This is a genomic window from Pseudomonas sp. JAI120, from assembly GCF_014207255.1.
Classification (GTDB): domain Bacteria; phylum Pseudomonadota; class Gammaproteobacteria; order Pseudomonadales; family Pseudomonadaceae; genus Aquipseudomonas.
The window spans coordinates 909047-966717 of record NZ_JACHCZ010000002.1 but is presented as its reverse complement, the minus strand read 5'-3'; the positions used below and the strand labels follow the sequence as shown (position 1 = coordinate 966717).

Annotated in this window: 49 protein-coding genes (2 of these 49 running past the window's edge); 26 read left to right on the top strand and 23 right to left on the bottom strand. The window is 60.3% G+C overall.

Annotated elements, in window-relative coordinates:
* The 4 genes in view from ptsP to HDC32_RS16250 are tightly spaced (at most 44 nt apart) and all read left to right on the top strand, a layout consistent with a single transcriptional unit that may run on beyond the window.
* On the top strand, positions 1-2055 hold the 3' portion of the coding sequence (ptsP, locus tag HDC32_RS16265) for a phosphoenolpyruvate--protein phosphotransferase (RefSeq protein ID WP_184744675.1). The gene continues 804 nt to the left of window position 1, outside the view; only the last 2055 of its 2859 coding nucleotides appear in the window; its start codon lies beyond the left edge, outside the window; the stop codon is at positions 2053-2055.
* Positions 2056-2976, top strand: a complete 921-nt coding sequence (pfkB, locus tag HDC32_RS16260; RefSeq protein ID WP_184744673.1) for a 1-phosphofructokinase — start codon at positions 2056-2058, stop codon at positions 2974-2976.
* An 11-nt stretch (positions 2977-2987) separates the two neighbouring features.
* Positions 2988-4703: a PTS fructose-like transporter subunit IIB gene (locus HDC32_RS16255; protein ID WP_131698471.1), complete on the top strand. Its 1716-nt coding sequence runs from the start codon at positions 2988-2990 to the stop codon at positions 4701-4703.
* 44 nt (positions 4704-4747) lie between these two features.
* A complete protein-coding gene (locus HDC32_RS16250; RefSeq protein WP_131698470.1) occupies positions 4748-6289 on the top strand; it encodes an alkaline phosphatase D family protein in 1542 nt (513 codons plus the stop codon).
* 56 nt (positions 6290-6345) lie between these two features.
* On the opposite strand, the gene HDC32_RS16245 is transcribed toward HDC32_RS16250, so the two are convergent.
* Both HDC32_RS16245 and HDC32_RS16240 read right to left on the bottom strand, forming a co-directional pair.
* On the bottom strand, positions 6346-8871 hold the full coding sequence (locus HDC32_RS16245) for a sulfite reductase flavoprotein subunit alpha (RefSeq protein WP_184744671.1): 2526 nt from the start codon (positions 8869-8871) through the stop codon (positions 6346-6348).
* A gap of 132 nt (positions 8872-9003) precedes the next feature.
* Positions 9004-11307 carry a TonB-dependent siderophore receptor gene (locus HDC32_RS16240; protein ID WP_131698468.1) on the bottom strand — a complete coding sequence of 768 codons (2304 nt, stop codon included), beginning with the start codon at positions 11305-11307 and terminating at the stop codon, positions 9004-9006.
* Positions 11308-11513: 206 nt separating this feature from the next.
* Between HDC32_RS16240 and HDC32_RS16235 the strand changes: the two genes are divergently transcribed.
* On the top strand, positions 11514-12194 hold the full coding sequence (locus HDC32_RS16235; protein ID WP_184744669.1) for a Fe2+-dependent dioxygenase: 681 nt from the start codon (positions 11514-11516) through the stop codon (positions 12192-12194).
* Between the two features lies 1 nt (position 12195).
* The gene (locus tag HDC32_RS16230; protein ID WP_131698466.1) at positions 12196-12945 is read left to right on the top strand and encodes a tetratricopeptide repeat protein; all 750 of its coding nucleotides are present in this window, start codon (positions 12196-12198) and stop codon (positions 12943-12945) included.
* Between the two features lie 49 nt (positions 12946-12994).
* On the opposite strand, the gene HDC32_RS16225 is transcribed toward HDC32_RS16230, so the two are convergent.
* The 5 genes from HDC32_RS16225 to HDC32_RS16205 form a co-directional block, all read right to left on the bottom strand.
* Positions 12995-14158, bottom strand: coding sequence for a type III PLP-dependent enzyme (locus HDC32_RS16225; RefSeq protein WP_014716890.1), 1164 nt, complete (start codon positions 14156-14158; stop codon positions 12995-12997).
* Positions 14159-14617: 459 nt separating this feature from the next.
* Positions 14618-15775, bottom strand: coding sequence for a betaine/proline/choline family ABC transporter ATP-binding protein (locus HDC32_RS16220; RefSeq protein ID WP_053131666.1), 1158 nt, complete (start codon positions 15773-15775; stop codon positions 14618-14620).
* Positions 15772-16425: an ABC transporter permease gene (locus HDC32_RS16215; RefSeq protein ID WP_131698465.1), complete on the bottom strand. Its 654-nt coding sequence runs from the start codon at positions 16423-16425 to the stop codon at positions 15772-15774. Before HDC32_RS16215 ends, HDC32_RS16220 begins: the two co-directional genes overlap by 4 nt.
* Positions 16426-16437: 12 nt before the next feature.
* Entirely contained in the window at positions 16438-17331 is an 894-nt protein-coding gene (locus HDC32_RS16210; RefSeq protein ID WP_131698464.1) for a glycine betaine ABC transporter substrate-binding protein, read from the bottom strand.
* 20 nt (positions 17332-17351) lie between these two features.
* Positions 17352-18104 (bottom strand): ABC transporter permease, encoded by a 753-nt coding sequence (locus HDC32_RS16205; RefSeq protein ID WP_242460935.1) that lies wholly within the window; start codon positions 18102-18104, stop codon positions 17352-17354.
* Between the two features lie 295 nt (positions 18105-18399).
* Between HDC32_RS16205 and HDC32_RS16200 the strand changes: the two genes are divergently transcribed.
* Positions 18400-19983 (top strand): peptide chain release factor 3, encoded by a 1584-nt coding sequence (locus HDC32_RS16200; protein ID WP_131698463.1) that lies wholly within the window; start codon positions 18400-18402, stop codon positions 19981-19983.
* Between the two features lie 195 nt (positions 19984-20178).
* Positions 20179-20424 carry a hypothetical protein gene (locus tag HDC32_RS16195; RefSeq protein WP_131698462.1) on the top strand — a complete coding sequence of 82 codons (246 nt, stop codon included), beginning with the start codon at positions 20179-20181 and terminating at the stop codon, positions 20422-20424.
* 129 nt (positions 20425-20553) lie between these two features.
* Here HDC32_RS16195 and HDC32_RS16190 read toward each other — a convergent pair whose 3' ends face one another.
* The 10 genes from HDC32_RS16190 to HDC32_RS16145 form a co-directional block, all read right to left on the bottom strand.
* A complete protein-coding gene (locus tag HDC32_RS16190; protein WP_017138288.1) occupies positions 20554-21525 on the bottom strand; it encodes a peptide ABC transporter ATP-binding protein in 972 nt (323 codons plus the stop codon).
* Complete coding sequence (locus HDC32_RS16185; RefSeq protein WP_131698461.1) at positions 21525-22493, bottom strand: ABC transporter ATP-binding protein; 969 nt, start codon at positions 22491-22493, stop codon at positions 21525-21527. Before HDC32_RS16185 ends, HDC32_RS16190 begins: the two co-directional genes overlap by 1 nt.
* Positions 22494-22503: 10 nt before the next feature.
* Positions 22504-23415 (bottom strand): ABC transporter permease subunit, encoded by a 912-nt coding sequence (locus HDC32_RS16180; protein WP_131698460.1) that lies wholly within the window; start codon positions 23413-23415, stop codon positions 22504-22506.
* A gap of 10 nt (positions 23416-23425) precedes the next feature.
* Positions 23426-24436 carry an ABC transporter permease subunit gene (locus HDC32_RS16175; RefSeq protein ID WP_003171721.1) on the bottom strand — a complete coding sequence of 337 codons (1011 nt, stop codon included), beginning with the start codon at positions 24434-24436 and terminating at the stop codon, positions 23426-23428.
* Positions 24437-24512: 76 nt separating this feature from the next.
* A complete protein-coding gene (locus tag HDC32_RS16170) occupies positions 24513-26108 on the bottom strand; it encodes an ABC transporter substrate-binding protein (protein ID WP_184744667.1) in 1596 nt (531 codons plus the stop codon).
* Positions 26109-26188: 80 nt separating this feature from the next.
* The gene (locus HDC32_RS16165) at positions 26189-27586 is read right to left on the bottom strand and encodes an OprD family outer membrane porin (protein ID WP_184744665.1); all 1398 of its coding nucleotides are present in this window, start codon (positions 27584-27586) and stop codon (positions 26189-26191) included.
* 171 nt (positions 27587-27757) lie between these two features.
* The gene (locus tag HDC32_RS16160) at positions 27758-29362 is read right to left on the bottom strand and encodes an ABC transporter substrate-binding protein (RefSeq protein WP_131698457.1); all 1605 of its coding nucleotides are present in this window, start codon (positions 29360-29362) and stop codon (positions 27758-27760) included.
* A gap of 304 nt (positions 29363-29666) precedes the next feature.
* Positions 29667-31295: an ABC transporter substrate-binding protein gene (locus HDC32_RS16155; protein ID WP_131698456.1), complete on the bottom strand. Its 1629-nt coding sequence runs from the start codon at positions 31293-31295 to the stop codon at positions 29667-29669.
* A 258-nt stretch (positions 31296-31553) separates the two neighbouring features.
* Positions 31554-33155, bottom strand: coding sequence for an ABC transporter substrate-binding protein (locus HDC32_RS16150; protein ID WP_131698455.1), 1602 nt, complete (start codon positions 33153-33155; stop codon positions 31554-31556).
* 92 nt (positions 33156-33247) lie between these two features.
* Positions 33248-33961, bottom strand: a complete 714-nt coding sequence (locus HDC32_RS16145; RefSeq protein WP_145335359.1) for an SIMPL domain-containing protein — start codon at positions 33959-33961, stop codon at positions 33248-33250.
* A gap of 204 nt (positions 33962-34165) precedes the next feature.
* Between HDC32_RS16145 and HDC32_RS16140 the strand changes: the two genes are divergently transcribed.
* The 3 genes from HDC32_RS16140 to HDC32_RS16130 all read left to right on the top strand — a co-directional run bounded on the left by HDC32_RS16140 (position 34166) and on the right by HDC32_RS16130 (position 37806).
* A complete protein-coding gene (locus tag HDC32_RS16140; protein WP_184744663.1) occupies positions 34166-35428 on the top strand; it encodes an ATP-binding protein in 1263 nt (420 codons plus the stop codon).
* Positions 35421-35981: a response regulator transcription factor gene (locus HDC32_RS16135; RefSeq protein ID WP_003171731.1), complete on the top strand. Its 561-nt coding sequence runs from the start codon at positions 35421-35423 to the stop codon at positions 35979-35981. The genes HDC32_RS16140 and HDC32_RS16135 overlap by 8 nt, the downstream gene beginning before the upstream one ends.
* 100 nt (positions 35982-36081) lie before the next feature.
* Complete coding sequence (locus HDC32_RS16130; RefSeq protein ID WP_184744661.1) at positions 36082-37806, top strand: ABC transporter ATP-binding protein/permease; 1725 nt, start codon at positions 36082-36084, stop codon at positions 37804-37806.
* Between the two features lie 68 nt (positions 37807-37874).
* Here the strand turns inward: HDC32_RS16130 and HDC32_RS16125 are convergent, their stop codons facing one another.
* Positions 37875-38312, bottom strand: coding sequence for a YhcB family protein (locus tag HDC32_RS16125; RefSeq protein ID WP_017138275.1), 438 nt, complete (start codon positions 38310-38312; stop codon positions 37875-37877).
* 147 nt (positions 38313-38459) lie between these two features.
* Here HDC32_RS16125 and HDC32_RS16120 point away from each other — a divergent pair, with 147 nt between their 5' ends.
* The 3 genes from HDC32_RS16120 (at position 38460) to zapE (ending at position 41643) form a co-directional block, all read left to right on the top strand.
* Complete coding sequence (locus HDC32_RS16120; RefSeq protein ID WP_184744659.1) at positions 38460-39089, top strand: alpha/beta hydrolase; 630 nt, start codon at positions 38460-38462, stop codon at positions 39087-39089.
* A gap of 24 nt (positions 39090-39113) precedes the next feature.
* Positions 39114-40469 carry a tryptophan--tRNA ligase gene (locus HDC32_RS16115; RefSeq protein WP_184744657.1) on the top strand — a complete coding sequence of 452 codons (1356 nt, stop codon included), beginning with the start codon at positions 39114-39116 and terminating at the stop codon, positions 40467-40469.
* 79 nt (positions 40470-40548) lie between these two features.
* The gene (gene zapE / locus HDC32_RS16110; RefSeq protein ID WP_184744655.1) at positions 40549-41643 is read left to right on the top strand and encodes a cell division protein ZapE; all 1095 of its coding nucleotides are present in this window, start codon (positions 40549-40551) and stop codon (positions 41641-41643) included.
* A 111-nt stretch (positions 41644-41754) separates the two neighbouring features.
* Here the strand turns inward: zapE and HDC32_RS16105 are convergent, their stop codons facing one another.
* Positions 41755-42675, bottom strand: coding sequence for a GlxA family transcriptional regulator (locus HDC32_RS16105; RefSeq protein ID WP_178116718.1), 921 nt, complete (start codon positions 42673-42675; stop codon positions 41755-41757).
* Positions 42676-42895: 220 nt separating this feature from the next.
* On the opposite strand from HDC32_RS16105, the gene HDC32_RS16100 reads away from it, so the two are divergent.
* A complete protein-coding gene (locus HDC32_RS16100; RefSeq protein WP_131698450.1) occupies positions 42896-44032 on the top strand; it encodes an acyl-CoA dehydrogenase family protein in 1137 nt (378 codons plus the stop codon).
* 77 nt (positions 44033-44109) lie between these two features.
* Here the strand turns inward: HDC32_RS16100 and HDC32_RS16095 are convergent, their stop codons facing one another.
* Positions 44110-45150 (bottom strand): NADP(H)-dependent aldo-keto reductase, encoded by a 1041-nt coding sequence (locus HDC32_RS16095; RefSeq protein WP_184744653.1) that lies wholly within the window; start codon positions 45148-45150, stop codon positions 44110-44112.
* Between the two features lie 248 nt (positions 45151-45398).
* Here HDC32_RS16095 and rplM point away from each other — a divergent pair, with 248 nt between their 5' ends.
* The 7 genes from rplM to HDC32_RS16060 all read left to right on the top strand — a co-directional run bounded on the left by rplM (position 45399) and on the right by HDC32_RS16060 (position 50287).
* Positions 45399-45827 (top strand): 50S ribosomal protein L13, encoded by a 429-nt coding sequence (rplM, locus tag HDC32_RS16090; protein ID WP_003171742.1) that lies wholly within the window; start codon positions 45399-45401, stop codon positions 45825-45827.
* A gap of 14 nt (positions 45828-45841) precedes the next feature.
* The gene (gene rpsI, locus HDC32_RS16085) at positions 45842-46234 is read left to right on the top strand and encodes a 30S ribosomal protein S9 (protein ID WP_003171743.1); all 393 of its coding nucleotides are present in this window, start codon (positions 45842-45844) and stop codon (positions 46232-46234) included.
* Between the two features lie 266 nt (positions 46235-46500).
* Complete coding sequence (petA, locus tag HDC32_RS16080) at positions 46501-47094, top strand: ubiquinol-cytochrome c reductase iron-sulfur subunit (RefSeq protein WP_027604843.1); 594 nt, start codon at positions 46501-46503, stop codon at positions 47092-47094.
* Positions 47094-48305, top strand: coding sequence for a cytochrome b (locus HDC32_RS16075; protein WP_003171746.1), 1212 nt, complete (start codon positions 47094-47096; stop codon positions 48303-48305). Before petA ends, HDC32_RS16075 begins: the two co-directional genes overlap by 1 nt.
* Positions 48305-49084 carry a cytochrome c1 gene (locus HDC32_RS16070; RefSeq protein WP_027604842.1) on the top strand — a complete coding sequence of 260 codons (780 nt, stop codon included), beginning with the start codon at positions 48305-48307 and terminating at the stop codon, positions 49082-49084. The genes HDC32_RS16075 and HDC32_RS16070 overlap by 1 nt, the downstream gene beginning before the upstream one ends.
* 148 nt (positions 49085-49232) lie before the next feature.
* The gene (locus HDC32_RS16065) at positions 49233-49850 is read left to right on the top strand and encodes a glutathione S-transferase N-terminal domain-containing protein (RefSeq protein WP_027604841.1); all 618 of its coding nucleotides are present in this window, start codon (positions 49233-49235) and stop codon (positions 49848-49850) included.
* Between the two features lie 17 nt (positions 49851-49867).
* A complete protein-coding gene (locus HDC32_RS16060) occupies positions 49868-50287 on the top strand; it encodes a ClpXP protease specificity-enhancing factor (RefSeq protein ID WP_131698448.1) in 420 nt (139 codons plus the stop codon).
* Positions 50288-50347: 60 nt separating this feature from the next.
* Here HDC32_RS16060 and HDC32_RS16055 read toward each other — a convergent pair whose 3' ends face one another.
* A complete protein-coding gene (locus HDC32_RS16055) occupies positions 50348-51937 on the bottom strand; it encodes a glucan 1,4-alpha-maltotetraohydrolase domain-containing protein (protein ID WP_184744650.1) in 1590 nt (529 codons plus the stop codon).
* Positions 51938-52215: 278 nt separating this feature from the next.
* Between HDC32_RS16055 and HDC32_RS16050 the strand changes: the two genes are divergently transcribed.
* The gene (locus tag HDC32_RS16050; protein WP_131698446.1) at positions 52216-52965 is read left to right on the top strand and encodes a FadR/GntR family transcriptional regulator; all 750 of its coding nucleotides are present in this window, start codon (positions 52216-52218) and stop codon (positions 52963-52965) included.
* A 16-nt stretch (positions 52966-52981) separates the two neighbouring features.
* On the opposite strand, the gene HDC32_RS16045 is transcribed toward HDC32_RS16050, so the two are convergent.
* The gene (locus tag HDC32_RS16045; protein WP_131698445.1) at positions 52982-53395 is read right to left on the bottom strand and encodes a hypothetical protein; all 414 of its coding nucleotides are present in this window, start codon (positions 53393-53395) and stop codon (positions 52982-52984) included.
* Positions 53396-53505: 110 nt separating this feature from the next.
* Positions 53506-54678: a phospholipase gene (locus HDC32_RS16040; protein ID WP_131698444.1), complete on the bottom strand. Its 1173-nt coding sequence runs from the start codon at positions 54676-54678 to the stop codon at positions 53506-53508.
* 242 nt (positions 54679-54920) lie between these two features.
* Here HDC32_RS16040 and kdgD point away from each other — a divergent pair, with 242 nt between their 5' ends.
* From kdgD to HDC32_RS16025, 3 genes are all read left to right on the top strand, one after another.
* Positions 54921-55832, top strand: a complete 912-nt coding sequence (gene kdgD / locus HDC32_RS16035; protein ID WP_027604837.1) for a 5-dehydro-4-deoxyglucarate dehydratase — start codon at positions 54921-54923, stop codon at positions 55830-55832.
* A gap of 54 nt (positions 55833-55886) precedes the next feature.
* Positions 55887-57332, top strand: coding sequence for an aldehyde dehydrogenase family protein (locus HDC32_RS16030; protein ID WP_027604836.1), 1446 nt, complete (start codon positions 55887-55889; stop codon positions 57330-57332).
* Positions 57333-57430: 98 nt separating this feature from the next.
* Positions 57431-57671, top strand: the start of a protein-coding gene (locus HDC32_RS16025) for an MFS transporter (RefSeq protein ID WP_131698442.1). Its footprint extends 1124 nt past the window's final position; the window shows 241 of its 1365 coding nt (coding positions 1-241); its start codon is at positions 57431-57433; its stop codon lies off the right edge, out of view.

The following is a 57671-nucleotide window of genomic DNA, read 5'->3' as shown; positions in this document are numbered from 1 at the left end:
GCGGTGCTCGAAGTGCTCGGCGGTGAGCTGCCGCCTGACTGGCCGAGCGCCCGCATCACCCTGGCCAACGCCCACGGCCTGCATGCCCGGCCGGCAAAGATCCTAGCGCAGTTGGCGAAAAGTTTTGAAGGCGACATCCGTGTGCGCATCGTCGATGGCCCGGTGGGCTCCGTGTCGGTGAAGAGCCTGAGCAAGTTGCTGAGCCTTGGCGCCCGGCGTGGCCAGGTGCTGGAGTTTGTTGCTGAACCCACGATTGCCGGCGATGCATTGCCCGCGCTGCTGGCCGCCGTCGAAGAGGGCCTGGGCGAAGAGGTCGAGCCACTGCCGACCGTGAGCGCACAGCCCGAAGCCCTTGATATCGCGCCAGTGATCAGCGCGCCACAGGCTGGCAGCCAGGTTCAGGCCATCGCCGCGGCGCCGGGCATCGCCATTGGCCCTGCACATATCCAGATTCAACAGGTGTTCGATTACCCCTTGCGCGGCGAGTCCTCGGCCATCGAGCGTCAGCGCCTGCAAGACGCCCTGGCTGATGTGCGCCGGGACATCCAGGGCCTCATCGAGCGCAGCCAAGCCAAAGCCATCCGTGAGATTTTCATCACCCACCAGGAAATGCTCGACGACCCGGAACTCACCGATGAAGTCGACACCCGTCTCAAGCAAGGTGAAAGCGCACAAGCGGCGTGGATGAGCGTGATCGAAGCCGCCGCCAAACAGCAGGAATCGTTGCAGGATGCCTTGCTCGCCGAGCGCGCTGCCGACCTGCGTGACATCGGTCGCCGGGTGCTGGCGCAACTGTGCGGCGTCGAAACCGCCCAGGAGCCGAGCGAACCCTACATCCTGGTAATGGACGAAGTCGGCCCCTCCGACGTCGCGCGCCTGGACCCGGCCCGCGTCGCCGGCATCCTCACCGCCCGTGGCGGCGCAACAGCCCACAGCGCCATTGTCGCGCGTGCCCTCGGTATTCCGGCGTTGGTCGGCGCAGGCCCGGCGGTGTTGCTGCTGGCCGCCGGCACGCCGTTGTTGCTGGATGGCCAACGTGGCCGCCTGCATGTAGATCCTGACGCGGCCACCCTGCAACGCGCCACCGTCGAGCGCGATACCCGTGAGCAACGCTTGCAGGCCGCCTCGGCCCAGCGCCACGAACCGGCGCTGACCCGTGATGGTCACGCCGTGGAAGTGTTCGCCAATATCGGCGAAAGCGCAGGTGTGGCCAGCGCCGTGGAGCAGGGCGCCGAAGGCATTGGTTTGCTGCGCACCGAACTGATTTTCATGGCCCACCCGCAAGCCCCGGACGAAGCCACCCAGGAAGCCGAGTACCGCCGTGTGCTCGACGGCCTCGGGGGCCGCCCGCTGGTGGTGCGCACCCTCGATGTGGGCGGCGACAAACCGCTGCCTTATTGGCCGATTGCCGAGGAAGAAAACCCCTTCCTCGGCGTACGCGGTATTCGCCTGACCCTGCAACGCCCGCAGATCATGGAGGCGCAATTACGCGCGCTGCTGCGCTCGGCGGATAACCGCCCGTTGCGCATCATGTTCCCGATGGTCGGCAGCGTGGATGAGTGGCGTGCGGCACGGGATATGACCGAGCGCCTGCGCCTGGAAATTCCGGTGGCCGACCTGCAACTGGGCATCATGATCGAAATCCCGTCGGCAGCCTTGCTCGCGCCGGTGCTGGCCAAGGAAGTGGACTTCTTCAGTGTCGGCACCAACGACCTGACCCAGTACACCCTGGCTATCGACCGTGGCCACCCGACCTTGTCGGCCCAGGCCGACGGCCTGCACCCGGCGGTACTGCAACTGATCGACATCACCGTGCGCGCGGCCCATGCCCATGGCAAATGGGTCGGTGTGTGTGGCGAACTGGCGGCGGACCCGCTGGCGGTGCCGGTGCTGATCGGCCTGGGTGTGGATGAGTTGAGCGTGTCGGCCCGCAGCATTCCCGAAGTGAAGGCGCGGGTGCGTGAATTCAGTCTGAGCGAGGCCCAGGGCCTGGCGCAAAAAGCACTGGTGGTGGGCACGCCCGCCGAAGTGCGTGCCCTTGTGGAGGCCGTGTAGATGGCAAGGATTCTGACCCTGACGCTGAACCCGGCGTTGGACCTGACGGTACGCCTGGCGCACCTGGAACCGGGTGAAGTCAACCGCAGCGAAACCCTGCTCAGCCATGCCGCCGGCAAAGGCGTGAATGTGGCGCAAGTCTTGGTCGACTTGGGCCATCAAGTGACCGTGGGCGGTTTTCTCGGTGAGGACAATCCCCACGCCTTCGAGGCGCTGATTGCACAGCGTGGTTTTGCCGACGCGTTTATCCGCGTGCCCGGCGAAACCCGCAGCAATATCAAGATTGCCGAGCAGGACGGCCGGGTCACCGACATCAATGCGCCGGGGCCGTTGGTCAGTGAGCAGGCGCAGCAAGCGTTGCTCGACCAATTGACGCGCATTGCGCCGGGCCATGATGCGGTGGTCGTCGCCGGCAGCTTGCCGTGTGGCGTCAGCCCGCAGTGGTTGCAGGGGCTGTTGGAACACTTGAAGCGTCTCGGCTTGAAAGTCGCCCTGGACACCAGCGGCGAGGCGCTGCGTGCCGGTCTTAAGGCGGCCCCGTGGTTGATCAAACCCAATACCGAAGAGTTGGCCGATGCCCTGGGCAATTCCACTGAGGTGATCAGCCAACTGCATCAGCAGGGTGTTGAACATGTGGTCGTCTCCGACGGTGCCGCGGGCGTGAGCTGGTACAGCCGGGCTCCCACCCTGCATGCCACGCCGCCCAAGGTCACGGTGGCCAGTACTGTAGGCGCCGGCGACTCGCTGCTGGCCGGGATGCTCCATGGTTTGCTTGAATCTGAAGCGCCCGAACGAACCCTGCGCCGCGCCACGGCAATTGCCGCCATGGCGGTGAGTCAGATCGGTTTTGGCATCAGCGACGCCGAGCAGTTGGCGCGTCTTGAAAGCGGCGTCGCTGTACGCCCGCTGACAGAACAATAAGAGGGTTTGTCATGAAGTTAGCCATTGTTACTGCCTGCCCGAACGGCATGGTCACCAGTGTGCTGTGCGCCCGCTTGCTGGACGCCGCCGCGCAACGCCAGGGCTGGAGCACCAGCGTCGAGGTGGTGGATGTGCAGCGCCCGGAGCGCCAGTTGTCCCAGGCCACGATCGACGACGCCGAATGGGTGTTGCTGGTCAGCAGCACCGCGGTGGATATGCAGCGGTTTGTCGGCAAGCGGGTGTTCCAGAGCACACCGGCCCAGGCGCTGGCGGATGTCGAAGCGGTGTTGCGCCGAGGCGCTGAAGAAGCCCAGGAGTATGTCGTCAGCCAAGCAGCGGCTGCGTCGAAGCATGCCCCGCGTATCGTCGCGATTACCGCCTGCCCGACCGGCGTGGCCCATACCTTCATGGCCGCCGAGGCCCTGCAACAGACCGCCAAACGTCTGGGCTATGACTTGCAGGTCGAGACCCAGGGCTCGGTCGGTGCGCGTACGCCGTTGAGCCCCGAGGCCATCGCCAATGCCGATGTGGTACTGCTGGCGGCCGACATCGAAGTCGCCACCGAGCGTTTCGCCGGCAAGAAGATCTACCGTTGCGGCACCGGTATTGCGCTCAAGCAATCCGAGGCGACCCTCAACAAGGCCCTGGCCGAAGGCGCGGTGGAAAGTGCCGCCAGCGGTACCGTGGCCAAGCAAGAAAAAACCGGCGTCTACAAACACCTGCTGACCGGTGTGTCGTTCATGTTGCCGATGGTGGTGGCGGGCGGTTTGCTGATCGCCTTGTCGTTCGTGTTCGGCATTCATGCGTTTGAACAGGAAGGCACCCTCGCGGCTGCGCTGAAAACCGTCGGCGACCGTGCCTTTATGCTGATGGTGCCGTTGCTGGCGGGTTATATCGCTTACTCGATTGCCGACCGCCCGGGCATTGCCCCCGGCATGATCGGTGGCCTGTTGGCGGGTACGTTGGGGGCCGGTTTTATCGGCGGGATCTTCGCCGGTTTTCTCGCCGGTTATTGCGTCAAGCTGATCACCCGTGCGGTGAAGTTGCCGCAGAGCCTGGAAGCACTCAAGCCGATCCTGATCATCCCGTTGCTGGCGAGCCTGTTTACGGGCTTGGCGATGATCTACCTGGTGGGCCCGCCGGTGGCGCGCATGCTCACAGGCCTGACCGATTTTCTCGCGACCATGGGCACCACCAATGCGGTGCTGCTGGGCATCTTGTTGGGCGGCATGATGTGTGTCGATCTGGGCGGGCCGATCAACAAGGCGGCGTATGCGTTTTCCGTCGGCTTGCTGGCGGCACAGAGCGGCGCACCGATGGCCGCGACCATGGCGGCCGGCATGGTGCCGCCAATCGGCATGGGCATCGCCACGTTCCTGGCGCGACGCAAGTTTGCCCAGACTGAACGCGAGGCCGGCAAGGCCGCGATGATTCTGGGCATGTGCTTTATCTCCGAAGGCGCGATCCCGTTTGCCGCCAAGGACCCGTTGCGCGTGATCCCGGCCAGCATCGCCGGTGGCGCGTTGACCGGTGCTCTGTCGATGTACTTCGGCTGCAAACTGGCCGCCCCCCATGGCGGCCTGTTTGTGTTGATCATCCCGAATGCGATGAACCATGCGCTGCTGTACTTGCTGGCGATTGTTGCCGGTAGCCTGCTGACCGGCCTGGTGTATGCGCTGATCAAGCGTCCGGAAGCGGCCGAGCTGGCTGTCGCACCGGTGTCATAACCGCATGCTTTAGTGGCCCTTTTGATACTCAAGAGGGCACCTGCATGAGCCACTTCGATCTCGGCCGTCGCCGTGTGATGCAAGCCGTCGGCGCCGGCCTGTTGCTGCCGGGCCTGGCCCCGGCGGTGATCGCTTCGGTCAAGGACCGGCCGCAACTCACCGACGGTGTGCAGTCCGGCGATGTGCTGGGTGACCGCGCGATGATCTGGAGCCGCAGCGACCGCCCGGCGAAGATGGTGGTGGAGTGGGACACCCGCAGCGTGTTCAGCAACCCGCGCAAATTTGTCTCGCCCCTGGCCGACAGCCGCACCGATTTTACCGCTCGCGTCGAACTCACCGGGCTGCCCGCCGACCAGGCGATTTTCTACCGCGTGCATTTTGAAGACGCCCAGACTGGCGTCGCCAGCGAGCCGTGGTTCGGCCACCTGCGCAGCGTGCCGCAACAGCGTCGCGACATCCGGTTTGTGTGGAGTGGCGACACCGTCGGCCAGGGCTTCGGCATCAACCCAGACATCGGCGGCATGCGTATCTACGAAGCCATGCGCCTGCGCCTGCCGGACTTCTTTATCCACAGCGGCGACACCATCTACGCCGACGGCCCGGTACCCGCGCAATTGCCCACCGAGGGCGGGCGTATCTGGCGCAATATCACCACCGAAGCCAAGAGCAAAGTCGCCGAAACCCTCGACGAATATCGCGGCAACTACCGCTACAACCTGCTGGATGAAAACGTGCGTCGCTTCAATGCCGAAGTGCCGCAGATCTGGCAGTGGGACGACCACGAAGTGGTGAATAACTGGTCCCCTGGCAAGCAGCTCGATGAGCGCTACCAGACCAAGGACATCCATGCCTTGGTCGGCCGTGCACGCCAGGCCTGGCTGGAATATTCACCCATGCGCCGGCAGAGCGCAGACGGCGGCGGGCGGATTTACCGCAAGCTCAGCTATGGCCCGCTGCTGGATGTATTCGTGCTCGACATGCGCAGCTATCGCGGCCCCAACGATGACAACCTGGGCGGCGAAAAACCCTTCCTCGGCCGCGAGCAGTTGGACTGGCTCAAGCGCGAACTCAAGGCGTCCCAGGCGCAGTGGAAGGTGATCGCCGCCGACATGCCCATCGGCCTCGGCGTGCCCGACGGCGAAGTCAGCCCCGGCGTGCCGCGCTGGGAAGCCATTGCCAACAATGACCCAGGCCCGGCGCAAGGCCGCGAGCTGGAAATCGCCGAATTACTGGGCTTTCTACGCGCGCAGAAGGTGCGCAACCATGTGTGGCTGACGGCCGATGTGCATTACTGCGCGGCCCATCACTACCACCCGGATCGTGCGGCGTTCCAGGATTTCGAACCGTTCTGGGAGTTTGTCGCCGGGCCTCTGAATGCGGGCAGCTTCGGCCCCAATCCACTGGATAAAACCTTTGGCCCTGAGGTGGTGTTCGAGAAGGCGCCGCCCGCGCAGAACACCTCGCCGTTTGCCGGGTTTCAGTTTTTTGGCGAAGTGCAGATTGATGGGCAGACAGCGGAGTTGACCGTGATTTTGCGCGACCTGGATGGGGTCTCGGTATTCCAGCAAAAACTGCAACCGGTCTGACTTGAAATGCGATCCAAATGTGGGAGGGGGCTTGCCCCCTCCCACATTGGATCACATCAATAGACGTCGCGGCGGTAGCGACCTTGTTCGATCAAGCGCTCCACCGCTTCACTCCCCAGTATGTCGACCAGCGCCTGGTCCACGCCCGTCGCCATCCCCTGCAAGCTCCCGCACACATAAATCGCCGCGCCGTCCGCGAGCCATTTCCGCAGGACATCGGCGGATTCGCGCAGGCGATCCTGCACGTAGATTTTCTCCTCCTGATCCCGGGAAAATGCCAGGTCCAGCAGCGCCAGATCACCACTGGTCAGCCAGCCTTGCAGCTCGTCCTGGCAGAGGAAGTCGTGGGCGATGGTGCGTTCGCCGAACAGCAGCCAGTTGCGCTGCTGGCCTTCGGCAATGCGTGCCTTGAGCAAGCTGCGCAGGCCGGCCAGGCCAGTGCCGTTGCCGAGCAGAATCAGCGGTATGGGCGCGTCCGGCAGGTGGAAGCCACTGTTGCGGCGCAGGCGCAGGCTGATCGTCGAGCCAATGGCGGCATGTTCGGTGAGCCAACCGGAGCCCACACCCAGGCTGCCGTCGGGGTGGCGTTCCTGACGCACGATCAATTCCAGCACGCCATCGCTGGCAATCGAGGCGATGGAGTATTCGCGCATGCCCAGGGGCGCGAGCGCATTCACCAGCGCTTGGGCATGCAAGCCCACCAGATGTGCGCGGTTGTCCGGCAGTTGGCGGGTCGCCAGGGCTTGGTTGAGGGTATGTGCGAGGCCGTCGACCAGCACGCCGTCGGTGCCGGTCAGGCCCAGGCCTTGGAGGAAGTGCTCGATGGCCCCCGGGCAATTGCGCGGCAGAATTTCCACCAGGTCGCCGGCCAGCCAGTTTTGTTTCGATGGCGATGTGAGGCCCAGCAGGTAGACGCCCGAGCTGGCGCTCCCAGGGTTCAGCAGGGTGCGCTGGCTCAGTGTCCAGTTTTCATACTGGGCGGTCGGCCAGGCCGCCGCCGGTGCGTGGCCGGTCAGTTGGCCAAGCTGTTGTTGCCAGTGCAGCAGGGCGGCCGTGTCGCCGCTGTCGACTTCCACTGGGGCGAACAACGGGTTGCCGCCTTGGTTGGTCAGCCAGAAGTGCAGGCGACGGGCGAAGCCGCAGAAGTGTTCGTATTGGCGATCACCCAGGGCCAGTACCGAGTAGTTCAGGCCCTTGAGCGACAGATCCTGGCCGAGCACGCTGCGCTCGAAACCGCGGGCGCTGTCGGGGGCTTCGCCGTCGCCGAAGGTGCTGACTACGAACAACGCATTTTCCGACTGACGCAAGTCGTCCTGGCTGACACTGCCCAATGGCTGCACCTTCACCGGCAAGCCGGCCGCCTGCAATTGTCCGGCGGTCTGCCAGGCCAGTTGCTCGGCAAACCCGCTCTGGCTGGCAAAGCCGATCAGCCAGGCCGGGGCATCACTGCGGTTGGCACTGAGGCCTTTGCGCGCGTCGCGCACCTGGCGTTTTTTACGCCGACGGTCCAGGTACAGCAGCCAGCCGGTGATGAAGAACAACGGCATGAGTAGCGAGCTGACGGTGAGGATAATGCGCCCCGCCAGGCCGAAATAACTGCCGGTGTGCAGCGCGTAGAGGCTGGTCAGTAACTGCGACTTAAAGGTTTTGTCGGCGTACGCGTCATGGGATTTGACCTCGCCGGTAGCCGGGTCCAGGTTGATCTGGTTCAGTGCGCGGTTGTGGGGTGAGTCTTTGAGCAGGTAATAGACGATGGCGGGTTGCCCGGCGACGGCTGGCATGCGGATGTTATAGGTACTCAAGCCTGGGCCGGCAGTGCTGTAGATGCTGCTCCAGATTGCGTCGTAGTTGGCTACGGGGGACGGGCCTTCGGGCGGCGGACCGCGCTTGCGCATCCGTTCATTTTGCGGCGCGTCGGACAGCAGTTTGGTCAGGCCCTGGCTGTACCAATCGTAGGACCAGGACAGACCGGTCAGTGCCGCCAGCAGGTAGGCCAGCAGGCACCAGGTGCCGAACACCGAATGCAAATCCCAGTTGAAGCTGCGGCCCTTTTTGCGCCAGTCCAGCGTCAGCCAGGCACGCCAGTTGGCGACCTGGCGCGGCCAGCGCAGGTACAGGCCGGACAGGCAGAAGAACACCAGGATCAGCGTGCAGGCGCCGGTGATCTGCCGGCCGGTTTCGCCCATGGCCAAAAAGCGGTGCAGTTGCAGGATAAAGCCGAGCACATCCTGGCCGACCGCGTCGCCCATGTAGTCGCCGGTGTAGGGGTCGAAATAGCGCATCTGGCCACGGCGTTCGCCCGGCGGCGGGGTGAAGAACACGCGGGCGGCGTTGCCGCTTTCGCTTTCCACCCACAGCATGGACACGGTCTTGCCTTCGGTGGCTTCCAGCTTGCGCACCAGCTCGGCGGGCGGCAGCACGCCGGCTTCGCGCTTCTCCACGCTCAACACGCTCGGGTTGAGCGCGCGCAGAATCTCATCCTGAAACGAGACCGCAGCCCCGGTGATCCCCATCAAGGCCAGCACCAGCCCGGCAGTGATGCCGAAGAACCAGTGCAACTGGAACAGGGTTTTCTTCAACACGTCGGACCGCCTCGTCTATCTGAATATGTAGGGCACGGCGCGCATTATGCCGTGGGTTGTCGAGAAACATTCTGTTTGACACGCAAAAGCCCCACGCATCCGATGCGTGGGGCTTTGTGGGCTGCTGACCGTTTAGAAGTGGAAGCTTGTGGACAGCAGCGCCGTGCGGCCCGCCGCCTGGTTGGCGAAGTGCGAGGCGTAGGCCTTGTCGTAGTAGGTCTTGTCTGTCAGGTTCTGCACGTTCAGTTGCAGGTCGACGTTCTTGGTCAGCTTATAGCTGGCCATGGCGTCGTAGCGTGTGTAGGACGGCACATACACGGTGTTGGCCGCATCGCCGTAAACCTGATCGACGTAGAACGCGCCACCGCCGATGGTCAGCTTCGGGGTCACGTTATAGGTGGTCCACAGGCTGAACGAGTTCTCCGGCGTGTTGGGCATTTGGTTGCCTTTGTTGGAACCTGCCTGGACGACGCCCTGGCGGTTGCCGTTTTTGCCTGGGTCAACCAGTTCGGCTTTCAGGTAGCTGTAGCCGGCGAATACTTGCCAAAGCTCTGTGATCTTGCCGCTGGCGGACAGTTCCAGGCCATCGACCCGCGATTCGCCCGCCGTTTCGTAGGTGTTGGAGTCCACCAGGATGCGGGTGTTTTTCTTCTCGGTACGGAACACTGCGGCAGACAGGGACAGGCGGTTGTGGAACAGGTCCCACTTGGTGCCCAGTTCGTAGTTGACGGTTTCTTCGGGCTTGAGGTCGCTGGTGTTGATGCCGGTAGGAATCGCATTGCTGTCGACCCCTTCGCCCACCAGTCCACCTGCCGGTGAGGCCGAGGTCGCGTAGGAGGTGTAGATGCTGCCGTTCTCCAAAGGCTTCCAGACCAGGCCGGCCTGCCAGTTGAAGAACTGGCTGTCGTCCTTGACCTTGCTGCGTGCCTTCACGGTCGCGCTGGGCACTGCGTTGATGTTTGCTTCGGTGTCGAAGGTGTCGTAGCGCAGGCCGACGTTCAGCAGCCATTTCGGGTCCAGCTCAATGGTGTCGAACACATAGGCGGCACGGCTGGTGGCCTTAGTGTTGGTGCCGTTGTAGTTGCGCGCGATGCTGCCGGTCCAGGCGTCGTCCGGATTCGGGTTGCTCAGCGAGGTGCATTGGCCACCCCGGCCGCCGCCGGCCACGGTGCACGTCGGGTTGGTGTTCGGTGTGACGGTGTAACCACTGACGCGGGTTTCTTCGCCGGTGAACTCCAGGCCGGTGGAATAGCTGTGCTTGAAGCCAAGCGCCTGGAAGTTGCCGAACAGATCTGTCTGGTTGGTGGTGGTCGTGGTGGTGGAGACGCGAGCGTTCGCGCGACGCCACACCGTGCCGAAACGGTTGACGTTGCGTTGGCTATCGTCCGGCTGGGTAAGTACGTAGTCCTGGCCGGTGCTGCCATGGCGCAGGGTGTTTTTCAGCGTCATGTCATCGTTCAGGTCGTGCTCGATGGAGAACGTGCTGATGTCCGCGCGGGTCTTGCGGAAGTCGCGGTCCTTGAGACCGTAGAAGTTATTGCTGTCGCCGCCGTCGGTGGGTTTGTCGTGCGCGTGGGTGGTGGCGGTCGCAGAGCTGTAGCCATACGGAATGCCCGAATCCGGCAGGTCATTGCTTTCCATATGGTAGTAGCTGAGGTTGACGCGGGTCGGGGTGCCCAACCCAAAGGTCAGCGATGGGGCCACGCCCCAGCGGTCGTAATTTACAGCGTCACGGCCAGCCACGTTCTGCTCGTGGCTCATCAGGTTCAGGCGGAACGCGGCGCTGTCGTCGAGGAATTGACGGTTCACATCGAGTACATAACGGCGGGTCTGGTCGGAGCCGTAAGTGAAGCCGCCGTTGGTGAAGTCCCGGGCTTGCGGGGTCTTGCTCACCAGGTTGAGGCTGCCACCGGCCGAGCCACGACCGCCGAAGGAGGAGTTCGGGCCTTTGCTGACTTCGATGGACTCGATGTCGAAAATCTCACGGCTCTGGCCGCCGGTGTCGCGCACGCCGTCCAGGTAGGTGTCGCCCTGGGCGTCGAAACCACGGATGAATGGACGGTCGCCCTGCGGGTTGCCGCCTTCGCCGGCGCCGAAGGTAATCCCCGGTACGGTGCGCAGGGCATCCTGCAACGAGGTGGCGGCGGTGTCCTTGAGGACTTGTTGTGGCACCACGGTCACCGAGCGCGGCGTATCCACCAGCGGCGCGGTGTATTTTTGCGACGAGGCTTTTTCGACCTGGTAAGCGGTGTTGTCCTGTTCTTCGCCGGTGATGCTGGTGGCGCCGAGGGAGATGCTGTTGCGCTGGCCTTTTTGTTCAGTGTCTTCGGCCGCCTGCGCCAGATGGGCGACAGAGCTGGCGCTGAGCGCAACGCCGATGGCCGAAGCCAGCATACGGGGTGAAGCAACAGGTGTTTTTGTGGTGGTGCGCGACATGACGTGTCCTTTCCCCAAGGATGTGAGGCGGCGGAATATAGGGTGAACAAGACTTTCTATCAATTGAGATACATTACTATTCGCGCTGAATTTACATTCTTTACACTTTTGGCTTACGGTTTTTACGATCTCGTTCGTCTTTGGCGTTTTACAGGGCGGATAAGAATCAATACCATTAGCGCCTCTTTGCCTACAGGTATTGCCCCATGTTGCTGCACATTTCCGGCCTGTTCTCTCGCGAGGAAGTGCAGCGCATCCGCCACGCCCTGGAAACCGCCGATTGGGCCGATGGCAAAATCACCGCCGGGCACCAGTCCGCCAAAGCCAAGCACAACCTGCAATTGCCCGAAGGCCACCCACTGGCCAAGGAAATCGGCGCGGCGATGCTCGAAAGGTTGTGGAAAAACCCTCTCTTTATGTCGGCAGCGTTACCGCACAAGGTCTTCCCGCCGCTGCTCAATTGCTACACGGCCGGTGGCAGCTTTGACTTCCATATCGACAATGCCGTGCGCCAGGCCAGGGGCAGCCATGAGCGGGTGCGTACGGACCTGTCGTCCACGCTGTTCTTCAGCGACCCGGACGACTACGACGGCGGCGAACTGGAGATCCAGGACACCTTCGGCCTGCAGCGCGTGAAGTTGCCGGCCGGCGACATGGTGCTATACCCCGGCTCCAGCCTGCACAAAGTCAACGCCGTGACCCGTGGTGCGCGCTATGCCTCGTTTTTCTGGACCCAAAGCCTGGTGCGTGAAGACAGCCAGCGTACGCTGCTGTTCGAGATGGACGGCGCCATCCAGCAACTGACCCGCGATGTACCTGATCACCCGGCCCTGATCCAACTCACCGGCACCTATCACAACCTGTTGCGTCGTTGGGTCGAGGTCTGACATGGGCTTTTTATTGCGCCGCGAAGAAGTGCTCAACGTTGAGCAATTGCAGGGCATGCTCGACGACTCGCCGGTGCGCGCGGCCCAGGCGATTTTGATCGCGGCCAAGGAGGGCGTGGTGGATGCCCAGGCCTTGCTCGGGCAAATCCTGCTGGAAGGCCGCGGTATAGCGCGCGATGAAGCGCTGGCGCTGCGTTGGTTCCAGATTGCGGCGCAGGGTGGGCATTTAATGGCGCGCAATATGGCCGGGCGTTGCCGGGAGCATGGCTGGGGGTGTGCCATCGACGAAACGGCGGCTGCACGGGAATATCGGTTGGCGGCAGACGCGGGATTGGATTGGGGCCAGTACAACTATGCCAATCTGCTGGCGACGGGGCGGGGTGTTGCCGAGAACCCACAGCAAGCGCTGGCCCTGTATCGGCAAGCCGCAGAACAGGGCCATGCCAAGTCGATGAACCTGCTGGGGCGCTATCTGGAAGACGCTCAGGTTTGCCCGAGGGACCTGGAGGCGGCTGTCGAGTGGTATCGACGTTCAGCCGAGGCCGGGGATTTTCGCGGGCAGTTCAGCTATGCGGCGGTGTTGGCCGACAGGGGCCAGGTCGAGGCGGCGTTGGCGTGGTTGCGCAAGGCACTGGCGGGCGGAAATCTCAAGTTCCTGCGAACAGCCCACAAGGCCTTGGCTGCGGCGAGTGATCCGCAGGTTAGAGCGCTGGCCGAGGCCTACCGCCAACGGGCCGTGAGCCTTTCCTGAGGCATAAAAAAACCCATGACATGTCATGGGTTTTTTGTGCGCAGCCGTCTTACACGTAGAACGACTTCAGCGGCGGAAAGCCATTGAACTCAACCGCGCTGTAGCTGGTGGTGTAGGCACCGGTCGAGAGCCAGTACAAACGATCACCGATCGCCAGGTTCAGCGGCAGGCCGTACTTGTAGTTTTCGTACATGATGTCGGCGCTGTCGCAGGTCGGGCCGGCGATGACCACTTCTTCCATCTCGCCTTTCTTCTCGGTCCAGATCGGGAACTTGATGGCTTCGTCCATGGTTTCGATCAGGCCGGAGAACTTGCCCACATCCGTGTACACCCAACGCTCGACGGCAGTACGGGATTTACGTGCAACCAATACCACTTCACTGACCAGGATACCGGCGTTGGCGATCAAGGAGCGGCCTGGCTCGAGGATGATTTCCGGCAGGTCATCGCCGAAGTCTTCCTTGAGGAAACGGATGATCTCTTCGGCGTAGGTTTCCAGGCTGTTGGTGCGGGTGATGTAGTTGGCCGGGAAGCCACCGCCCATGTTGATCAGCTTGAGGTGGATGCCGTCTTCTTCCTTCAGGCGTTCGAAGATCACTTTGACCTTGGCGATTGCCGCGTCCCACACGCTGATGTCGCGTTGCTGCGAGCCAACGTGGAACGAAATGCCGTACGGCACCAGGCCCAGGTCACGAGCGAGGATCAGCAGGTCCATGGCCATGTCGGTCTGGCAGCCGAATTTGCGCGACAGAGGCCAGTCAGCGGTGGTCGAGCCTTCGGTGAGGATACGTACGTACACTTTCGAGCCCGGTGCGGCCTTGGCGATGTTGCGCAGGTCGGCTTCGGAGTCGGTGGAGAACAGGCGCACGCCTTTCTCGTAGAAGTAGCGGATGTCCTTGGATTTCTTGATGGTGTTGCCGTAGCTGATACGGTCGGCGCTGACGCCACGGTCCATGACCTTGTCCAGCTCGTAGATCGAGGCGATGTCGAAGCTCGAACCCTTGTCTTTCAACAGGTCGATGATCTCAACGGCAGGGTTGGCCTTGACCGCGTAATACACCTTGGCGAATTCGAAACCGGCGCGCAGGTCATCGTAGGCCTGGCTGATCATCGCGGTGTCGATCACCACGAACGGGGTTTCTTGCTTGTCGGCGAACGCCTTCATTTTGTCAAAAGTGGCGCGCGCGAAATAATCTTCGACGTTGATCGACATGCTGGGAACTCCTAAGGGCAAACTAAATTGATCAATGGGTGCAAATGAACGTCCTCCGTATCCCCACTTTGGTTCGCCTACTTCCCAAGGCATGTCGCCGAAAGCAAAAAGGCCATGGGAACAACCGCTTCCCTTGGCCTTGCTGTCTCGTCGTCAGTACTTGAGCCGGATGGATCGTTTCCAGCATGGACGTTCGGCGCGAACTTTAGGACGTGAGGGGCCATAGATCAACTAAAAATGTCGCGTTTTTGCACGCGTTCGTCGCGGGACCGCGTGCAGCTACTTATGTAACCGACACGTGTGACGGAATGATGTTCCCCGGATGGGGATAATTGAAGGTATTTCCCTGACAGATCGCGGACCAAATGTGGGAGAGGCTTGCTCCCGATAGCGGTGGATCAGTGACAGATGAAGTGACTGACACACCGCCATCGGGAGCAAGCCCCCTCCCACATAAGATCAGGCCAGGGCGGTCTCGGCAGGGGAGACAATACTGGTCTTGCCCCCACGGGACTTACCGGAGCTCAGGTACTCGGCGATCGATTCCTGGGTCACCTCACCCAGGAACACCCGCTCCGCATCCATTACCGGCAGCCACGAGCGGTTGAACTCGTACATACGCGACAACAGGATGCGCAAATGCTCGTCGTACGCCGCCGTGGCGTTGAACTCACGCAGGTACTGGCCGCAGGTGCCGGTCTGACGGTGCAGGTCGCGACGGCGGACATAGCCGAGTGCCTTGTTCTCGGCGCACGTGACTACCACATAGCGGCGGTCGGTTTCGTCCATCAGCTCCAGGGCCTCGGCCACCGGGGTTTCCGGGCTCACCGACGGGGCGTTGTCGGCCGCATCTTCAGCTTTCACCAGCAGCAGGCGCTTGAGGGTGCTGTCCTGGCCCACAAAGTTGCTGACGAACTCATCCGCCGGATGTGCCAGCAGCGTATCCGGGTGGTCGATCTGCAGCAGCTTGCCGGCGCGGAAGATGGCGATCTTGTCACCCAGCTTGATGGCTTCGTCGATGTCGTGGCTGACCATGATCACGGTCTTGTTCAGCGCGCGTTGCATCTCGAAGAACTCGTTCTGGATCATTTCGCGGTTGATCGGGTCGACCGCGCCGAACGGCTCATCCATCAGCAGCAACGGCGCATCGGCCGCCAGTGCGCGAATCACGCCGATGCGCTGTTGCTGGCCGCCCGACAGTTCACGCGGGTAGCGATGCAGGTACTGCTTGGGTTCCAGCTTGATCATGCTCATCAACTCGCGGGCGCGGTCGTGGCATTTCTGTTTGTCCCAACCCAGCAGCTTGGGCACGACCACGATGTTTTCCTCGATGGTCATGTTCGGGAACAGGCCGATCTGCTGGATCACATAGCCGATGTTGCGACGCAGGGTCACTTCGTCGAGGTCGGTGGTGTCTTCGCCGTTGATCAGGATCTTGCCCGAGGTCGGCTTGATCAGGCGGTTGATCATTTTCAGCGTGGTGCTCTTGCCGCAGCCCGAAGGGCCGAGGAATACGCAAATCTCGCCTTCGTTGACGGTCAGGCTTACGTCGTTCACGGCCGAAACAGTCTTGCCGTTGCTTTGAAAAGTCTTGGTCAGGTTTTGAAGTTCGATCATTTGAGCAGTCCTTTTGGAGTCAGCGAGCGTTGCAGCCATTGCAGAAGCAGGTCGGCGAAGATGGCCAGGAGACTGACCAGCACGGCGCCAACGATCAGCATCGACATGTCGCTGCGGCTGATGGAAGCCAGAATAAGTACACCCAGGCCACCGGCGCCGATGGTGGCGGCGATGGTCATGACGCCAATGTTCATCACCACGGCGGTACGCACACCGGCGAGGATCACCGGCACGGCGATGGGCAGCTCAACCATGCGCAGGCGCTGGCCGAAGGTCATGCCGATGCCTTTGGCGGCCTCGCGAATGCCCGGTTCAACGCCGGTGAGGGCCAGGTAGGTGTTACGCATGATCGGCAGCAGGGAGTAGAGGAACACGGCGGTGATCGCCGGCATCGGCCCCAGGCCCTGGCCAAACTTGGAGTAGAACGGCAGCAGCAGGCCGAACAGCGCGATGGACGGTACGGTCAGCAGCACCGTGGCGCTGGCTTGCAGGGGGGCGGCGAGGGTTGGGAAGCGGGTCATCAGCACGCCGAGGGGCACGCCGACGACAATCGCCAGGATCACCGCGATACCGACCAGGGTGATGTGCTGCCAGGTCAGGTGCAGGACCTGGGCCCAATCAAGATGGGAAAAGGCGTTCAGGAATTCCATGTCTTCTCCTTCTTAGTTGATCGGATGTTGGCGCAGGAAATCGGCGGCAACAGCGGATGGGCTTTCATGCTCGACGTCGACCCGTGCATTCAACTCGCGCATGGTTGCGTCGTTGAACAGTTCGGCCAATGGCTTGAGCTCGGCGGCCAGTTGAGGGTGCTGGTCGAGGTATTGCTGGCGAATCACCGGGGCGGCGGTGTAGTCCGGGAAGTAGTGCTTGTCGTCTTCCAGCAGCTTCAACTTGAACGCGTTCAGGCGACCGTCGGTGGTGTAGACCAGACCGGCAAACACCTGGCCGTTACGCAACGCGGTGTAGACCAGGCCGGCGTCCATCTGCCGGGTGTTTTTACGCGTCAGGTTCATGTCGTACAGCTTGACCATGCCGCCCATGCCGTCGGAACGGTTGGCGAACTCGGTGTCCAGGGCCACCAGGCGCGTGCCTTTGGTTTTCTCGGCAAGGGCTTGGGTCAGGTCGCTGATGGTGTTGATCTGCGGGAATTCCTTGGCCACGTTTTCCGGCAATGCCAGGGCGTAGGTGTTGCTGAATTTCGACGGCGACAGCCAGGCCAGGCCTTTTTTCGCGTCGAGTTCTTTGACCCGGGCGTAGGACTGTTCGCTGTCGAGCTTCTCGTCCACATGGTTGTAGGCCACCAGCGACACGCCGGTGTATTCCCAGATCAGGTCCAGTTGCCCGCTTTCCTGGGCACTGCGCGCCAGGTTGCTGCCCAGGCCGCCGGTCACGCGGGCGTCGTAGCCCTTGGTGCGCAGGTACTGGGAGGTGATTTCGGCCAGCAGGGTCTGTTCGGTGAACACCCGTGCGCCGATGCGAATTACCGGTTTTTCAGCCGCTTGCGCAAAACCTGCAAACAGCAGGACGCAGCTCAATATCAAGGTCAGTCTTTTCATGTGATTTCCTTTGCCAAGCCTTAAGACGGACGCAACCCGCGTTCCAGCCAGAGGCGGCTGGCCATGGTCACCAGACCGTCGAGCAGCAATGCCAGCAGTGCGGTGCATGCGGCACCAAGCAGCAGTTGCGGCTGATTGTTCAGGGCGATGCCGGGGAAAATCAGGCTGCCCAGGCTGTTGGCACCAATCAGGAACGCCAGCGGTGCGGTACCGACGTTGATCGCCAGTGCCACGCGAACGCCACCGATGATGATCGGCACGGCATTCGGCAGTTCGACACGAAACAGCACCTGGCGCGGGGTCATGCCGATGCCGGTGGCGGCTTCTTTCAGCGAGCCCTGAACGTTTTTGAGGCCTTCGTAGGTGTTGCGCACGATGGGCAACAGGGAGGCGAGGAACAGCGCGAAGATGGCCGGGCCGCTGCCGATGCCGAGGACGCCGAGGGCGATGGCCAGTACGGCCAGAGGGGGGACGGTGTTGCCGATGTTGAAGATCTGCATGAAGCGTTCTGCGCGCCCGACCATGTTCGGTCGGCTGAGCAGGATACCGGCGGGGATGCCCACAATCAGGGCCGCCAGCATGGAGACTAGAACAAGGATCAAATGAGCTTGCAGGTAAAACAACAAATCGTCGCGGTACAGTTCGATCGTGTTGATGCCGATCCAGTGGACCAGCAGGGCCAGGAGAGCGACGACAACCACTCCTCCTATCAGCCCTTTGCCATAGCGAATAGCCACAGGCGGACTCCTTTTTTCTTTTGTCGGCGAACACATTTCCGAGCGGCAATGCCATTCCTGGCTGCCTCTGAATGAGTTCGCGAAAAGCAGCTCGCCAATACCGGCAACGCGGTATCAAATCGAGCCATAAGCGCAGCCTCGTCAGGCTAACTTGCTGATTTTTCAGCCCCTGTTCCGAGTGCGATAGCAGGGGAGTGGACGTCTCTACCTTTTAAAAGGTTCCACAGTTGGCAGTATTTAGCCACCCCCAAAGGGGTGAACGGTGGTCCGTCACTCGCGGTTTGCGCTATACTCGCCGCCCTTTTTTGACTCACCTGCCAGGCGATTTCCCATGACCCACCAGGCCGCCGAAGTCGCGAAACGCCGCACTTTCGCCATTATTTCCCACCCCGATGCCGGTAAAACCACCATCACCGAGAAGCTCCTGCTGATGGGCAAGGCGATCGCAGTGGCCGGCACGGTGAAATCCCGCAAATCCGACCGCCATGCCACCTCCGACTGGATGGAAATGGAAAAACAACGGGGTATTTCCATTACCACGTCGGTCATGCAGTTCCCGTATCGCGACCACATGGTCAACCTGCTCGACACCCCGGGCCACGAAGACTTCTCCGAAGACACCTACCGCACCCTGACTGCGGTGGACTCGGCACTGATGGTCCTCGACGGCGGTAAGGGCGTCGAGCCACGTACCATCGCGCTGATGGACGTGTGCCGCCTGCGTGACACGCCGATTGTCAGCTTCATCAACAAACTCGACCGCGACATCCGCGACCCGATCGAATTGTTGGATGAAATCGAAGCCGTCCTGAAGATCAAGGCCGCGCCGATCACCTGGCCGATCGGTTGCTACCGCGACTTCAAGGGTGTGTACCACCTGGCCGACGACTACATCATTGTCTACACCGCCGGCCACGGTCACGAACGCACCGATGTGAAAATCATCGAGAAGCTCGACTCCGACGAAGCCCGCGCCCACCTGGGTGACGAGTACGACCGCTTTGTCGACCAGTTGGAACTGGTGCAGGGCGCCTGCCATGAGTTCAACCAGCAGGAATTCCTCGACGGCCAACTGACCCCGGTGTTCTTCGGGACCGCCCTGGGCAACTTCGGCGTCGACCACGTGCTCGACGCCGTCGTGAACTGGGCGCCGAAGCCTCTGGCCCGCGTTGCCAACGAGCGCACCGTGGAACCGGTGGAAGAGAAATTCACCGGCTTCGTGTTCAAGATCCAGGCGAACATGGACCCCAAGCACCGCGACCGTATTGCCTTCATGCGCATCTGCTCGGGCAAATACGAAAAAGGCATGAAGATGCGCCACGTGCGCACCGGCAAGGACGTGCGCATCGGCGACGCCCTGACGTTCTTCTCCTCCGAGCGTGAACAGCTCGAAGAGGCCTACGCCGGCGACATCATCGGCCTGCACAACCACGGCACCATCCAGATCGGCGACACCTTCACCGAAGGCGAAGCGCTGGGCTTCACCGGTATCCCGCACTTCGCTCCGGAACTGTTCCGCCGCGTGCGCCTGCGTGACCCGCTGAAATCCAAGCAACTGCGCCAAGGCCTGCAGCAACTGGCAGAGGAGGGCGCGACCCAGGTGTTCTTCCCCGAGCGCAGCAACGACATCATCCTCGGCGCCGTCGGCGTGCTGCAGTTCGATGTGGTCGCCAGTCGCTTGAAAGAGGAATACAAGGTCGAGTGCTCCTACGAGCCGATCACCGTGTACTCCGCGCGCTGGATCGAATGCGCCGATAAGAAGAAGCTGGAAGAGTTCTCCAACAAGGCCGTGGAAAACCTCGCGGTCGATGGCGGTGGTCATCTGACCTACCTGGCCCCGACCCGGGTGAACCTGGCGTTGATGGAAGAGCGCTGGCCGGATGTGAAATTCCGCGCGACCCGCGAGCACCACTAAGGTCCGAGCGCCGCAAAACAAAATGTGGGAGGGGGCTTCCCCCCGATAGCAGTGTGTCAGCCAGTACCTTGGGGGCTGACACTACGCTATCGGGGGCAAGCCCCCTCCCACATTTTTGGTCTCCACCAGGCATGGGATTGGCGAGAATCCGGCATCGGGTCTAGCGTTTACCCACCGACTGTAAAGGAGACCACCGTGCGAAATGCTCAACGCGCCATTCCCCTGGTGTTGCTGGCCGTCCTGGGGCTGACGACCCTTCCGGCGCTGGCGGGCGCAGGAGCGCCGCAGTGGAAAGACACCGGCCCGGTCACCAAGAAAAAGCAGAACGAGGTCAACTCCGGCAGTTGGCAACCCCAGGCCCAGCCCGCGCCAAAAGAGGACGCAGAAAACCCCTACAACGAAGGGGAAGACAGCGAAACCTACGACGACGGCGACAGTTAATTGCATCCAAAAGAAAGCCCCTCCCGCCAGGCTGATGCGCAACCTGACGGGAAGGGCTGTAGAACGCTGTATTCACTGCTTACACATTGATCATTCCCACGCTCCGCGTGGGAATGCCGTCACAGGGTTTCAGGCCACGAATTGCTCCGCGTAGTGGCAAGCCACCTGGCGGTTATCCAACGCCCGCAACTGCGGCTCCTCGCTGCTGCAACGCGCCGTCGCATACGGGCAGCGCTTGTGAAAAGCGCAGCCTGGCGGCGGGTTCAGTGGGTTAGGCAACTCACCAACGATTTTGATCTTCGGTTTGTTCGGATCCGGATGAATGGTCGGGGTGGCCGACAGCAGCGCCTGGGTGTACGGGTGCAGGGGGCGGGCGTAGATATCTTCCTTGGGGCCAACTTCCACCGGGCGGCCGAGGTACATCACCATCACGTCATCGGCAACGTGCTGCACCACCGCGAGGTTGTGGGAGATGAACACGTAGGCGGTGTTGAACTCCTGCTGCAGGTCCATGAACAGGTTGAGCACCTGGGCCTGGATCGATACGTCGAGGGCCGAGGTCGGTTCATCCGCCACCAGCACTTTCGGTTGCAGCATCATCGCGCGGGCCAGGGCAATGCGCTGGCGCTGGCCACCGGAGAACATATGCGGGTAGCGCTGATAATGCTCAGGGCGCAGGCCCACTTGCTTCATCATCGCCTGCACTTTCTCGCGACGTTCGGCGGCGGACAGGTTGGTGTTGATCAACAGCGGTTCGCCCAGTTGATCACCGACCTTCTGGCGTGGGTTCAACGAGGCGTAGGGGCTCTGGAACACCATCTGCACGTCTTTGCGCAGTTGCTTGCGCTGGGCCTTGTCGGCGCCGGCGACTTCCTGGCCGGCGATTTTCAGAGAGCCTGAAGACGGCTCTTCAATCAGCGTCAGCGCACGGGCCAGGGTGGATTTGCCGCAACCCGACTCGCCTACAACCGCGAGGGTCTTGCCGGCTTCCAGTTCAAACGACACACCATTAAGCGCGCGTACCAGCGCATGGCCCTTGAACAGGCCACGGGACACTTCGTAGTGACGGGTGAGGTCGCGGGCGGTAAGAACGACGGCCATTACGCCACCTCCTGGTTCAAGGGGTAGAAGCATCGCGCAAGGCTGTTGCTTTTCGGATCAAGGCTGGGTCGCTGGGCACGGCAGGATTCCTGCACATACGGGCAGCGTGGCGACAGCAGGCAACCCTGCGGGCGGTCATAGCGGCCAGGCACGATACCCGGCAGCGTGGCCAGGCGCGTGGCGCCGAGGCTGTGCTCGGGAATCGCCTTGAGCAGCGCTTCGCTGTACGGATGCGCCGGGATGTCGAACAGTTGCGGCACCTGGCCGACTTCCACCGCTTGGCCGGCGTACATCACGCACACACGCTGGGCGGTTTCAGCCACGACCGCGAGGTCGTGGGTGATCAGCACCAGGCCCATGTTCTGCTCTTTCTGAAGGGCCAGCAGCAGTTCCATGATCTGCGCCTGGATGGTCACGTCCAACGCGGTGGTCGGTTCGTCGGCGATCAGCAATTTCGGTTCGCCGGCAATCGCCATGGCGATGGCTACTCGCTGGCTCATACCGCCGGACAGTTGGTGCGGGTAGGCATCCATACGGCTGGCAGCGCCGGGGATCTCGACTTTTTCCAACAACTCGATGGCCCGTTTACGCGCTTGTTTGCCGGACATCTTCAGGTGCAGGCGCAGCACTTCTTCAATCTGGAAACCCACGGTGTAGCTGGGGTTCAGCGCGGTCATCGGGTCCTGGAACACCATCGCCAGGTCTTTGCCGACGATCTGGCGGCGCTGGCGGTTGCTCAGCTTGAGCATGTCCTTGCCGTCGAAGTTCAGGGCGTCGGCGGTGACGATGCCGGGGTGCTCGATCAGGCCCATCAGCGCCATCATGGTCACGGATTTACCCGAGCCCGACTCGCCAACGATGGCAAGGACTTCGCCTTTGTCGACGGAAATATCGAGGCCATCGACCACCGGCACGGCGGTCTTGTCGCCGAAGCGGACGTTGAGATTCTTGATTTCTAACAGTGACATGGGAATCTCCTCAGGCGGCGTTCTTGAGTTTCGGGTCCAGCGCGTCGCGCAGGCCGTCACCCATCAAGTTGATTGCCAGCACGCTGAGCAAAATGGTCAAGCCCGGCAGGCTGACGACCCACCATGCGCGTTCGATGTAGTCGCGAGCCGAAGCCAGCATGGTGCCCCACTCAGGCGTTGGCGGTTGTACGCCCAAGCCGAGGAAGCCCAGCGCGGCGGCATCGAGGATCGCGGAAGAAAAACTCAAGGTGGCCTGAACGATCAGCGGTGCCATGCAGTTAGGCAGCACGGTGATGAACATCAGGCGGGGCAGGCCGGCGCCGGCGAGGCGCGCGGCAGTCACGTAGTCGCGGTTCAGTTCGCCCATCACCGCAGCGCGGGTCAGACGTACATAGGACGGCAGCGAGACGATAGCGATGGCGATCACGGTGTTGATCAGGCCAGGGCCGAGGATCGCGACAATGGCAACCGCCAGCAGCAGCGACGGCAGGGCCAGCATGATGTCCATCAGGCGCATGATGGTCGGGCCAAGCAGGCGCGGGAAGAACCCGGCGAACAGGCCCAGCAGGATGCCCGGGATCAGCGACATCACTACCGACGACAAGCCGATCAGCAACGAGAGGCGCGAGCCCTGGATCAGGCGCGAGAGCAGGTCGCGGCCCAGCTCATCGGTGCCGAGCAGGAACTGGATCTGCCCGCCTTCCAGCCACGACGGCGGGGTCAGCAGGAAATCACGGTATTGCTCGGTGGGGTTATGCGGCGCTACCCAGGGGGCGAAGATCGCGCAGAACACGATCAGCAACATGAACAGCAGGCCGGCAACCGCGCCTTTGTTCTTGGAGAAGGCTTGCCAGAATTCTTTGTACGGCGACGGGTACAGCAGGCTTTGATCGACTGCTGACACTTGAGTAGGTGTGGTCATGGTCATGATCTCAGCGCTGGTGACGGATGCGTGGGTTGGCGAAGCCGTAGAGGATGTCCACCACGAAGTTCACCAGGATCACCAGACAGGCGATCAGCAGGATGCCGTTTTGCACCACCGGGTAGTCCCGCGCGCCAATGGCTTCGATCAGCCATTTGCCGATGCCGGGCCACGAGAAGATGGTTTCGGTCAGGACCGCACCGGCCAGCAGGGTGCCGACTTGCAGGCCGACCACGGTGAGTACCGGGATCAACGCGTTACGCAGGCCGTGCACGAACACCACGCGCGCCGGCGACAGGCCTTTGGCCTTGGCGGTACGGATGTAGTCTTCACGCAGCACTTCGAGCATGGATGAACGGGTCATCCGCGCGATCACTGCCAACGGGATGGTGCCGAGCACGATGGCCGGCAGGATCAGGTGGTGCAGCGCATCCCAGAACGCGTCCGGCTCGTCAGCCAGCAGGGTGTCGATCAGCATGAAGCCGGTGCGCGGCTCAATGTCGTAGAGCAGGTCGATACGCCCGGAAACCGGGGTCCAGCCCAGGCTCACGGAGAAGAACATGATCAGGATCAGGCCCCACCAGAAGATCGGCATCGAATAGCCCGCCAGGGAGATGCCCATCACTCCATGGTCGAACAGGGATCCTCGTTTGAGTGCCGCGATCACCCCGGCCAACAGGCCCAGGATGCCGGCGAACAGCAGGGCGGCCATGGACAGCTCCAGGGTCGCCGGGAAGAGGGCGGTGAACTCGGTCCACACGCTGGTGCGGGTGCGCAGCGATTCGCCAAGGTCGCCCTGGGCGAGCTTGCCGACATAGTCCAGGTATTGCGCATACAGCGGCTTGTTAAGGCCAAGGCGTTCCATTGCCTGTGCGTGCATCTCGGGGTCGACGCGCCGCTCGCCCATCATGACTTCGACAGGGTCGCCAGGGATCATGCGTATCAACGCAAACGTGAGCAACGTGATGCCGAAAAACGTGGGGATCAATAACCCCAGTCGGCGGGCAATAAAACTAAACATCTTGTGGTGTACCTCAATCAGCCGGTTAGGCAGGTTCGGCACCGTCCTGGTGGGCGGTGCCGAGCGTTTCTCTTATTTACTTCACCTGGGTAGTGGCGAAGTTATTGTTCGTCAGAGGACTTTGGGTATAACCCTCGACGTTCTTGCGCATGGCGGTGAACATTTTCGGGTAAGCCATGGGAATCCATGGTTGGTCCTTGTCGAAAACGTCCAGTGCTTGTTCATAGAGTGCGGCGCGTTCAGTGGGTTCAGCGATAGCACGGGCCTTATCGATCAAGTCCTGAAACTCTTTGTTACACCAGCGTGCGTAGTTTTCGCCGTTTTTGGCTGCATCGCAACTCAGGTTCGGCGTGAGGAAGTTATCCGGGTCGCCGTTATCACCGGCCCAGCCGGCAGAAACCATGTCGTGCTCGCCGGCTTTGGCGCGCTTGAGCATCTCGCCCCATTCCATGACCTTGATGTTCACTTTCAGGCCGATTTGCGCCAGATCCGCCTGCATGCGCTGGGCGCCGAGCATTGGGTTAGGGTTGGTCGGACCGCCGCCGTTACGGGTGAACAGGGTGAACTCGGTGCCTTCCGGTACGCCGGCTTCCTTGAGCAGGGCACGGGCCTTGTCCAGGTCGCGCTCAGGGTTTTTCAGCTTGTCGTTGAAGCCCAGCAGGGTCGGTGGATACGGGCCGGTGGCATCAACGGCGTTGCCTTTGCCATACAGGGATTCGTTGTAGCCTTTCTTGTCGAACGCGATGTTGATCGCGTGGCGCACCCGCGCGTCGCTCATGTACTTGTGGGTGGTGTTCAGGGCGGTGTAGGCGGTGGTCATCGCCGCCAGTTCGGCGACCTTCAGGTTCGGGTCTTTCTTGATGCTGGGAAGGTCATCGGGCTTGGGATACAGCGCGATCTGGCATTCGTTGGCCTTGAGCTTCTGCAGGCGCACGTTGTTGTCGACCGCAATGGCCAGGATCAACGGATCCGCCGGAGGCTTGCCACGGAAGTACTCCGGGTTGGCCTTGAAGCGCACCTGAGCATCCTTCTGGTAGCGCGTGAAAATGAACGGGCCGGTGCCGATCGGCTTGCTGTTGAGCTCTTCGGTCTTGCCAGCGGCGAGTAGCTTGTCGGCGTACTCGGCGGAGTGGATGGCGGTAAACGGCATCGCGACATCGGCCAGGAACGGTGCCTCAGGGCGGGTCAGGGTGAAGACCACGGTATGGTCATCGGTCTTCTCCACGCTCTTGAGCAGTTCCTTGAAGCCCATGCTTTCAAAGTACGGGTAGCCCACGGTGGACTTGTTGTGCCATGGGTGTTTTGGGTCCAGCTGGCGCTGGAAGCTCCAGAGCACGTCGTCGGCATTCATGTTGCGCGTGGGTTTGAAGTAGTCGGTGGTGTGGAACTTGACGTCATCGCGCAGATGAAATGTATAGGTCAGGCCGTCGTCACTGATTTCCCAGGAAGTGGCGAGCGCTGGCACGATCTCGGTGGTGCCGGGCTTGAAGTCCACCAAACGGTTGAACATGGTTTCAGCGGCGGCATCGGCGGTGACGGCGGTGGTGTACAGGACCGGATCGAAGCCTTCCGGACTGGCTTCGGTGCAGACCACCAGGGGTTTGGCCGATACGCCGATAGCGACGCTTAACAGCGCAGCGGCAACGGCAGCTTGTAGCGGGAGCATTTTCATTCAGAGCCCTCTGCAATCGATGGGACCAGACAAGCGTAGACGGCGGGCTCGTCCTGAGCCCGCCGTCTACCTGGCGCTAATTAAAGAATGTTGAACGGGATGGTGGTGACCAGACGGAACTCTTTGATGTTGCCGTCAGGCTGTTCTGCGCTGGCGCGGTGAGTCACGTAGGTGCCACGGATAGTGGTTGCCTTGAGTGGGCCGCTCTGAATCGCGTAGGAGGTGCCAACGCCGTATTCCTGGTGCTTCTCGCCGTCCATCAGACGCAGGTCGCTGCGGGACCTGCCAGCGGTGCCATAAGCCGTGCCGGTGTAGTGGGTACCGTCGATGCCCCAGCCGCGTGCCGAGTAGACGTTGAACTTCAGGCCTGGCACGCCGTATTCGGCCATGTTGATGCCGTAGGCGACCTGGAAGGACTTCTCGTTCGGGGCGTTGAAGTCGGACGTCAGGGAGTTGGCCAGGTAGATGCCGTTGGTTTCGTGCAGGTAGTCGAAGTACTCGTTACCGTTAACTTCCTGGTACGAGAAGGTCAGGCTGTGAGCCTGGTGGGTCAGCCCCAGGGACAACGAGTAAGTGTCGTTGTCGATGTTGCCCATCTTCTTGCTGCCGGTGTCGGTGGTTTTGTAGTAGTTCAGGCCGGTGGTCAGTGCCAGGGTCTGTGCATCACCCAATTCGTGGGTGGCACCGAAGTAGTACTGGTTCCAGAAGTCTTCGACGTTAGCGGCGAAAACGCTGGTCTTGAGGCTCTTGAACGGCTGGTAGTTGAAGCCCAGGGTTTTGACCTTGTCGGTCTCTTGGCCGTTGCCGTACTCGGATACGAATTTGGTCAGGCTCTGCTCGGTACGCGGCGAAACGCGATCGAAAATACCGCCTTGGAACGACAGGTTGCTCAGCTCTTCGCTGTTGAAGCTCACACCTTCGAAGCTCGACGGCAGGGCACGGTTGCCGATGGTGTCGACGATGCCGCTGCTGAAGTTCTGGCGACCGGCGGTCAAGGTGGTGTTGGACACGCGGAACTTGACGTTAGCCAGGCCCAGCTTGCTCCATTGGCCTACTGCATCACCGTCGGAGTCAGCCAGGGTACGGTTGGATCCGCCCTTGATATCTCGCTTGCTGCGGTCCAGGACCACGGCGTTGTAAGCCGCGACTTCGGTCGCCACACCTACGGTGCCTTGGGTGAAGCCCGAGGAGTAGTTGAGGATGGTGCCTTGTACCCAGTTGGTGCGGTTTGCGTCGGTGCGCGTCTGATTGTGTTTCTCGTAGGAGAAACGCTGGCCACGGAATCTCTTCTCGGTGGAGTACCAGTTACGGGTAGTACCGCCCAGGCTTTGACCGTCGATAAAGCCTTTGGCCTCGCTTTGAGCGCTGGTGCCGGCCAACGTGGTAGGAACGAAGTCCTGGCTTTGGGTTTCAGCGTAGGCGGTTGCCGTGATGGTGCTGATGGCCAGGGCCAGAAGCGCTTTGCTGCTCAGTTTCATGGGTTGAAGCTCCTTTGGTTCTCTTTTTAATGCCGGTCTTTTTTGGTGATCCGGCTATTGGGTGTGTAACTCGATCAAGCTGGTGCAAACGTTTGCTGTAGGAAAAATCCCAACAAAAGGCTGCGCGTTTGCGAGAGAGCCAACTTCGCTCCCTGCAATCCGGTTATTTTCTTATGGGGTAATACTGACGCCCGAGAACACGTTGCGGCCGAAGGGGCTTACTTTGAATCCTTCGACTTTGACGCTTAACGGCTGATTGACCGTCGAGTGGGCTACGGGCGTGATCGGCACCTGCTGCTTGAGCAGTTGCTGCGCCTGTTTGTACAGAACAGTCCTTTGTTCTCGGTCGGTGACGACCTTGGCTTGCTTGATCAGCTTGTCGTACGCCGGGTCACACCACATTGAGTAGTTGTTCCCACCGATGGCGTCGCAGCTGTAGAGGGTGCCCAGCCAGTTGTCCGGGTCACCGTTGTCGCCGGTCCAGCCGATCAGGCTGACATCGTGCTCACCGTTCTTGGTGCGCTTGATGTATTCGCCCCACTCGTAGCTGACGATCTTGACCTTCAGTCCGATCTTGGCCCAGTCGCTTTGCAGCATCTCGGCCATCAGCTTGGCGTTGGGGTTGTACGGCCGTTGCACCGGCATCGCCCACAGGGTGATCTCGGTACCTTCCTTCACGCCGGCGGCCTTGAGCAGTTCCTTGGCTTTTTCCGGGTTGTAGGCGGCGTCCTTGATGCTGTCGTCGTAGGACCATTGGGTCGGTGGCATGGCATTGACTGCCAACTGCCCCGCGCCCTGGTACACGGCATTCAAGATGCTCTGCTTGTTCACCGCCATGTCCAGCGCCTGGCGCACTTCGAGCTGGTCGAACGGCTTGTGGCGCACGTTGTAGGCGATGTAGCCCAAGTTGAAACCCGGCTTGGTCAGCAGTTGCAGGTTCGGGTCGGCCTTGAGCGCGTCGACGTCGGCCGGGCGGGGATGCAGGGTGACCTGGCATTCGCCGGCCTTGAGCTTTTGCACGCGCACCGAGGCGTCGGTGTTGATGGCAAAAATCAGCTGGTCCAGCTTGACCTTGCTCGGGTCCCAGTACTGTTTGTTACCCACATAGCGGATCTGCGAGTCTTTCTGGTAGCGCTGGAAGACAAAGGGGCCAGTGCCGATCGGCTTCTGGTTGATGTCGCTGGGCTTGCCTTCCTTGAGCAACTGCTCGGCGTATTCGGCCGACAGGATGGCGGCAAAGCTCATGGCGATGTTCTGCACGAACGCAGCGTCGACCGAGTTGAGCGTCATCACCACGGTGTGCGGATCGGTTTTTTCGACCTTGGCGATGTTCTTGTTCAGGCTCATCCCGTTGAAATACGGAAACTCGGTGGGGTAGGCCTTGCGAAACGGGTGGTCGGGGTCAAGCATGCGGTTGAAGGTGAACAGCACGTCGTCGGCGTTGAAGTCCCGCGTCGGCTTGAATTCCTTGTTGCTGTGGAATTTCACCCCTTCACGCAGGTGAAAGGTGTAGGTCAGGCCGTCTTCGGAAATATCCCACTTGGTCGCCAGTCCAGGTACGACGTTGGTCGCGCCCTTTTCAAACTCAACCAGGCGGTTGTACAGCGGCTCGGCCACATCGTTATCGGTGGCGGTGGTGTATTGCGCGGTGTCGAACCCCGCCGGGCTGCCTTCGGAGCAGAACACCAGGCTCTTCTTGTCGGCCGCCTGGCCCATCGTGGCTATGGCCAGCAGGCTGGAGCCAAAAATTGCGGATAGAACGGTGGTATGGCGCATGACGATCCCGATCCTTGTTTGTAGTTGTCATCAGCAAGCAATCACCCGGGCGTACGGCCAGGGTGACATTACTGATCCCACACACAGCAAGTGCCTTTTCCAGGTTGGAGCCTCTGCTGTCCTACGACGGTATGGGTCGCGGACTTCGCAGTAAATGCGCCAAATCGGACTGACCTTGTAGGCAAAAGAGCTGCTTGTCGCAGTTCGCAGCTGTAGGACGCGGCGATTGCTAGCGTGGTCTATTTCCTACGGTCCAGGCGGATGCAATAACGGCGACGTTATGAAGCGCCACCGTCATTGGTCCTTACTTGCCGCTTACGCTCACGCCATAGAAGGAGTTCAGGCCAAACGGGCTGATCTTGAAGTCCTGTACGGTGTTGCGCATGGGTTGATACACCGTCGAGTGCGCGATAGGTGTCATCGGGACTGCATCTTTGAGGATATGTTGCGCCTGCTTATACAGCTCGGTGCGTTTGGCGACGTCCGACGTAGCCTTGGCTTCTTTCACGACGCCGTCGAATTTCTTGTCGCACCACTTGGAGAAGTTGTTGCCGGCCAGGGAGTCGCAGCCGAACAGCACGTTCAGCCAGTTGTCCGGGTCACCGTTGTCGCCGCTCCAGCCAATGATCATGGCCTGGTTCTCGCCGCCTTTAGAGCGCTTGATGTACTCGCCCCACTCGTAGCTGGTGATCTTGACCTTCAGGCCGATCTTGGACCAGTCGTTTTGCAGCATTTCAGCCATCAGCTTGGCGTTCGGGTTGTACGGACGCTGAACGGGCATCGCCCACAGAACGATCTCGGTACCTTCCTTGACACCCGCTTCCTTGAGCAGCGCCTTGGCTTTCTCGGGATCGTACTTGGCGTCCTTGATGGTGTTGTCGTAGGACCATTGGGTTGGCGGCATGGCGTTGACCGCCAGTTGACCTGCGCCCTGGTAGACGGAGTCGATGATCTGCTGCTTGTTCACCGACATGTCCAGCGCCTGGCGTACGCGCAGGTCAGCCAGTGGGTTTGGCTGGTCGCTGCCCTTGATCTTGTCCATGACGTTGTAGGCGACATAGCCCAGGTTGAAACCGGCCTGGTGCGGCAGTTTCAGGTCCTTGTCTTCACCCAGCGCCTTGAGGTCGGCCGGACGTGGGAACAGGGTGATCTGGCACTCGTTTTTCTTCAGCTTCTGGATACGCACCGACGGGTCGGTGGTGATGGCGAAGATCAGGTTATCGATCTTCACGTCTTCAGGTTTCCAGTAGTCCTTGTTGCCGGTGTAGCGAATGTTCGAGTCTTTCTGGTAGCTCTTGAATACGAACGGGCCAGTACCGACCGGTTTCTGGTTGATGTCCGCAGGTTTGCCTTCCTTCAACAGTTGGGCTGCGTATTCAGCCGATTGGATGGAAGCGAAGCTCATTGCCAGGTTCTGGATGAAAGCGGCGTCCACGGTGCCAAGGGTGAACTTGACGGTGTGGGCATCGACCTTCTCGATGTTCTTGATGTTGGTGTCCATCCCCATGTCCGTGAAGTACGGGAACTCAGTGGGGTAAGCCTTACGGAATGGATCGTCTTTATTGATCATCCGGTTGAAGGTGAACAGTACGTCGTCAGCCGAGAACTCACGGGTGGGCTTGAAGTACGGGGTGGTATGGAACTTGACGCCTTCGCGCAGGTGGAAGGTGTAGGTCAGGCCATCCGGGGACACGTCCCAGCTGGTGGCAAGGCCAGGAACAACGGCGGTGCCGCCTCGTTCGAACTGGCTCAGACGGTTGAACATGGTTTCGGCCGAGGCATCGAAGTCTGTTCCGGTGGTGTACTGGCCTGGGTCAAAACCGGCCGGGCTCCCTTCGGAGCAGAACACCAGGTTAGTCGCCGCTTGGGCGAAAGGGGCCGCGGCCATAAGGCCAGCGCTCACTAATAACGGAAGGACTGCGTGTTTAAGCATGTTGGCCTCATGATTTGTTGTCATTTTTGGTGGTGAGGGCGACCTCGTGAGTCGGCCTGCGGATACTTATGCAGGCGCCATACCCATTGCAAGATGCTGAACCGTTGGAAGGTAGAAAGAGTGGTACGAACGTACAGGAATGTCGCAATTATGAAAGTTTTGACATATTTGAGCATATTTATAGGTTTTTTTCGGTGCATGGCGCGCACCACGAAGGGTCAACCGAGGCGTCTGGCGCACTCGGTTGGGGCATTGCTGTTACTTATCTAGACTCACGCCGTAGAACGGTGTCAGCCCGAAGGGGCTGATCTTGAAGTCCTTCACTTCCCTGCGCAGCGGTTGGAAAACCGTCGAGTTTGCAATAGGCGTTATAGGTACTTGTTCCTTAAGGATTTTCTGTGCCTGTTGATACCACTTGATGCGCTGTTCACGGTCACTGCTGACTTTGGCCTGCTGCACCAGCTTGTCATAGGCGGGGTTACACCATTTGGCGTAGTTGCTGCCCTTGACCGCAGCACAACTGTAGAGCACACCGAGCCAGTTATCCGGGTCGCCGTTGTCGCCGGTCCAGCCATAAATCATCGCATCGTGCTCGCCATTTTTGGCGCGCTTGATGTATTCGCCCCACTCATAGCTGACGATATTGGCCTTGATGCCGACTTTCTCCCAATCCTGCTGGATCATTTGTGCCGACATGCGTGCATTCGGATTGGAGGCGCGTTGCACGGTCATCGCCCACAGGTTGATGGTGGTACCTGGTGCAACCCCTGCTTCTTTTAGTAGCGCGCGGGCCTTGGTCGGATCGTGCGGGGCATCCTTGATGGACGGGTCATAAGACCACTGCGCCGGTGGCAGTGCGTTCTGCGCCAATTGTCCGGCGCTCTGGTACACGGCCTTGATGATCGCCGGCTTGTCGATGGCCATGTCCAGGGCCTGGCGGACCTTGAGTTGATCCAGCGGTGGATGGGTCACGTTGTAGGCCAGAAAGCCCAGGTTGAAACCGGCTTGCTGCAGCACGCGCAGGTTGGGGTCCTGCTTCATCACCTCGATGTCCGACGGGCGCGGGTAGCCGCTGACCTGGCATTCGCCGGCCTTGAGCTTTTGCAGGCGCGAGGCGGCGTCCGGGGTGATGGCGAACACCAGGTTGTCGAGCTTCACATCCTCGGGTTTCCAATACTGTTTATTTGCCACGTAGCGGATCTGCGAGTCCTTCTGGTAACGCTTGAACACGAACGGCCCGGTGCCCACCGGTTTCTGGTTGATGTCTTCGGCCTTGCCTTCCTTCAATAGCTGGGCGGCGTACTCGGCCGATTGCACGGAGGCGAAACTCATGGCCAGGTTCTGCACGAACGAGGCATCGACGTTGTTCAGGTTGAAACGCACGGTGTGCTCGTCGAGTTTGTCGACGCTCTTGATCGTGGTGTTCAGGCCCATGTCGGTGAAGTACGGCGATTCGGAAGGGTAGGCCTTGCGGAACGGGCTCTCGGCATCCAGCAGGCGATTGAAGGTAAACAGCACGTCATCCGCGTTGAAATCGCGGGTGGGTTTGAAGAAGTCAGTGGTGTGGAACTTGACGCCATCGCGCAGGTGGAAGGTGTAGGTCAGGCCGTCTTTGGACACCTCCCAGCGGGTGGCCAGGCCTGGTTCCACTTCGGTGCCGCCACGCTTGAACTGGGTCAAGCGGTTGAACACGGTTTCGGCGGACGCATCGAAGTCGGTGCCGCTGGTGTACTGGCTGGGGTCGAAACCGGCGGGGCTGGCTTCGGAGCAGTAGACCAGGGTGCTGGCTGCGTGGGCCATCGGCATAAAGGCCAGCAGGCCGGCGGTAAAGAGGAGTGGTTTGAAGGTGGTTCTTTCCATGGAGACCCCTAAAAGTGGCAGGCATATAAAAGCTGCCCAAACAAAAACGGCGGTCACCGAGGTTACCGCCGTTCAGGTTTGTCGGGTAGGGGTTACGGCATCTGCACTTCGATCACCCCATCGGCGCTCATGCTGACCTGGCTGGTACCTGCCTCCACTTCCGGCGTCGGTGCTGAATCCATCATGGCCGCCTTCATCATCATTCCGCCACGGGCATAAGGTTGTGGGTAGCCATTGGTGTTGAAGTTCAAGTTGACGATCTTGTAGCCCTTGCCGCCTAACGCATCGGTGGCCAGTTGCGCGCGTGCTTTAAAGGCGGCAACCGCGTCCTTGAGCAGGGCGTCTTCGCTGGTCTTGCGCGTGGTGTCGGCGATGGCGAAGTCCATGTTTTCCATTTTCAGGGTGTTGAGCAACTCGCCGGTGAGTTTGGACAGCGCCGGGAAGTCCGCGCTTTCCAGGCGCAGTTCGGCGCGCTCGCGCCAGCCGGTGATCTTCTGGTTCTTGTTGTCGTAGATCGGGTAGCTGTTACGGCTGCCCTGGCGCAGGGTCACGCCTTGGACTTCGCGCGCCTGGCCCAGGGCCTTGTTCATGGTGGTGGTGATTTCGGCCGCGAGCTTGGCCGGGTCGGGGTTCTGGGACTCGGTGTAGAGGGTGACGATCATCTTGTCGCGGGCCACTTCCTGGCTGACCTCGGCGCGCAGGGATATCTGGTTGTAATTCAGTGCATCGGCGGCCAGTGCCGGAAGGCTGGCCAGGGCGCTGGCACTGAGGGTGAGAACAACTGCACTGCGAGTGAAACGAGACATGGAAGCTCCTTAGGGTGTTCGTATCGGTATGACTGTAGACGGTGGTATCGGGTTCTTCGGGTTTACATATTCGCTACACATCGTGCGGACGCCGACGAACGGTTGTTCGCTCGGCCTGCGGCAAAGAGCCACACGCGCCATGCCAGCGCGCTTGCTTCGTTTATACTCCTGCCGATCCGCCTGCAGCGCTCATCGGGAGAGCTCATGCTCGCCGCCGTAAAACTGACTTCCGCCACCCGCCAGAACCTTTGGCGCCTGACGTTCATCCGTACCCTGGTACTGGCCGCACAGGCCGGTTCGGTCGGGCTTGCCTATTGGTTCGACCTGCTGCCGCTGCCGTGGCTGCAATTGGGCGTGACCCTGGGTTTCTCCATCGTGCTGTGTGTATTTACCGCCATTCGGTTGCGTACCACATGGCCGGTGACCGAGCTGGAATACGCCCTGCAATTGGCCTGCGACCTGTTTATCCACAGTGTGTTGCTGTATTTCTCCGGCGGTTCCACCAACCCGTTCGTTTCTTATTACCTGGTGCCACTGACCATCGCCGCGGTGACCTTGCCGTGGCGCTACTCGGTGGTGCTGTCGGGCATCGCCCTGACCCTGTACACCTTGCTGCTGGCGCAGTTCTATCCGTTGCAAACGTTCCCCATCGCCCGCGAAAACCTGCAGATCTACGGGATGTGGCTGAGCTTTGCCCTGTCTGCCGCCGTGATCACCTTCTTTGCCGCGCGCATGGCCGAAGAGCTGCGCCGCCAGGAAGAACTGCGCGCCATTCGCCGCGAAGAAGGCCTGCGTGACCAGCAACTGCTCGCCGTCGCCACCCAGGCCGCCGGTGCGGCTCACGAATTGGGCACGCCGTTGGCGACCATGAGCGTGCTGCTCAACGAAATGACCCAGGACCACCACGACCCGGTGCTGCAAGAGGATCTCGGCGTGCTGCGCGAACAGGTCAAGCAATGCAAGCAAACCTTGCAGCAACTGGTACGCGCGGCTGAAGCCAATCGCCGCCTGGCGGTAGATATGCAGGACGTGACCCAGTGGCTCGACGAAGCCCTGAACCGCTGGCATTTGATGCGCCCCGAGGCCAGCTACCGTTTCCATCTGCTGGGGCAGGGCACTGTTCCGCGCCTGGCGCCACCGCCGGACCTGACCCAAGCCTTGCTCAACCTGCTGAACAACGCCGCCGACGCCTGCCCCGAAGGCCTGGAAGTCCGGCTGGACTGGGATGTGGATGACCTGACGATCAGCATCCGCGATCACGGCGCAGGCGTGCCGCTGGCCATTGCTGAGCAGATCGGCAAACCTTTCTTTACCACCAAGGGCAAAGGCTTCGGCCTGGGCCTGTTTTTGAGCAAGGCCAGCGTGACCCGCGCGGGCGGCTCAGTGAAGCTCTATAGTCATGAGGAAGGCGGCACGCTCACCGAGCTGCGCCTGCCCCGTGTCGCACGAGGAGATATCGATGAGTGACGAGATCCAAGTCGAAGGCGAAGAACTGCCGCATCTGTTGCTGGTAGATGATGACGCCACGTTTACCCGCGTGATGGCGCGCGCCATGAGCCGTCGCGGCTTTCGCGTGAGCACCGCAGGCTCCGCCGAAGAAGGCCTGACCATCGCCCAGGCCGACTTGCCGGACTACGCCGCGCTCGACCTGAAAATGGACGGCGACTCCGGCCTGGTGCTGTTGCCCAAACTGCTGGAGCTCGACCCGGAAATGCGCGTGGTGATCCTCACCGGTTACTCCAGCATCGCCACGGCCGTCGAAGCAATCAAGCGCGGTGCCTGCAACTACCTGTGCAAGCCGGCGGATGCCGATGACGTACTGGCTGCGTTGCTGTCCGAGCACGCCGACCTCGACACCCTGGTGCCTGAAAACCCGATGTCGGTGGACCGCCTGCAGTGGGAACACATCCAGCGCGTCCTCACCGAACACGAAGGCAATATCTCTGCCACTGCCCGCGCCCTGGGCATGCACCGGCGCACCCTGCAACGCAAGCTGCAGAAGCGTCCGGTACGCCGCTGAACCTAAGCTGAACAACCCGCTTCAGGCCGCACGGAGCCCTGAACCGATCATCTATGATCGGTTCAAACGCCTGTCACCACCCTCCTATCGAGCCTGAACGATGAATCAGAACGCTGAGTATTCCGCGGTCAACGACGCGGTGCGTGGGCAGTTTTTTCGCCGAACGTGGGCGATGATCACGCCCTATTGGCGCAGTGAAGAGAAGGGCAAGGCCTGGTTGTTGCTCGCAGTCGTGATCGGCCTGTCGCTGTTCAGCGTGGCCATTTCCGTGTGGCTTAACCACTGGTACAAGGATTTTTATAACGCTCTGGAAAAGAAGGACACCGCCGCCTTCTGGCAGCAGATCGTTTATTTCTGCGGTATCGCCACGGTGGCGATTCTCGGTGCGGTCTACCGTCTCTACCTCACTCAGATGCTGACCATTCGCTGGCGCGCATGGCTGACCGAAAAACACTTCGCCCGCTGGCTTGGCAACAAGAACTACTACCAGCTGGAGCAGGGCGGCTACACCGATAACCCGGACCAGCGAATTTCCGAAGACCTCAATAGCTTTACCCTGAACACGCTGAGTCTTGGCCTTGGGCTGCTGCGCAATGTGGTCAGCCTGGTGTCGTTCTCCATTATCCTGTGGGGCGTGTCGGGCAGTATTGAAGTGTTCGGTATCACTATCCCCGGCTACATGTTCTGGTGTGCTTTGGTCTATGCCGGTGTCGGCAGTTGGCTGACCCATCTGATCGGTCGTCGTCTGATCGGTTTGAGCAATCAGCAACAACGCTTCGAAGCGGACTTGCGTTTCTCCATGGTGCGGGTGCGGGAGAATGCCGAGAGCATCGCCCTGTACAACGGCGAGCCCAATGAGAATCAGCGTTTGAGTGCGCGGTTCGGGAAGGTCTGGCATAACTACTGGGACATCATGAAGGTGTCCAAGCGCCTGACGTTCTTCACTGCCGGCTATGAACAGATTGCGATCGTCTTTGCGTTTATCGTGGCTGCCCCGCGCTACTTTTCCGGCAAGATCGAACTGGGCGAGCTGATGCAAATCAACTCGGCGTTCGGCAACGTGCAGGGCAACTTCAGCTGGTTTATCAGTGCGTACGCTGACCTGGCCGGCTGGCGCGCGACCAGTGACCGTCTGCTGAGTTTTCAGCAGGCTATGAGTGAAAACGAGCAGTGCCCAGCCACCATCGACGTCAGCGCAGAGGGCGAGCGTCTTGTGGTGCAAGGGCTGGGCTTGAGCCTGGTGGATGGTCGCCACTTGCTGACCGACGCCAACATGATCGTTGAACCGGGTCAGCGCGTCATGCTCAGCGGCCGCTCCGGCAGCGGCAAAAGTACCTTGCTGCGCGCTATGGGCCATCTCTGGCCTGCTGGTCACGGCAGCATTCGCCTGCCGGCCAGGCGTTACCTGTTCCTGCCGCAGAAGCCCTACCTGCCGATCGGCGCACTCAAGGCGGTGTTGAGTTATCCACAGGACGACAGCGTCTATTCGGCAGAGCGTTATGCACAGGTGCTGGAAACCTGTCGCCTGCCGCACCTGGTGGGGCGTCTGGATGAAGCCAACCATTGGCAACGCATGCTCTCGCCGGGCGAACAACAGCGCCTGGCCTTTGCCCGTGCCTTGTTGTTCGCGCCGCAATGGCTGTACATGGACGAGGCCACCTCGGCCATGGATGAAGAGGATGAGGCGACGCTGTATCAAGCGTTGATCGATGAGCTGCCGGGGTTGAGCATTGTCAGCGTCGGGCATCGCAGCAGCCTCAAGCGCTTCCATGGGCGGCATGTGCGGATCGAGGGCGGTTGGTTGCAGGAACAGACCATGTCCTGAAGAGTGAGGCCCAATAAAAAGCCCGGCTGATCATCGATCAGCCGGGCTTTTTATCGCTTGAAAATAACTTACTTCTTCAAGCCGTAATGCTCATCCAGCATGCCCGGGGCGTTTGGCGTTTTTGGCGCGTAGTCCCGCGGCGGCTCCTGGTTTTCCCGGGGTGGGGTCAGGCGTTCCCGTGGAGCTTGCGGTGCATCGGAATGCAGCGCGGCCAGCAGGCGTTGACGGGTGATGTCGTCGAGGGCCAGGCGGTTTGCGCCATCGGCGAGGTGATCCTGTACTTCCTGGTAGCTCTGGGTGAGTTTCTTGACCAGGGTCGCGGTGCTGTTGAAGTGGGTAACAACCTCGTTCTGATAACTGTCAAAACGTTCCTGAATGTCATCCAACTGACGCTGCGTGCGGTTAGGCGCGGCATTCGGCAGCAGGCGGGCAACCAGGAATCCAATGGCGACACCGGCAACCAAGGCGAGAGTCGGCAACAACCAAACTAAGAGCGAGTGTTCCACGAGTCCTTCCTCTATAAACGGCTTTGCTTTACGTTAACGGCTCAAACCTGCGCTGTATACCGCGATTAAGCTCGCAATGATGCCATGCACAGACTTTTAGCTAGACGAGTCGACCCTTTGAGAGGTCACGGAGTTCATTCCTTGCTCATGCGTGAAACCCCCGTTTTGATCGATGGCCCGGTAGGCCAATTGGAAGCACTGTACCTGGATCACCCCGAGCCACGTGGCCTGGCGCTGATCTGCCACCCTAATCCGGTGCAGGGCGGGACCATGCTCAATAAAGTCGTTTCGACCCTGCAACGCACAGCTCGCGATGCCGGGTTGATTACTTTGCGTTTCAATTACCGTGGCGTCGGCGCGAGTGCCGGCACCCACGACATGAGCACCGGTGAAGTGGACGATGCCGAAGCGGCTGTTACCTGGCTGCGTGAAAAACACCCCGACCTGCCGCTCACCCTGCTCGGTTTTTCCTTTGGTGGCTACGTGGCGGCAAGCCTCGGCGGCCGCCTGGAAGCCAAAGGCGAAAAGCTCGCGCACCTGTTTATGGTCGCCGCCGCCGTGATGCGTCTGAGCAATAACGACGTGCTGCCCCAGACCTGCCCATTGACCTTGATTCAACCGGAAACCGACGAAGTGGTCGATCCGCAATTGGTCTACGACTGGTCTGCCGCCTTGAAACGCCCCCATGAGCTGCTGAAAGTGGCAGAATGCGGGCACTTTTTTCATGGCAAGCTCACCGACCTCAAGGATCTGGTGCTGCCGCGCCTCTCGAATTGATAGCAGTCTGATAAGCGATTACCCATGACGACTCGTACCCGTATCCTCACCGGCATCACCACCACCGGCACGCCGCACCTGGGCAACTACGCTGGCGCGATCCGCCCGGCGATCCTTGCCAGCCAGGACGCCAATGCTGACTCCTTCTACTTTCTGGCCGACTACCACGCCCTGATCAAATGCGATGACCCGCAGCGCATCCAGCGTTCGCGTATGGAAATCGCCGCGACCTGGCTGGCCGGTGGCCTGGATGTGAACCGGGTGACCTTTTATCGCCAGTCCGACATCCCGGAAATCCCCGAGCTGACCTGGCTGCTGACCTGCGTCGCCGCCAAGGGCCTGCTCAACCGCGCCCATGCCTACAAGGCCTCGGTGGACAAGAACGTGGAAACCGGCGAAGACCCGGATGCGGGCATCACCATGGGCCTGTACAGCTACCCGGTGCTGATGGCGGCGGACATCCTGATGTTCAACGCGCACAAGGTGCCGGTGGGCCGCGACCAGATCCAGCACGTTGAAATGGCCCGCGACATCGGCCAGCGCTTCAACCACCTGTTCGGCAACGGTAAAGAATTCTTCACCATGCCCGAGGCGCTGATCGAAGAAAGCGTTGCCACCTTGCCGGGCCTGGATGGCCGCAAGATGTCCAAGAGCTACGACAACACCATCCCGTTGTTCACCAGCGCCAAGGACATGAAGGACGCCATCTCGCGGATCGTCACCGACTCCCGCGCGCCCGGCGAAGCCAAGGACCCCGACAACTCGCACCTGTTTACCCTCTACCAGGCGTTTGCCAGCAAGGCCCAGGAAGAAGAGTTCCGCGGCGAGCTGCTGCAAGGCCTGGGTTGGGGCGAGGCGAAGAGCCGTCTGTTCCAACTGCTGGACAGCCAACTGGGCGAGGCCCGCGAGCGTTACCACCAGTTGATGTCGCGCCCGTCGGACATGGAAGACCTGTTGCAGGTCGGGGCTAGGAAAGCCCGTGCCGTAGCCGCGCCATTCCTGGCCGAGTTGCGTGAAGCGGTGGGCCTGCGTTCGTTCGTCGAGCAGGCTGCAGCGCCGATCGCCACCAAGAAGAAGGCCGCCAAGGCCGCGCGTTTCGTGAGCTTCCGTGAAGATGACGGCAGCTTCCGCTTCCGCCTGTTGGCCGCCGATGGCGAGCAATTGCTGCTGTCGCGCAACTTTGCCGATGGTAAAGCGGCCGGCGCAGTCACCAAACAACTGCAAAGTGGCGCTGCGCTGGACGTACGCACCGAAGCCCTGAGCTTCAGCGTATGGCTGGACGGTGCCGCAGTGGCCGACAGCGCCGAGTTCGCCGATGGTGCATCGCGTGATGCCGCCATCGAAGCCTTGCGCACTGCGTTGACCCCAATCGAGGATTAACCCGACCAAGGGTTGATTGCCATTATCCAGGGCCGTCGTTACAGTGACGGCCCGTTTTTGTTGCCTTGCTAACGAAATTATGACGCCCCTAGAACGATACCAAGCTGATCTGAAACGCCCTGAATTCTTCCATGACGCGGCCCAGGAAACGGCGGTGCGTCATTTGCAGCGCCTGTACGACGACTTGGTTGCGGCCTCGCAAAGCAAGCCGGGGATGCTCAGCAAGCTGTTTGGCAAGAAAGACCACACGCCGGTCAAGGGCTTGTATTTCTGGGGCGGTGTAGGCCGGGGTAAGACCTACCTGGTCGATACGTTCTTTGAAGCGCTGCCGTTCAAGGAAAAGGTCCGCACCCACTTCCACCGCTTCATGAAGCGCGTGCACGAAGAAATGAAGACCCTGCCGGGTGAGAAAAACCCGCTGACCATCATCGCCAAGCGTTTCTCCGATGAAGCGCGGGTCATCTGCTTCGATGAATTCTTCGTCTCCGACATCACCGATGCCATGATCCTCGGCACCCTGATGGAAGAGCTGTTCAAGAACGGCGTGACCCTGGTCGCCACCTCGAACATCGTGCCCGACGGCCTGTACAAGGACGGCCTGCAGCGCGCTCGCTTCCTGCCGGCCATCGCGCTGATCAAGCAGAACACCGAGATCGTCAACGTCGACAGCGGGGTCGACTACCGTCTGCGTCACCTCGAGCAAGCGGAGTTGTTCCACTTCCCGCTGAACGAAGCGGCACATGACAGCCTGCGCAAAAGCTTCCGCGCCCTCACGCCGGAATGCACCCAGGCGGTGGAAAACGACAAGCTGATGATCGAGAACCGCGAAATCATCGCTCTGCGTACCTGCGATGACGTGGCCTGGTTCGAATTCCGCCAGTTGTGCGACGGCCCGCGCAGCCAGAACGACTACATCGAACTGGGCAAGATCTTCCACGCGGTGATCCTCAGCGGCGTGGAGCAGATGAGCGTCACCACCGACGACATCGCACGACGGTTTATCAACATGGTCGACGAGTTCTACGACCGTAACGTCAAGTTGATCATCTCGGCGGAAGTCGAACTCAAGGATCTGTATACCGGCGGGCGCTTGAACTTTGAATTCCAGCGCACCCTGAGCCGCCTGTTGGAAATGCAATCCCACGAGTTCCTGTCGCGCGGGCACAAGCCTTAAGAACGATGTAGGTCAAATGTGGGAGGGGGCTTGCCCTCGATAGCGGTCTTTCAGTAACAGATGCACTGACTGATCCACCGCTATCGGGAGCAAGCCCCCTCCCACATTTGCTTACGCGGCTTGTTGGAACTGTTGCCGATATTGGTTTGGTGACAGCTCCGTGTGCTGCCTGAACAACCGCGCAAAGAAACTCGCATCGTCGTAACCCACCTCATAACTGATGGTCTTGATGCTCTTGCGGCTGCCCGAGAGCAGGCCCTTGGCCGTCTCGATACGCAGTCGTTGCAGGTAATGCAGCGGCTTGTCGCCGGTGGCGGTCTGGAAGCGGCGCATGAAATTGCGGATGCTCATGCCGTGTTCCCGGGCAACGTCTTCGAAGCGGAATTTGTCGGCGAAATGCTCTTCGAGCCAGTGCTGGATCTGCAGGATGATCACGTCCTGGTGCAGCTTCTGGCCGCCAAAACCGATGCGTCCGGGTGAATAGCTGCGCTGTACTTCGTAGAGGATGTCGCGGGCCACGGCCTGGGCGATGTTGGCGCCGCAGAAGCGTTCGATCAGGTAGATATACAGGTCGCACGCCGAGGTGGTACCGCCGGCGCAATACAGGTTGTCGGCGTCGGTGAGATGTTTGTCCTGATTGAGCTGGACTTTGGGGAAGCGTTCGCTGAACGCGTTGAAGAAGCGCCAGTAGGTGGTCGCCTCCTTGCCGTCGAGCAGTCCGGCTTCGGCCAGCCAGAACACCCCGGTGGCTTCGCCGCAGAGTACCGCGCCGCGTGCATGTTGCTCGCGCAGCCACGGCAGCACTTGCGGGTAGCGCACACACAGGGCATCGAAGTCATCCCAGAAGGCCGGTAGCACGATGATGTCGGCGTCTTCCAGGCCGCCGTCCACCGGCATGATCACATCACTGAAGCTGCGCACCGATTTTCCGTCGGGGCTCACCAGGCGTGTTTCGAACGCTGGGGTCAGGCCCAGGCCTTGCTGTTTGCCATAACGCAGGCTGGCGAGATGGAAGAAATCCTTGGCTTGCATGAGGGTAGAAGCGAATACCCGATCAATGGCCAAAATGCTGACGCGCCGCAACGGCGTGGAGATTTGGTTAGACATAATTTCATTTATTCTTATAGGGGAAAGTGGTCACCAGACGGCTGGATCGTCTTATTTTTTGTCGCATGTGTCCAGTGTCCTGTGACGCCATCGGGGCATAGGCTCTGTGGGCTCGTCCTTGTCCGACAATCCACGCAGGTGACCCATGATTCCGAGAACCTTGTTCAGCCCGGAGCACGAACTCTTCCGCCAGAGCGTGCGCACCTTTCTTGAAAAAGACGCTGCACCGTTTCACGGGCAATGGGAGAAGCAGGGCTACATCGACCGTAACCTGTGGAGCAAGGCAGGGGAGGCGGGGATGTTGTGTTCCCATCTGCCGGAGGAATACGGCGGGCTGGGCGCGGATTTTCTCTACAGCGCGGTAGTGATCGAGGAGATCAGCCGCCTGGGCCTGACCGGCATCGGCTTTTCCCTGCATTCGGACATTGTCGCGCCCTACATCCTGCATTACGGCAGTGAGGCGCTGAAGCACAAGTACCTGCCCAAGTTGATCTCCGGTGAGAGGGTCACGGCCATCGCCATGACCGAGCCGGGTGCCGGGTCCGACTTGCAAGGGGTCAAGACCACAGCCGTGCTGGACGGTGATGAGTACGTGATCAATGGCTCCAAGACCTTTATCACCAACGGGTACCTGGCTGAGCTGGTGATCGTGGTCGCCAAGACCGATCCCAAGGCGGGTGCCAAGGGCACCAGCCTGTTTCTGGTGGACGCCGATACGCCCGGCTTCGCCAAGGGCAAGCGCCTGGAGAAGGTCGGCATGAAGGCCCAGGACACGTCAGAGCTGTTTTTCCAGGACGTGCGCGTACCCAAGGAAAACCTGCTGGGCCAGGCCGGCATGGGCTTCGCCTATTTGATGCAGGAATTGCCGCAGGAGCGTTTGACTGTCGCGATTGGCGCGCTGTCGTCTGCCGAGGCGGCGTTGCAGTGGACCCTGGAATACACCCGTGAGCGCAAGGCGTTCGGCAAGGCGATTGCCGACTTTCAGAACACCCGGTTCAAGTTGGCGGAGATGGCCACTGAGATTCAGATCGGCCGCGTGTTCGTCGACAAATGCATGGCGTTGCACCTGGAAGGCAAGCTGGATGTGCCCACTGCCGCGATGGCCAAGTACTGGGCCACGGACCTGCAATGTAAGGTGCTCGATGAGTGCGTGCAGTTGCACGGCGGCTACGGGTTCATGTGGGAGTACCCGATTGCACGGGCGTGGGCGGATGCGCGGGTGCAGCGGATTTATGCGGGGACCAACGAGATCATGAAGGAGATCATTGCGCGGGCGCTTTGAGTGCTGTGTTGTTTGTGAGGGCCCTATCGGGGCGGTGCGACGATTCGACTTGCCCCCGATAGCGGCCTACAGATCGATCAAGGCGCCGGATTCGGATGATCCTTCTGAATCGCCTCAATCCCTTCCAGTACTTCCTTCGACAGCTTCAGATCAGCACTGGCGATGTTGCTGTCCAGTTGCTCCAGCGATGTTGCGCCAATAATGTTGCTGGTCACGAACGGCTGTTGTGTCACAAACGCCAATGCCATCTGCGCAGGATCCAGGCCATGCTCCCGCGCCAGTGCCACATAACGGCTGCACGCCGCCTCCGACTGCGGGTTGAAGTAGCGGCTGAAACGGCTGTACTCCGTCAGGCGCGCCTTGGCCGGGCGTGCGCCACCTTCGTACTTGCCGCTGAGCATGCCGAATGCCAGGGGCGAGTAAGCCAGCAGGCCGCACTGCTCACGAATGGCGATTTCCGCCAGGCCAACCTCAAAGCTGCGGTTGAGCAGGTTGTAGGGGTTCTGGATCGATACCGCGCGGGTCCAGCCGCGGGCTTCGGCCAGGGCCAGGAACTTCATGGCGCCCCACGGGGTTTCATTGGACAGGCCAATGTGGCGGATCTTGCCAGCCTTCACCTGCTCATCCAGCGCTTCGAGGGTTTCCTCCAGCGGGGTCAGGTCGTCTTCGTCCTTGTGTTTGTAGCTCAATTGGCCAAAGAAGTTGGTGCTGCGCTCCGGCCAGTGCAGCTGGTAGAGGTCGATCCAGTCGGTTTGCAGGCGCTTGAGGCTGGCGTCCAGGGCTTCGACGATGTGCTTGCGGTCGTGGCGCAGATGGCCGTCGCGGATGTAGTCGATGGTGTTGCCGGGGCCGGCGATCTTGCTGGCGAGGATCCAGTCGGCACGGTCACCGCGGCTTTTGAAGTAATTACCGATGTAACGCTCGGTGGTGGCATAGGTGTCGGCCTTGGGCGGCACCGGGTACATTTCTGCGGTGTCGAGGACGTTAATCCCCGCCGCCTTGGCCCGTTCGATCTGCGCGAAGGCCTCTGCCTCGCTGTTCTGCTCACCCCACGTCATGGTGCCCAGGGCTATCGCGCTCACGTTCAGATCCGTACGGCCCAGCTGTCGATAATCCATCGGGTGCTCCTTCAGGGAAAACAATCATAAAAGCAGGTTGAATTTTTTTTCGCAATCTGCATAATTGCCCACCTCTTTCTGCAGTGGAAGTGATGCGCCGCCTGCCGAAGAATCTTGCCGTTGAACGGACGCGCCGACCCGAGCCCCCGATAGCGTCTGTATCCGGCTGCCTTTGACTTGTCAAAGTAAGCACTATTCAGTAAGATCCGCCGTCTAATTTACAGGGCGGCCCCTGAGGCTATTAAAGAATGACAACTTTTACTGCAAAACCGGAAACAGTTCAGCGCGACTGGTTTGTCGTCGACGCCGCTGGTCAGACCCTGGGTCGTCTGGCCACTGAAGTCGCCAGCCGTCTGCGTGGCAAGCACAAGCCTGAGTACACCCCTCACGTTGACACCGGTGACTACATCGTGATCATCAACGCTGAGCAGGTACGTGTTACCGGCAACAAAGCGCAAGACAAAATGTACTACCGTCACTCCGGTTTCCCAGGCGGTATCAAGTCTTCCAACTTTGAAGGCCTGATCTCCAAGAAGCCTGAAGCCCCGATCGAAATCGCGGTCAAAGGCATGCTGCCGAAGGGCCCACTGGGTCGCGATATGTTTCGCAAGCTGAAAGTCTATGCGGGCGCTGTACACCCTCATGCTGCTCAGCAGCCCCAAGAACTGAAGTTTTAACGGAATAGTTCATTATGTCGGCGACTCAAAATTACGGCACTGGCCGTCGCAAAACCGCAACCGCACGCGTTTTCCTGCGTCCGGGCACTGGTAACATCTCGATCAACAACCGCACTCTGGACAACTTCTTCGGTCGCGAAACTGCCCGCATGGTAGTTCGTCAGCCGCTGGAATTGACCGAGACTGTTGAAAAGTTCGACATCTACGTCACCGTTATCGGTGGCGGTGTAAGTGGTCAAGCTGGCGCAATCCGCCACGGTATCACTCGCGCTCTGATGCAGTACGACGAAACCCTGCGTGGCGCTCTGCGCAAAGCTGGCTTCGTGACTCGTGATGCCCGTGAAGTTGAACGTAAGAAAGTCGGTCTGCGTAAAGCGCGTAAGCGTCCGCAGTACTCGAAGCGTTAATTCGCTTTACGTTCCACAAAAACGCCCAGCCTCCTTACGGAGCTGGGCGTTTTTTATTGCCTGCGATTTATGCACATTTTTCACCGTGACAACTTGCCACATCCGTAGACCCCCTATACTACAAGGCTTGGAGGCGGAGCCCCGGGCAATTCCCTTGTCATACGTGGGGCTTTTCATTACCATTCGGCAAAATTTTTATAAGTTCAGATTTAATACTTAGTAGACGCCTGATTTAACAGGCCAAAAAGCTGATGGGAGAGGACTGAATGAGCAATGACGGCGTGAATGCAGGCCGGCGTCGCTTCTTAGTAGCAGCCACATCCGTGGTGGGTGCTGCAGGAGCGGTGGGGGCTGCGGTCCCGTTCGTGGGGTCATGGTTTCCCAGTGCCAAGGCGAAAGCCGCAGGTGCACCGGTGAAGGTGAATATCAGCAAGATCGAACCAGGCCAGCAGATGATTGCTGAGTGGCGCGGCCAGCCGGTATTCATCGTTCGTCGTACTGAGGAAATCCTGGGAAATCTGAAAAAGATCGAAGGCCAGTTGTCTGACCCCAAATCTGAGAAATCCGACCAACCCGCCTACGCCAAAAATGAAGCACGTTCGATCAAGCCAGAGATTCTGCTGCTGGTTGGCCTGTGTACCCACTTGGGATGCTCGCCCACCTTCCGCCCCGAAGTCGCCCCGGTCGATCTGGGTAAAGACTGGGTCGGTGGTTATTTCTGTCCCTGCCACGGCTCCCACTACGATCTGGCGGGGCGCGTCTACAAGTCCCAGCCCGCTCCCTTGAACCTGCCCGTGCCTCCGCATACCTACGAAACTGACGACCTCATTGTCATTGGCCTCGATAAGGAGAACGCGTGATGAGCAAGTTCATGGATTGGGTGGATGCACGCTTCCCCGCCACTAAGATGTGGGAAGACCATCTCAGCAAGTATTACGCGCCAAAAAACTTCAACTTCTTCTACTTCTTTGGTTCCCTGGCACTGCTGGTGCTGGTTAACCAGATCGTCACCGGTGTCTGGCTGACGATGAGCTACACCCCGTCGGCGGAAGAAGCGTTTGCCTCCGTCGAATACATCATGCGTGACGTCGAGTACGGCTCGATCCTGCGCCTGCTGCACTCCACCGGCGCTTCAGCGTTCTTTATCGTGGTCTACCTGCACATGTTCCGTGGTTTGCTCTACGGTTCGTACCAGAAGCCACGGGAGCTGGTGTGGGTGTTCGGCATGCTGATCTACCTGGCGCTGATGGCGGAAGCCTTCATGGGCTACCTGCTGCCATGGGGCCAGATGTCGTACTGGGGCGCCCAGGTGATCATCTCGCTGTTCGGTGCCATTCCCGTCATCGGCAACGACCTGACCCAGTGGATCCGTGGTGACTACCTGATCTCCGGTATCACCCTGAACCGCTTCTTCGCTTTGCACGTCGTAGCGCTGCCGATTGTGATCCTGGGCCTGGTGGTGCTGCACATCCTGGCGCTGCACGAAGTGGGTTCCAACAACCCGGATGGCGTGGACATCAAGAAACACAAGGACGAGAACGGCATCCCGCTGGATGGCATCCCGTTCCACCCGTACTACACCGTGAAAGACATTGTCGGCGTGGTCGTGTTCCTCTTCGTGTTCTGCTCGATCGTGTTCTTTTTCCCGGAGATGGGTGGTTATTTCCTCGAGAAGCCTAACTTCGAACAGGCGAACGCCTTCAAGACACCTGAGCACATTGCCCCGGTCTGGTACTTCACGCCGTTCTACGCGATCTTGCGGGCGATCCCCGACAAACTCATGGGCGTCATCGCCATGGGCGCGGCCATTGCGGTGCTGTTCGTGTTGCCGTGGCTCGACCGAAGCCCGGTCAAGTCCATGCGCTACAAAGGCTGGCTGAGCAAAATCTGGCTGTGGGTGTTCTGCATTGCATTCGTGATTCTGGGCGTGTTGGGCGTATTGGCGCCGACCCCTGAGCGTACGCTGCTTTCGCAGGTCTGCACCTTCCTGTACTTCGCCTACTTCATTCTGATGCCGTTCTACACCCGGCTCGAGAAGACCAAACCGGTTCCGGAAAGGGTGACTGGCTGATGAAAAAATTATTCGTTGCATTGATGCTTGCGGCGCTGCCGCTACTGTCCTTCGCTGCCGAGCACGGCGGCCCGGAACTGGAAAAAGTCGATATCGACGTGTCTGACAAGGCGGCTATGCAAGACGGCGCGCGTACGTTCGCCAACTACTGCATGGGCTGCCACAGCGCCAAGTTCCAGCGTTACGAGCGGGTGGCCGATGACCTCGGTATCCCCCATGAAATGATGCTGGAGAAGCTGGTGTTCACCGGTGCCAAGATCGGCGACCACATGAATATCGGCATGAAGCCTGCCGACGCCAAGACCTGGTTCGGCGCAGCGCCTCCTGACCTGACTCTGGTGGCACGTGTACGCGGCACCGACTGGCTCTACGGCTACCTGAAATCCTTCTACGAGGACCCGGCGCGCCCTTATGGCGTGAACAACCGTGTGTTCCCGAACGTCGGCATGCCTAACGTTCTGGTCGGCCTGCAAGGCAAGCAAGTGGTAGGATGCAAGCAGGTTCAGGTCGTCGAAGACGGCAAGAAGCAATATGATCCGTTGACCGGTACGCCTTTGACTCATGAAGCGTGCGATCAACTGAAGATAGAAACCCCTGGTTCGTTGACTGACGAGCAGTTTGACGAGAAGGTCAAGAATCTGGTGACCTTCCTGGCCTATTCCGCCAACCCGGTCAAACTGCAACACCAGCGCATCGGGACGTATGTCTTGCTGTACCTGGCTTTCTTCTTCGTATTCGCTTATCTGCTTAAACGCGAATACTGGAAGGATGTGCATTGATCCAACCGTAAGCAATTGCTGTTAATCTTGCGCGCCCAGCGGCATCTCTAACCCGTAGCGATCTGGACTTTCCAGAGGCTGCAGAGATGCTTTCTGGGCGCGCTCGTTTTTGAGCTTTCCATAATTTCAACAAGCGAGGAGGACCGCCATGGGCGTGACCAATCGGTTGGCCTGTTACTCCGACCCCGCCGACCACTATTCCCACCGAGTACGCATCGTACTCGCAGAGAAGGGTGTCAGCGCCGAGATCATCAGTGTGGAGGTGGGTCGTCATCCGCCGAAACTGATCGAAGTGAACCCTTACGGCAGCTTGCCCACCCTGGTCGATCGTGACCTGGCGTTGTGGGAGTCAACCGTGGTGATGGAATATCTGGATGAGCGTTACCCGCATCCGCCTTTGCTGCCGGTGTATCCGGTGGCCCGTGCCAACAGCCGCCTGCTGATCCATCGGATCCAGCGAGATTGGTGCGGGCTGGTGGATTTGATTCTGGATACCCGCAGCAAAGAAGCTGCTCGGGTGCAGGCGCGCAAGGAATTGCGCGAGAGCCTGACCGGTGTTTCGCCGTTGTTCGCCGATAAACCTTTTTTCCTCAGTGAGGAACAAAGCTTGGTGGATTGCTGCCTATTACCCATACTCTGGCGCTTGCCGATTCTGGGCATTGAACTGCCACGGCCGGCCAAGCCGTTGCTTGATTACATGGAGCGCCAGTTCGCGCGTGAGGCTTTCCAGGCGAGTCTGTCTGGTGTCGAACGCGATATGCGCTAAGGCTTAAGGAGCCGTTGATGAACTCCAGTCGACCTTACCTGGTCCGCGCGCTCTATGAGTGGATTGTGGATAACGATTGCACCCCGCACATGCTGGTCAATTCCGAATTTCCTGCGGTTCAGGTACCGCAGGGGTTTGCCAGTGACGGGCAGATTGTGTTGAACGTATCACCCAGTGCCGTGCGCCACCTGCACATGGACAATGAAGCGGTCAGCTTCGAAGGGCGTTTCGGCGGTGTGCCGCATACGCTGTTCGTGCCGATTGGCGCTATCCTCGGCATCTATGCCCGGGAGAACGGCCAAGGCATGGTGTTCGATCTGGAGTCGCCTTTCGAGGACGACGAAGCGATTGAAAACGAAGACGGCGATGATGTGCCGCCACCGGAGACCGAGCCGCCGCGTCCGAGCGGTCGGCCGAGCCTGAAAGTGGTGAAGTAAAGTGCGTAAGTCTTCGGGCCTACGTTAAAAAATGCCTCGGCTCTGCCGGGGCTTTTTTTGTCAAAAATTCCCCGCTGTTTCGCTGGCGGCCCCCGTGGTGAACTGATTGTTGAGGCCGTCTTGCCAGTAGACCTCGTTGATATTGCTCAGGCTGCGGATCAGGCATTTCCATTCGATGTGTTGCTGGGTCGGCCACACGACAGTACCGCTCCAGCGATTGGCTGCGCCGGGTTGCAGTGCGATGGCGTGGGCCGGGTCCCAGGCGCCGAGTTCGATAGGCGATCCCACTGCGTAGACTGCCTGGCCGAGCCCCGGCCTGACGTTGTCGCAGTGCAAAGTGGTGGTGGTGTCGGAAGGTGCCGGAGCGGCCTGCCACGAGCGGATGCGCTGCCCGTCCGCAAACAGCGCAGGGCTGAAACCGTCAGGCACCTTGGAGAGGTCGGAGTCCAAAGCGATCAGTAGGCGCTTGCGGCTGCCTTGGATGGCGGCCACCAATCCGGAATAGTGGGTCTGGAACCTGATCGGTGAGTCGGCACTGATACCGGCGTCCTTGCGCAGGCTGATCAGCTTGCGGATCAGGTCGCTCCGGCCCCAGTCGTACATGTCAGGCCAATACACAGTGGGCGTACCGGGGCTCAGCAGGATATAGGCATAGGCAATATTGCGTTGCGGATCGGCAAGGGACCAATGGTGCTGCCCGCCGTATTGCCCTGGCGAATAACCGGTGTCGTGGTTATCGACAAAGGTCACCGCGACCTGTCGCCATGCCGGGTCGGGGTTGCCATTCAAGCCATGGCGCCACTCGGCCAAGCTGCCATTTTGCATGCGCTCCTTGAGGGCGAAATCGAACACGCTGCAGTGGGACCGATCCGACCAGTCCTTCAACGCATCCTGCCAACTGGCCTGACTGCGCCAGTCGTTCGCCGGATACTCGCTGGGGCCTTTCCACAACTCGCCGACGCAGAACGCTTGGTCACCAAAGTTTTTCATCCACACATCGACCCGCTCCGGTGCGTAGCCGCGCGCAAAATCGAAGCGCAAGCCTTTGGCGCTGTAGTTGTCCCGCAGGTTCCTGAATTCCTGCATGAAGCGCTGCGAGACTTCCGAGTTGCTTGTGTTGAGGTCGGCCGAACCGCTCATGAACGCGTCGCCCTCATCACAGACGACGGGCGTTGTGCAGTCATCGCGCCACAGCTTGAGGTCCCTGGGGAAGCGTATCTGTTGACTCGGCAGCTTGTCGTTCATATGGTTGGGCACCACGTCGTATATTGCTTGCACGCCGGCCCCTGCCAAGGCGGCGACCGCCTGTTTGAGCTGGCTGTCACTGCCGTATCGGCTGTTCTTGTCGAAGTCGCTCCAGAAGTAACCTTCACCCCCACCGGACGTTCCCGACGCCGCGTCGCTCCAACTGGATTGATCGGTCCAGGCGGGTGGCAGCCAGATTTTGGTGAAGCCGTCCTGGCCGATAGTGGGGGCCATTTGTGCCAGCACCTCATACCATTTCTGCGGAGCATTGCGGCTGGAGTTCCAGTGGAAGCCTTGCAGCAGGATGTCTTCGCCACCGCCATTGCGCACAGTCGGCGGCGCCGCGTGGACGGTGCATGCCAGCAGCCAGACAATCGTTGTGCAATACCAGCCTGTGCGTTTCATCACCCGCCACCTGTTTGCTGGAACAGGCTTTACTCTGCTACGAGGATGCAAACCCGTCTGCTGTCATAATTGCCAGGTGCGCGAGATCGTTTGGCACTAAGATTCAGGTGTGAAGTAGCCACGCGTTATGTTCGAGTTTGAACCCCTTTGCACGGGGGTGCATGTATGGCCGGGGCTGAAAGCTGCCGGCTTGTACATGAAAGTGCGGTACAAACGGTGATCGTACAACCGCCATGGGCTATGATGCTGTTTTAGTCCGCCGAGATAGATGATTCCACATGGAAAACGCCAGCACCGCCCCTCGTCTTCCCCGCAAGCGCCGCAGCCTTGCCCAGGAATTGGTCACGGTGTTGTCCGAGCAGATCCGCGACGGCCAACTCAAGCGTGGCGACAAGCTGCCCACCGAATCGGCGATCATGGACGCCCATGGCGTCAGCCGCACCGTGGTCCGGGAAGCCATCTCCCGCTTGCAGGCGGCGGGGCAGGTGGAAACCCGTCATGGTATCGGCACCTTTGTGCTGGACACGCCTAGCCCGAGCGGCTTTCGCATCGACCCGGCCACCGTAGTGACCCTGCGTGATGTGCTGGCGATTCTCGAACTGCGTATCAGCCTGGAAGTGGAGTCCGCCGGGTTGGCCGCACTGCGCCGTAGCGATGAACAGCTGGCCTCCATGCGCGCGGCCCTCGATGCCCTCAATGAAAGCGCGGCGCACGCCGGTGATGCAGTGGCCTCGGACTTCGCCTTCCACCTGGAAATTGCGTTGTCCACCGGCAACCGCTACTTCACCGACATCATGACCCACCTGGGCACCAGCATCATTCCGCGTACGCGCCTGAACTCGGCACGCCTGGCCCATGATGACCACCAGCACTACATGGGACGCCTGAGTCGCGAACACGAAGAGATTTATGAGGCGATTGCCCGCCAGGATTCGGATGCGGCGCGGGCGGCCATGCGTTTGCACCTGACCAACAGTCGCGAGCGGCTGCGCCATGCTCATGAAGAGGCAGAAGCGCAGCGGGGTTGAAGCATGAGAGCCTGGTTCACTTGACGGTCAGTTCAATCGTCCCAGAGCTTTCGGTCACACCGGACTCACTGGCTACGGCCGTATAGCCAACATAAATTTTTTCCCCGGTGTGCTTCTGCAGCTCGCTTTTAGGGATGTTGACCTGAATGTTTATGCGCCGGCGGAATTCCCCGTCCTCCGGGTCTTCGCCATGCAGGACGTACCAGTCGCCCGTTTCGGTCGCATGCGTTTTCTGTCCAGACCAGCTTGGGGATTCGGGATCATCCGTTTTATCGCTCAGGATAAAAGCGTAGATTTTCCCATCACTCGGTAAATCGGCTGTGTTCGAGATGCTCAGGCTCATTTCGGTCCCAAGGCGCGAAACAGTCACCTCGCCCTGGGCCAATGTGCCCGTCGCCGGATGGTCAAGGGTGGGGAGTGGAAGCGTCATGATGGAGTTCCTCTGGTTATGAGCGGACGATGCTCTTCAGGGGCGGCAGTGCGGCCCTGAAGAGACTTATCTACCGTGGACAGATCCTGCGTAACTGTTAGAAATAACAGTTACGACAAGCGGTCCTTCTCATGAGGTGTGTTGGGTTTGTAGTCCTTCAACAACAAATACGTACTCCAGCCCCACCAGTCATTCGTCCAGTGCTTGTCGTTCAGGTCACTGACATCTTTACGCCTTAGCACCTTATCCCCCTCCATTTTGAACAGCGGCGAGAAGTTATTCGCCGGGTTCTGTGCCGCGTTCAAATCCGGCACATACAGCGGTGCCTTGAAGTCAGCCGGGGAGGGCGCAACGCCATTGATGAAGGTTTCGAAGATCTCATCAGCGGATGCCTGAACGGCGCGTTTGACCTGTGCCCGATTGGCTGCGTCGATACTGTCGAAATAGCGTTTGTCGCCATAGGCATGCCACTCGTCACCCATGGCATTGCGTACCTTGAGACCGAACTTGCTGTCTTCATCGTGCATGAAGCGGCTGATCAGAGAACCCAATTCGCCCGGTGTGACGACCGCTGCCAGCTGTTTGCGCGGCACCCGCAGGTGCCCGGCAGAAAACAGATCGGTCAAGAAGTGATCGGCAAAGCTGTTCATGGCGTAGGCCAGTTCCAATGCCTGGTCGGTGCCGGTTTGATGCGACACCACGGCCTGTTGCAATGCGGCTGCATGCCCCGCCAGGTAGGCCGCCAGCGCCCATTCGCCGAAGTGGTCGGCATTGTCCGCCGCCAGTTTCAGGTAGCGCCCCAATGGGACCAGTGCCGACACCGCGCTGCCGCCACCGGTGATGCGGTTCCATTCCTCGGACAACGTATCACCCAGGGCATCATAGGCTTCATGGGCTTGCTTGCCGTCCTTGATCGCCTGGTTGACCGCGCTGATCTCTTTTTGCATCACCGCCAGGATTTTCGGTGCTTCGTCCCGCGCTGCTGGCAGCACGGCCAGTGAGTTGAACGCTGCGCTAAAGCGTTGCACACGATCGGCAGGTGAGGTGCCCTCGTTGATAGGCTGGCCGGGGATGCCATAAAAGTCACCGCCCAGGGCGATCACTTGCCCGTAGGTCAGTGCCAGCCCGTTGGGCAGATGCAGTTCGACTTGTCGCGCGGGAATCGCCGGTGCGTCCTTACTAAAGCGCAACAACGTATCGTCGCCGATGGCGGTGTGTTCACCCCCTTCGAAACGTAGGACTGGCGGTTTCTTTTCGGGTGCTGCGAGTTCAAGACCTGACATGTTAGCTCCTTGCTATGTCGTAGGAATCTTCCTTGATAGCTGTATGCATATACAGTTAAGCAGAGCATAGAGGAATAATTTCCTACGTCAAGAACACCGCTGCCTGAGCCGTTCAACTCACTCAAATGCACAACGCCGATGAATTGGAGTTGACGAAATTATTTATAGTTGTACGATGACGTACGACATCAACAAAACCAACAACCTTTCAATAGAAAGTCTTCGCCCAGGGTGTTCGAATAATGAATCCACAAGAACTGAAGTCCATCCTCTCCCACGGTCTGCTGTCTTTCCCGGTGACCGATTTCAATGCCCAGGGTGACTTCCACCAGGCAGGCTATATCAAGCGCCTGGAATGGCTGGCACCTTACGGCGCCACTGCTTTGTTCGCAGCGGGCGGCACCGGTGAGTTTTTCTCCCTCGCCGCCAGCGAATATTCCCAAGTGATAAAGACCGCCGTTGATACCTGCGCCACCAGCGTGCCGATCCTCGCCGGTGTCGGTGGTTCGACCCGCCAGGCCATCGAGTACGCGCAAGAGGCCGAGCGCCTGGGCGCCAAAGGCCTGCTGCTGCTGCCGCACTACCTGACCGAAGCCAGCCAGGACGGCGTTGCCGCCCACGTTGAAGCCGTGTGCAAATCGGTCAAAATCGGTGTGGTGGTCTACAACCGCAACGTGTGCCGCCTGACCGCTCCGCTGCTGGAACGCCTGGCCGAGCGCTGCCCGAACCTGATCGGCTACAAAGATGGCCTGGGTGACATCGAGTTGATGGTGTCGATCCGCCGCCGTCTAGGCGATCGTTTCAGCTACCTCGGCGGCCTGCCGACTGCAGAGGTTTACGCCGCTGCCTACAAGGCCCTGGGCGTACCGGTGTACTCCTCGGCGGTGTTCAACTTCATCCCGAAAACCGCGATGGACTTCTACCACGCCATTGCCAAGGATGATCACGCCACCGTCGCCAAGATCATCGACGACTTCTTCCTGCCGTACCTGGACATCCGTAACCGCAAGGCCGGTTATGCCGTGAGCATCGTCAAGGCGGGTGCAAAAATCGTCGGCTATGACGCAGGCCCTGTGCGCACGCCGCTGACCGATCTGCTGCCGGAAGAATACGAAGCCCTGGCCGCGCTGATCGACAAGCAAGGTCCGCAATAAATTATCCACAAGGCCGCTGAGCAATCAGCGGCCTTTTGCGTCAGGAGAAGATTCGTGTCCCAAGTAAAGCGTTTTGAGAACTACATCAACGGTGAATGGGTTGCCGGCGCCGACTACTGCGTCAACCTCAACCCGTCGGAGTTGTCCGATGTCATCGGTGAATACGCCAAGGCCGACGTCACCCAGGTCAACGCCGCCATCGACGCTGCTCGCGCCGCATTCCCGGCCTGGTCCACTTCCGGGATCCAGGCTCGCCACGATGCCCTGGATAAAGTCGGCAGCGAAATCCTCGCCCGTCGCGAAGAACTCGGCACCCTGTTGGCTCGTGAAGAAGGCAAGACCCTGCCGGAAGCCATCGGCGAAGTGACCCGCGCCGGTAACATCTTCAAGTTCTTCGCCGGTGAATGCCTGCGTTTGTCCGGCGACTACGTGCCGTCGGTACGCCCGGGCGTCAACGTGGAAGTCACCCGCGAAGCCCTGGGTGTGGTCGGCCTGATCACCCCGTGGAACTTCCCGATCGCCATCCCCGCCTGGAAAATCGCCCCGGCCCTGGCCTACGGCAACTGCGTGGTGATCAAACCGGCTGAACTGGTACCGGGCTGCGCCTGGGCCCTGGCGGAGATCATCTCCCGCGCCGGTTTCCCTGCCGGTGTGTTCAACCTGGTGATGGGCAGCGGCCGTGTGGTGGGCGACGTGCTGGTCAACAGCCCGAAAGTCGACGGCATCAGCTTCACCGGTTCCGTCGGTGTGGGTCGTCAGATCGCTGTCAGCTGTGTGTCGCGCCAAGCCAAAGTGCAGTTGGAAATGGGCGGCAAGAACCCGCAGATCATTCTCGACGACGCCGACCTCAAGCAGGCCGTCGAGTTGTCGGTACAGAGCGCGTTCTACTCCACCGGCCAGCGTTGCACGGCGTCCAGCCGCCTGATTGTCACCGCCGGTATTCACGACCAGTTCGTCGCGGCCATGGCGGAGCGCATGAAGTCGATCAAAGTCGGCCACGCGCTGAAAAGCGGCACCGACATCGGCCCGGTGGTTTCCCAGGCCCAACTGGACCAGGACATGAAGTACATCGACATCGGCCAAAGCGAAGGCGCGCGGCTGGTGAGCGGTGGCGGCCTGGTGACGTGTGACACCGAAGGCTACTACCTGGCGCCAACGCTGTTTGCCGACAGCGAAGCCGCCATGCGTATCAGCCGTGAAGAGATCTTCGGCCCGGTCGCCAACGTCGTGCGCGTGGCTGACTACGAGGCGGCACTGGCCATGGCCAACGACACCGAGTTCGGTTTGTCGGCGGGCATTGCAACCACATCGTTGAAGTACGCCAACCACTTCAAGCGTCATTCCCAGGCGGGGATGGTGATGGTCAATCTGCCGACGGCAGGTGTGGATTACCACGTTCCATTCGGTGGCCGTAAAGGCTCGTCCTATGGCTCGCGGGAGCAGGGTCGCTATGCGCAGGAGTTCTACACCGTGGTGAAAACCAGCTACATCGGTTCGTAATACGCAACACCCAGTGGGGGCCGGAGGCCTGCCGGTCCCCACGACAAAAATAGAAAACCATTACCCGCAAAAAAAATAATTAGTGGGAGTACTGCTACATGCAAGCGACCAAGCCGACCCATGTCCGCTATTTGATCCTGCTCATGCTGTTCCTGGTGACCACGATCAACTACGCCGACCGGGCGACCATTGCAATCGCGGGCTCCAGCCTGCAAAAAGACCTCGGCATCGACGCGGTCACCCTCGGTTATATCTTCTCCGCATTCGGTTGGGCCTACGTGGCCGGGCAAATCCCCGGCGGCTGGCTGCTGGACCGATTCGGCTCGAAAAAAGTCTATG

What these genes read in the sequence shown, in the direction of transcription:
- HDC32_RS16160 (WP_131698457.1), bottom strand. Translation starts at nt 29,362, where the DNA reads ATGCGCCATACCACCGTTCTATCCGCAATTTTTGGCTCCAGCCTGCTG.
- HDC32_RS16235 (WP_184744669.1), top strand. Translation starts at nt 11,514, where the DNA reads ATGTTGCTGCACATTTCCGGCCTGTTCTCTCGCGAGGAAGTGCAGCGC.
- HDC32_RS16105 (WP_178116718.1), bottom strand. Translation starts at nt 42,675, where the DNA reads ATGCAAGCCAAGGATTTCTTCCATCTCGCCAGCCTGCGTTATGGCAAA.
- HDC32_RS16205 (WP_242460935.1), bottom strand. Translation starts at nt 18,104, where the DNA reads ATGTGTTCGCCGACAAAAGAAAAAAGGAGTCCGCCTGTGGCTATTCGC.
- rpsI (WP_003171743.1), top strand. Translation starts at nt 45,842, where the DNA reads ATGTCGGCGACTCAAAATTACGGCACTGGCCGTCGCAAAACCGCAACC.
- HDC32_RS16200 (WP_131698463.1), top strand. Translation starts at nt 18,400, where the DNA reads ATGACCCACCAGGCCGCCGAAGTCGCGAAACGCCGCACTTTCGCCATT.
- HDC32_RS16185 (WP_131698461.1), bottom strand. Translation starts at nt 22,493, where the DNA reads ATGTCACTGTTAGAAATCAAGAATCTCAACGTCCGCTTCGGCGACAAG.
- HDC32_RS16190 (WP_017138288.1), bottom strand. Translation starts at nt 21,525, where the DNA reads ATGGCCGTCGTTCTTACCGCCCGCGACCTCACCCGTCACTACGAAGTG.
- HDC32_RS16050 (WP_131698446.1), top strand. Translation starts at nt 52,216, where the DNA reads ATGGAAAACGCCAGCACCGCCCCTCGTCTTCCCCGCAAGCGCCGCAGC.
- HDC32_RS16040 (WP_131698444.1), bottom strand. Translation starts at nt 54,678, where the DNA reads ATGTCAGGTCTTGAACTCGCAGCACCCGAAAAGAAACCGCCAGTCCTA.
- HDC32_RS16045 (WP_131698445.1), bottom strand. Translation starts at nt 53,395, where the DNA reads ATGACGCTTCCACTCCCCACCCTTGACCATCCGGCGACGGGCACATTG.
- HDC32_RS16100 (WP_131698450.1), top strand. Translation starts at nt 42,896, where the DNA reads ATGATTCCGAGAACCTTGTTCAGCCCGGAGCACGAACTCTTCCGCCAG.
- HDC32_RS16150 (WP_131698455.1), bottom strand. Translation starts at nt 33,155, where the DNA reads ATGGAAAGAACCACCTTCAAACCACTCCTCTTTACCGCCGGCCTGCTG.
- HDC32_RS16165 (WP_184744665.1), bottom strand. Translation starts at nt 27,586, where the DNA reads ATGAAACTGAGCAGCAAAGCGCTTCTGGCCCTGGCCATCAGCACCATC.
- HDC32_RS16250 (WP_131698470.1), top strand. Translation starts at nt 4,748, where the DNA reads ATGAGCCACTTCGATCTCGGCCGTCGCCGTGTGATGCAAGCCGTCGGC.
- HDC32_RS16240 (WP_131698468.1), bottom strand. Translation starts at nt 11,307, where the DNA reads ATGTCGCGCACCACCACAAAAACACCTGTTGCTTCACCCCGTATGCTG.
- HDC32_RS16115 (WP_184744657.1), top strand. Translation starts at nt 39,114, where the DNA reads ATGACGACTCGTACCCGTATCCTCACCGGCATCACCACCACCGGCACG.
- HDC32_RS16170 (WP_184744667.1), bottom strand. Translation starts at nt 26,108, where the DNA reads ATGAAAATGCTCCCGCTACAAGCTGCCGTTGCCGCTGCGCTGTTAAGC.
- HDC32_RS16155 (WP_131698456.1), bottom strand. Translation starts at nt 31,295, where the DNA reads ATGCTTAAACACGCAGTCCTTCCGTTATTAGTGAGCGCTGGCCTTATG.
- HDC32_RS16180 (WP_131698460.1), bottom strand. Translation starts at nt 23,415, where the DNA reads ATGACCACACCTACTCAAGTGTCAGCAGTCGATCAAAGCCTGCTGTAC.
- HDC32_RS16145 (WP_145335359.1), bottom strand. Translation starts at nt 33,961, where the DNA reads ATGTCTCGTTTCACTCGCAGTGCAGTTGTTCTCACCCTCAGTGCCAGC.
- HDC32_RS16120 (WP_184744659.1), top strand. Translation starts at nt 38,460, where the DNA reads ATGCGTGAAACCCCCGTTTTGATCGATGGCCCGGTAGGCCAATTGGAA.
- HDC32_RS16055 (WP_184744650.1), bottom strand. Translation starts at nt 51,937, where the DNA reads ATGAAACGCACAGGCTGGTATTGCACAACGATTGTCTGGCTGCTGGCA.
- HDC32_RS16130 (WP_184744661.1), top strand. Translation starts at nt 36,082, where the DNA reads ATGAATCAGAACGCTGAGTATTCCGCGGTCAACGACGCGGTGCGTGGG.
- HDC32_RS16210 (WP_131698464.1), bottom strand. Translation starts at nt 17,331, where the DNA reads ATGAAAAGACTGACCTTGATATTGAGCTGCGTCCTGCTGTTTGCAGGT.
- HDC32_RS16175 (WP_003171721.1), bottom strand. Translation starts at nt 24,436, where the DNA reads ATGTTTAGTTTTATTGCCCGCCGACTGGGGTTATTGATCCCCACGTTT.
- HDC32_RS16215 (WP_131698465.1), bottom strand. Translation starts at nt 16,425, where the DNA reads ATGGAATTCCTGAACGCCTTTTCCCATCTTGATTGGGCCCAGGTCCTG.
- HDC32_RS16065 (WP_027604841.1), top strand. Translation starts at nt 49,233, where the DNA reads ATGGGCGTGACCAATCGGTTGGCCTGTTACTCCGACCCCGCCGACCAC.
- HDC32_RS16220 (WP_053131666.1), bottom strand. Translation starts at nt 15,775, where the DNA reads ATGATCGAACTTCAAAACCTGACCAAGACTTTTCAAAGCAACGGCAAG.
- HDC32_RS16135 (WP_003171731.1), top strand. Translation starts at nt 35,421, where the DNA reads ATGAGTGACGAGATCCAAGTCGAAGGCGAAGAACTGCCGCATCTGTTG.
- HDC32_RS16060 (WP_131698448.1), top strand. Translation starts at nt 49,868, where the DNA reads ATGAACTCCAGTCGACCTTACCTGGTCCGCGCGCTCTATGAGTGGATT.
- HDC32_RS16230 (WP_131698466.1), top strand. Translation starts at nt 12,196, where the DNA reads ATGGGCTTTTTATTGCGCCGCGAAGAAGTGCTCAACGTTGAGCAATTG.
- HDC32_RS16095 (WP_184744653.1), bottom strand. Translation starts at nt 45,150, where the DNA reads ATGGATTATCGACAGCTGGGCCGTACGGATCTGAACGTGAGCGCGATA.
- pfkB (WP_184744673.1), top strand. Translation starts at nt 2,056, where the DNA reads ATGGCAAGGATTCTGACCCTGACGCTGAACCCGGCGTTGGACCTGACG.
- HDC32_RS16140 (WP_184744663.1), top strand. Translation starts at nt 34,166, where the DNA reads ATGCTCGCCGCCGTAAAACTGACTTCCGCCACCCGCCAGAACCTTTGG.
- HDC32_RS16075 (WP_003171746.1), top strand. Translation starts at nt 47,094, where the DNA reads ATGAGCAAGTTCATGGATTGGGTGGATGCACGCTTCCCCGCCACTAAG.
- zapE (WP_184744655.1), top strand. Translation starts at nt 40,549, where the DNA reads ATGACGCCCCTAGAACGATACCAAGCTGATCTGAAACGCCCTGAATTC.
- kdgD (WP_027604837.1), top strand. Translation starts at nt 54,921, where the DNA reads ATGAATCCACAAGAACTGAAGTCCATCCTCTCCCACGGTCTGCTGTCT.
- HDC32_RS16225 (WP_014716890.1), bottom strand. Translation starts at nt 14,158, where the DNA reads ATGTCGATCAACGTCGAAGATTATTTCGCGCGCGCCACTTTTGACAAA.
- HDC32_RS16070 (WP_027604842.1), top strand. Translation starts at nt 48,305, where the DNA reads ATGAAAAAATTATTCGTTGCATTGATGCTTGCGGCGCTGCCGCTACTG.
- petA (WP_027604843.1), top strand. Translation starts at nt 46,501, where the DNA reads ATGAGCAATGACGGCGTGAATGCAGGCCGGCGTCGCTTCTTAGTAGCA.
- HDC32_RS16255 (WP_131698471.1), top strand. Translation starts at nt 2,988, where the DNA reads ATGAAGTTAGCCATTGTTACTGCCTGCCCGAACGGCATGGTCACCAGT.
- rplM (WP_003171742.1), top strand. Translation starts at nt 45,399, where the DNA reads ATGACAACTTTTACTGCAAAACCGGAAACAGTTCAGCGCGACTGGTTT.